The 51,658-nt window shown below is 55.3% G+C and carries 57 protein-coding genes and 2 tRNA genes (1 of these 59 cut by a window edge); 35 read left to right on the top strand and 24 right to left on the bottom strand.

Annotation, left to right across the window (positions count from 1 at the left end; genetic code table 11):
* Both CPA57_RS08015 and CPA57_RS08020 read left to right on the top strand, forming a co-directional pair.
* Positions 1-626, top strand: the 3' portion of a protein-coding gene (locus tag CPA57_RS08015; protein ID WP_182082272.1) for a CorA family divalent cation transporter. Its footprint begins 388 nt before the window's first position; 626 of the gene's 1,014 nt are visible here — the last part of the coding sequence; the start codon falls outside the window, past its left edge; it ends in the stop codon at positions 624-626.
* Between the two features lie 320 nt (positions 627-946).
* On the top strand, positions 947-2,386 hold the full coding sequence (locus CPA57_RS08020) for a catalase (RefSeq protein ID WP_182082273.1): 1,440 nt from the start codon (positions 947-949) through the stop codon (positions 2,384-2,386).
* Between the two features lie 103 nt (positions 2,387-2,489).
* Here CPA57_RS08020 and CPA57_RS08025 read toward each other — a convergent pair whose 3' ends face one another.
* Both CPA57_RS08025 and CPA57_RS08030 read right to left on the bottom strand, forming a co-directional pair.
* A complete protein-coding gene (locus tag CPA57_RS08025; RefSeq protein ID WP_182082274.1) occupies positions 2,490-3,140 on the bottom strand; it encodes a hypothetical protein in 651 nt (216 codons plus the stop codon).
* A 100-nt stretch (positions 3,141-3,240) separates the two neighbouring features.
* Positions 3,241-3,942: a pirin family protein gene (locus CPA57_RS08030; RefSeq protein WP_182082275.1), complete on the bottom strand. Its 702-nt coding sequence runs from the start codon at positions 3,940-3,942 to the stop codon at positions 3,241-3,243.
* 158 nt (positions 3,943-4,100) lie between these two features.
* Here CPA57_RS08030 and CPA57_RS08035 point away from each other — a divergent pair, with 158 nt between their 5' ends.
* Both CPA57_RS08035 and wrbA read left to right on the top strand, forming a co-directional pair.
* The gene (locus CPA57_RS08035; protein WP_182082276.1) at positions 4,101-5,018 is read left to right on the top strand and encodes a LysR family transcriptional regulator; all 918 of its coding nucleotides are present in this window, start codon (positions 4,101-4,103) and stop codon (positions 5,016-5,018) included.
* A 152-nt stretch (positions 5,019-5,170) separates the two neighbouring features.
* Positions 5,171-5,767, top strand: coding sequence for an NAD(P)H:quinone oxidoreductase (gene wrbA / locus CPA57_RS08040; protein WP_077396872.1), 597 nt, complete (start codon positions 5,171-5,173; stop codon positions 5,765-5,767).
* 91 nt (positions 5,768-5,858) lie between these two features.
* On the opposite strand, the gene mutY is transcribed toward wrbA, so the two are convergent.
* Entirely contained in the window at positions 5,859-6,944 is a 1,086-nt protein-coding gene (mutY, locus tag CPA57_RS09010) for an A/G-specific adenine glycosylase (RefSeq protein ID WP_182082277.1), read from the bottom strand.
* A 117-nt stretch (positions 6,945-7,061) separates the two neighbouring features.
* Here mutY and CPA57_RS08050 point away from each other — a divergent pair, with 117 nt between their 5' ends.
* Positions 7,062-7,616: a DUF721 domain-containing protein gene (locus CPA57_RS08050; protein ID WP_182082278.1), complete on the top strand. Its 555-nt coding sequence runs from the start codon at positions 7,062-7,064 to the stop codon at positions 7,614-7,616.
* Between the two features lie 67 nt (positions 7,617-7,683).
* Here CPA57_RS08050 and serB read toward each other — a convergent pair whose 3' ends face one another.
* A complete protein-coding gene (gene serB / locus CPA57_RS08055) occupies positions 7,684-8,577 on the bottom strand; it encodes a phosphoserine phosphatase SerB (RefSeq protein ID WP_077396878.1) in 894 nt (297 codons plus the stop codon).
* A gap of 44 nt (positions 8,578-8,621) precedes the next feature.
* Between serB and miaA the strand changes: the two genes are divergently transcribed.
* From miaA to CPA57_RS08100, 9 genes are all read left to right on the top strand, one after another.
* Positions 8,622-9,605, top strand: coding sequence for a tRNA (adenosine(37)-N6)-dimethylallyltransferase MiaA (miaA, locus tag CPA57_RS08060; protein WP_182082279.1), 984 nt, complete (start codon positions 8,622-8,624; stop codon positions 9,603-9,605).
* Positions 9,606-9,644: 39 nt separating this feature from the next.
* Positions 9,645-11,423, top strand: a complete 1,779-nt coding sequence (ilvB, locus tag CPA57_RS08065) for a biosynthetic-type acetolactate synthase large subunit (RefSeq protein ID WP_182082280.1) — start codon at positions 9,645-9,647, stop codon at positions 11,421-11,423.
* Between the two features lie 138 nt (positions 11,424-11,561).
* Positions 11,562-12,581, top strand: coding sequence for a ketol-acid reductoisomerase (gene ilvC, locus CPA57_RS08070; RefSeq protein ID WP_077396884.1), 1,020 nt, complete (start codon positions 11,562-11,564; stop codon positions 12,579-12,581).
* Positions 12,582-12,769: 188 nt separating this feature from the next.
* Complete coding sequence (speD, locus tag CPA57_RS08075) at positions 12,770-13,252, top strand: adenosylmethionine decarboxylase (protein WP_077396886.1); 483 nt, start codon at positions 12,770-12,772, stop codon at positions 13,250-13,252.
* Positions 13,253-13,437: 185 nt separating this feature from the next.
* Positions 13,438-14,313: a polyamine aminopropyltransferase gene (gene speE / locus CPA57_RS08080; protein WP_182082281.1), complete on the top strand. Its 876-nt coding sequence runs from the start codon at positions 13,438-13,440 to the stop codon at positions 14,311-14,313.
* 24 nt (positions 14,314-14,337) lie between these two features.
* Entirely contained in the window at positions 14,338-15,171 is an 834-nt protein-coding gene (panB, locus tag CPA57_RS08085; RefSeq protein WP_182082282.1) for a 3-methyl-2-oxobutanoate hydroxymethyltransferase, read from the top strand.
* Positions 15,172-15,280: 109 nt separating this feature from the next.
* Positions 15,281-16,423 (top strand): glycine cleavage system aminomethyltransferase GcvT, encoded by a 1,143-nt coding sequence (gene gcvT, locus CPA57_RS08090; protein WP_182082283.1) that lies wholly within the window; start codon positions 15,281-15,283, stop codon positions 16,421-16,423.
* A 217-nt stretch (positions 16,424-16,640) separates the two neighbouring features.
* Complete coding sequence (locus CPA57_RS08095) at positions 16,641-16,943, top strand: putative quinol monooxygenase (protein ID WP_077396895.1); 303 nt, start codon at positions 16,641-16,643, stop codon at positions 16,941-16,943.
* Positions 16,944-16,967: 24 nt separating this feature from the next.
* Entirely contained in the window at positions 16,968-17,921 is a 954-nt protein-coding gene (locus CPA57_RS08100; protein ID WP_182082284.1) for an ROK family protein, read from the top strand.
* Positions 17,922-18,140: 219 nt separating this feature from the next.
* On the opposite strand, the gene glnA is transcribed toward CPA57_RS08100, so the two are convergent.
* On the bottom strand, positions 18,141-19,601 hold the full coding sequence (glnA, locus tag CPA57_RS08105) for a type I glutamate--ammonia ligase (RefSeq protein ID WP_077396899.1): 1,461 nt from the start codon (positions 19,599-19,601) through the stop codon (positions 18,141-18,143).
* Positions 19,602-19,762: 161 nt separating this feature from the next.
* Between glnA and tldD the strand changes: the two genes are divergently transcribed.
* Together tldD and CPA57_RS08115 are read left to right on the top strand one after the other, a co-directional pair.
* The gene (tldD, locus tag CPA57_RS08110; RefSeq protein WP_182082285.1) at positions 19,763-21,247 is read left to right on the top strand and encodes a metalloprotease TldD; all 1,485 of its coding nucleotides are present in this window, start codon (positions 19,763-19,765) and stop codon (positions 21,245-21,247) included.
* A gap of 171 nt (positions 21,248-21,418) precedes the next feature.
* Entirely contained in the window at positions 21,419-22,555 is a 1,137-nt protein-coding gene (locus tag CPA57_RS08115; protein ID WP_407647575.1) for a hypothetical protein, read from the top strand.
* 62 nt (positions 22,556-22,617) lie between these two features.
* Here the strand turns inward: CPA57_RS08115 and CPA57_RS08120 are convergent, their stop codons facing one another.
* The gene (locus CPA57_RS08120; RefSeq protein WP_326831386.1) at positions 22,618-22,941 is read right to left on the bottom strand and encodes a YggT family protein; all 324 of its coding nucleotides are present in this window, start codon (positions 22,939-22,941) and stop codon (positions 22,618-22,620) included.
* Between the two features lie 141 nt (positions 22,942-23,082).
* On the opposite strand from CPA57_RS08120, the gene CPA57_RS08125 reads away from it, so the two are divergent.
* Positions 23,083-23,158: transfer RNA gene (locus CPA57_RS08125), tRNA-Ala, on the top strand.
* Positions 23,159-23,260: 102 nt separating this feature from the next.
* Here the strand turns inward: CPA57_RS08125 and CPA57_RS08130 are convergent.
* The 12 genes from CPA57_RS08130 to CPA57_RS08185 form a co-directional block, all read right to left on the bottom strand.
* A complete protein-coding gene (locus CPA57_RS08130) occupies positions 23,261-23,851 on the bottom strand; it encodes a PqiC family protein (protein ID WP_229709347.1) in 591 nt (196 codons plus the stop codon).
* Entirely contained in the window at positions 23,848-24,804 is a 957-nt protein-coding gene (locus CPA57_RS08135) for an MlaD family protein (protein WP_182082287.1), read from the bottom strand. Before CPA57_RS08135 ends, CPA57_RS08130 begins: the two co-directional genes overlap by 4 nt.
* 1 nt (position 24,805) lies before the next feature.
* The gene (locus CPA57_RS08140; protein WP_182082348.1) at positions 24,806-25,594 is read right to left on the bottom strand and encodes an ABC transporter ATP-binding protein; all 789 of its coding nucleotides are present in this window, start codon (positions 25,592-25,594) and stop codon (positions 24,806-24,808) included.
* Complete coding sequence (locus CPA57_RS08145) at positions 25,594-26,784, bottom strand: MlaE family ABC transporter permease (protein WP_407647571.1); 1,191 nt, start codon at positions 26,782-26,784, stop codon at positions 25,594-25,596. Before CPA57_RS08145 ends, CPA57_RS08140 begins: the two co-directional genes overlap by 1 nt.
* A gap of 141 nt (positions 26,785-26,925) precedes the next feature.
* Positions 26,926-28,599 (bottom strand): ArnT family glycosyltransferase, encoded by a 1,674-nt coding sequence (locus CPA57_RS08150; protein ID WP_182082288.1) that lies wholly within the window; start codon positions 28,597-28,599, stop codon positions 26,926-26,928.
* A gap of 91 nt (positions 28,600-28,690) precedes the next feature.
* Complete coding sequence (locus CPA57_RS08155) at positions 28,691-29,425, bottom strand: glycosyltransferase family 2 protein (protein WP_407647572.1); 735 nt, start codon at positions 29,423-29,425, stop codon at positions 28,691-28,693.
* Positions 29,426-29,446: 21 nt separating this feature from the next.
* Positions 29,447-29,947 carry a F0F1 ATP synthase subunit B family protein gene (locus CPA57_RS08160; RefSeq protein ID WP_182082290.1) on the bottom strand — a complete coding sequence of 167 codons (501 nt, stop codon included), beginning with the start codon at positions 29,945-29,947 and terminating at the stop codon, positions 29,447-29,449.
* Between the two features lie 2 nt (positions 29,948-29,949).
* Entirely contained in the window at positions 29,950-30,522 is a 573-nt protein-coding gene (locus CPA57_RS08165; protein WP_077396918.1) for a F0F1 ATP synthase subunit B family protein, read from the bottom strand.
* Between the two features lie 11 nt (positions 30,523-30,533).
* Positions 30,534-30,761: an ATP synthase subunit C family protein gene (locus CPA57_RS08170; RefSeq protein WP_018979931.1), complete on the bottom strand. Its 228-nt coding sequence runs from the start codon at positions 30,759-30,761 to the stop codon at positions 30,534-30,536.
* A gap of 56 nt (positions 30,762-30,817) precedes the next feature.
* Positions 30,818-31,567: a F0F1 ATP synthase subunit A gene (locus tag CPA57_RS08175; protein ID WP_077396920.1), complete on the bottom strand. Its 750-nt coding sequence runs from the start codon at positions 31,565-31,567 to the stop codon at positions 30,818-30,820.
* Entirely contained in the window at positions 31,545-31,904 is a 360-nt protein-coding gene (locus CPA57_RS08180) for an AtpZ/AtpI family protein (RefSeq protein WP_182082291.1), read from the bottom strand. The genes CPA57_RS08175 and CPA57_RS08180 overlap by 23 nt, the downstream gene beginning before the upstream one ends.
* Positions 31,905-32,068: 164 nt before the next feature.
* Positions 32,069-33,568 carry a TSCPD domain-containing protein gene (locus CPA57_RS08185; RefSeq protein ID WP_229709348.1) on the bottom strand — a complete coding sequence of 500 codons (1,500 nt, stop codon included), beginning with the start codon at positions 33,566-33,568 and terminating at the stop codon, positions 32,069-32,071.
* Between the two features lie 259 nt (positions 33,569-33,827).
* On the opposite strand from CPA57_RS08185, the gene mlaD reads away from it, so the two are divergent.
* The 6 genes from mlaD (at position 33,828) to CPA57_RS08215 (ending at position 39,213) form a co-directional block, all read left to right on the top strand.
* Positions 33,828-34,415 (top strand): outer membrane lipid asymmetry maintenance protein MlaD, encoded by a 588-nt coding sequence (gene mlaD / locus CPA57_RS08190; protein WP_229709349.1) that lies wholly within the window; start codon positions 33,828-33,830, stop codon positions 34,413-34,415.
* The gene (locus CPA57_RS08195; RefSeq protein WP_182082293.1) at positions 34,412-34,660 is read left to right on the top strand and encodes a hypothetical protein; all 249 of its coding nucleotides are present in this window, start codon (positions 34,412-34,414) and stop codon (positions 34,658-34,660) included. Before mlaD ends, CPA57_RS08195 begins: the two co-directional genes overlap by 4 nt.
* The gene (locus CPA57_RS08200; protein WP_182082294.1) at positions 34,657-35,310 is read left to right on the top strand and encodes a DUF2155 domain-containing protein; all 654 of its coding nucleotides are present in this window, start codon (positions 34,657-34,659) and stop codon (positions 35,308-35,310) included. The genes CPA57_RS08195 and CPA57_RS08200 overlap by 4 nt, the downstream gene beginning before the upstream one ends.
* 33 nt (positions 35,311-35,343) lie before the next feature.
* Positions 35,344-35,877 carry a disulfide bond formation protein B gene (locus CPA57_RS08205; protein WP_182082295.1) on the top strand — a complete coding sequence of 178 codons (534 nt, stop codon included), beginning with the start codon at positions 35,344-35,346 and terminating at the stop codon, positions 35,875-35,877.
* A 43-nt stretch (positions 35,878-35,920) separates the two neighbouring features.
* Positions 35,921-37,957, top strand: coding sequence for an NAD(+) synthase (locus tag CPA57_RS08210; RefSeq protein ID WP_182082296.1), 2,037 nt, complete (start codon positions 35,921-35,923; stop codon positions 37,955-37,957).
* 539 nt (positions 37,958-38,496) lie between these two features.
* Positions 38,497-39,213 (top strand): hypothetical protein, encoded by a 717-nt coding sequence (locus CPA57_RS08215; protein WP_182082297.1) that lies wholly within the window; start codon positions 38,497-38,499, stop codon positions 39,211-39,213.
* Positions 39,214-39,337: 124 nt separating this feature from the next.
* Here the strand turns inward: CPA57_RS08215 and CPA57_RS08220 are convergent.
* From CPA57_RS08220 to CPA57_RS08235, 4 genes are all read right to left on the bottom strand, one after another.
* Positions 39,338-39,412: transfer RNA gene (locus tag CPA57_RS08220), tRNA-Gln, on the bottom strand.
* A gap of 71 nt (positions 39,413-39,483) precedes the next feature.
* Entirely contained in the window at positions 39,484-40,158 is a 675-nt protein-coding gene (locus tag CPA57_RS08225) for a TetR family transcriptional regulator (protein WP_182082298.1), read from the bottom strand.
* A gap of 81 nt (positions 40,159-40,239) precedes the next feature.
* The gene (gene proC / locus CPA57_RS08230; protein WP_182082299.1) at positions 40,240-41,052 is read right to left on the bottom strand and encodes a pyrroline-5-carboxylate reductase; all 813 of its coding nucleotides are present in this window, start codon (positions 41,050-41,052) and stop codon (positions 40,240-40,242) included.
* Between the two features lie 37 nt (positions 41,053-41,089).
* Complete coding sequence (locus CPA57_RS08235; RefSeq protein ID WP_077396940.1) at positions 41,090-41,374, bottom strand: accessory factor UbiK family protein; 285 nt, start codon at positions 41,372-41,374, stop codon at positions 41,090-41,092.
* A gap of 149 nt (positions 41,375-41,523) precedes the next feature.
* Between CPA57_RS08235 and rfaD the strand changes: the two genes are divergently transcribed.
* The 9 genes from rfaD to CPA57_RS08280 all read left to right on the top strand — a co-directional run bounded on the left by rfaD (position 41,524) and on the right by CPA57_RS08280 (position 48,159).
* Positions 41,524-42,504, top strand: a complete 981-nt coding sequence (rfaD, locus tag CPA57_RS08240) for an ADP-glyceromanno-heptose 6-epimerase (RefSeq protein WP_182082300.1) — start codon at positions 41,524-41,526, stop codon at positions 42,502-42,504.
* Positions 42,501-43,328 carry a prolipoprotein diacylglyceryl transferase gene (gene lgt, locus CPA57_RS08245; protein WP_182082301.1) on the top strand — a complete coding sequence of 276 codons (828 nt, stop codon included), beginning with the start codon at positions 42,501-42,503 and terminating at the stop codon, positions 43,326-43,328. The genes rfaD and lgt overlap by 4 nt, the downstream gene beginning before the upstream one ends.
* Positions 43,325-44,110: a peptidoglycan editing factor PgeF gene (gene pgeF, locus CPA57_RS08250; protein ID WP_182082302.1), complete on the top strand. Its 786-nt coding sequence runs from the start codon at positions 43,325-43,327 to the stop codon at positions 44,108-44,110. The genes lgt and pgeF overlap by 4 nt, the downstream gene beginning before the upstream one ends.
* A gap of 109 nt (positions 44,111-44,219) precedes the next feature.
* Complete coding sequence (locus tag CPA57_RS08255) at positions 44,220-44,834, top strand: 50S ribosomal protein L25/general stress protein Ctc (RefSeq protein ID WP_182082303.1); 615 nt, start codon at positions 44,220-44,222, stop codon at positions 44,832-44,834.
* Between the two features lie 14 nt (positions 44,835-44,848).
* Entirely contained in the window at positions 44,849-45,418 is a 570-nt protein-coding gene (gene pth, locus CPA57_RS08260; RefSeq protein ID WP_182082304.1) for an aminoacyl-tRNA hydrolase, read from the top strand.
* A 75-nt stretch (positions 45,419-45,493) separates the two neighbouring features.
* The gene (gene ychF, locus CPA57_RS08265; protein WP_182082305.1) at positions 45,494-46,588 is read left to right on the top strand and encodes a redox-regulated ATPase YchF; all 1,095 of its coding nucleotides are present in this window, start codon (positions 45,494-45,496) and stop codon (positions 46,586-46,588) included.
* 9 nt (positions 46,589-46,597) lie between these two features.
* Complete coding sequence (locus tag CPA57_RS08270) at positions 46,598-47,269, top strand: nicotinate-nucleotide adenylyltransferase (RefSeq protein WP_182082306.1); 672 nt, start codon at positions 46,598-46,600, stop codon at positions 47,267-47,269.
* Positions 47,266-47,676 (top strand): ribosome silencing factor, encoded by a 411-nt coding sequence (gene rsfS, locus CPA57_RS08275; protein ID WP_182082307.1) that lies wholly within the window; start codon positions 47,266-47,268, stop codon positions 47,674-47,676. The genes CPA57_RS08270 and rsfS overlap by 4 nt, the downstream gene beginning before the upstream one ends.
* A 27-nt stretch (positions 47,677-47,703) precedes the next feature.
* Positions 47,704-48,159, top strand: coding sequence for a 23S rRNA (pseudouridine(1915)-N(3))-methyltransferase RlmH (locus CPA57_RS08280; protein WP_182082308.1), 456 nt, complete (start codon positions 47,704-47,706; stop codon positions 48,157-48,159).
* 50 nt (positions 48,160-48,209) lie between these two features.
* Here CPA57_RS08280 and CPA57_RS08285 read toward each other — a convergent pair whose 3' ends face one another.
* A complete protein-coding gene (locus tag CPA57_RS08285) occupies positions 48,210-48,839 on the bottom strand; it encodes a CHAP domain-containing protein (protein ID WP_229709350.1) in 630 nt (209 codons plus the stop codon).
* A gap of 453 nt (positions 48,840-49,292) precedes the next feature.
* Between CPA57_RS08285 and CPA57_RS08290 the strand changes: the two genes are divergently transcribed.
* From CPA57_RS08290 to CPA57_RS08300, 3 genes are read left to right on the top strand one after another with little or no spacing between them, the layout of a single operon-like run.
* Positions 49,293-49,940, top strand: coding sequence for an MBL fold metallo-hydrolase (locus CPA57_RS08290; protein WP_182082310.1), 648 nt, complete (start codon positions 49,293-49,295; stop codon positions 49,938-49,940).
* Positions 49,941-49,980: 40 nt separating this feature from the next.
* The gene (locus CPA57_RS08295; protein ID WP_326831383.1) at positions 49,981-50,487 is read left to right on the top strand and encodes a DUF192 domain-containing protein; all 507 of its coding nucleotides are present in this window, start codon (positions 49,981-49,983) and stop codon (positions 50,485-50,487) included.
* 1 nt (position 50,488) lies between these two features.
* On the top strand, positions 50,489-51,451 hold the full coding sequence (locus tag CPA57_RS08300) for an NAD-dependent epimerase/dehydratase family protein (RefSeq protein WP_326831384.1): 963 nt from the start codon (positions 50,489-50,491) through the stop codon (positions 51,449-51,451).
* On the opposite strand, the gene CPA57_RS08990 is transcribed toward CPA57_RS08300, so the two are convergent.
* On the bottom strand, positions 51,414-51,658 hold a 245-nt coding region (locus CPA57_RS08990), incomplete at its 5' end, for a hypothetical protein (protein ID WP_229709351.1). The two genes, CPA57_RS08300 and CPA57_RS08990, sit on opposite strands and share 38 nt — an antisense overlap.

Genomic DNA, 51,658 nt, shown 5'->3' on the forward strand with positions numbered 1-51,658 from the left:
CCCCCATCCCTGTATTAGGATCGGCCTACCGTTCTCTCCAGACACAGGGCGTGCCACGCAATCCGGCTGGGGTAATCGACCGTGTTTTGCGGGATTTTACTGGCACGGTGCGGCGGCAGCTAGCGCAGCTTGATGATGAGTTAGACCGAGCAGAAGATGTGCTGTTGGCCATTGTCCACGGCTCAGACCTCGGTCATTTGGGTGGTATTGTTGGTAAGGTTCGGCGTCGTTCAACTGAATTGCGGCGCGTGGTCATGCCGATTGACCGTGTTCTGCGAGATGAAGACCTGGAACTGCCAGAATGGGCCGAAGATGACCTACGGGACCGTGCTGAACGGCAAATACATGCTGCGCTGGATGATTTGATCGCTCTTCAGGACCGGGCACGGTCCTTGCAGGATGAGCTAGCCTCCAGTCAGGCAGAAGAAACCAACCGCCGGCTCTGCATCGTGTCGATCGTGACGACCCTTATGCTTCCGGCCACTCTGGTTACAGGGTTCTTCGGCATGAATACGGGAGGCATGTTTCTGGCATCTGGCGGGTTGGGAACCATCTTTGCCGGTGGCCTGTGTATCGCCGCCATGGCCGTGACATTCATTTTTATGAAGATGGCCCGCCTGTTCTAACAGAATGAGCCATAATAGCCGGAATGAAGATAGGACATGACCGGTCTTGATAATAACTGAAATAAACGCAGATGCTTTATTGCGTCTCATTCTCATCAATTAAGCTGATGTCTCTGTTCAATGACATTAATCAAATAAAATATCATTTTTTTAAAAGTGAAGGGGATGGACACTGTCTGAAAAGCTGCTTACCCTCCCGAAGTGAAGGTTAATATCGGACTGGATTAGGACTGTTTATTAGAGAAACAGGATCAATCATTTTCCCTTTTCGTTTGGTATTACCTAACGTCCATAGTCAGATTAAAGGTAGGAGTCCTTACATGTCTGATAAGAACATCATCCGCACGACCGCAGGTGCGCCGTGGGTCAGCAACCAGGACAGCAAGTCTGCCGGTCCTCGTGGTCCGCTGCTGCTGGAAAACTATCAGCTGATTGAGAAGCTCGCTCATCAGAATCGTGAGCGTATTCCGGAACGTACCGTGCACGCCAAGGGCGTTGGTGCTCACGGAACGCTGACCATCACCAAGGACATCACGAAGTACAGCTGTGCATCTATCTTCTCCAAGGTTGGCAAGAAGACGGACATGTTTCTGCGTGCTTCTACCGTGGCTGGTGAGCGTGGCGCTGCCGATGCCGAGCGTGACGTACGCGGTTGGGCACTGAAGTTCTACACCGAGGACGGTAACTGGGACCTGGTGGGTAACAATACCCCGGTCTTCTTCGTCCGTGATCCTATCAAGTTCCCGGACTTCATCCACACGCAGAAGCGTCATCCCCGCACGAACCTGCGTTCTGCAACGGCCATGTGGGATTTTTGGTCCCTCAGCCCGGAGAGCCTGCATCAGGTGACCATCCTGATGTCTGACCGTGGTATCCCCAAGGGTATCCGCAACATGAACGGGTATGGCAGCCATACCTATTCCCTGTGGAATGCCAAGGGTGAACGCTTCTGGGTGAAGTTCCACTTCAAGACCCAGCAGGGCCATGAGTTCTATACGACCGAGGAAGCTGCTGAGGTCGTGGCCAAGACCCGTGAATCCACTCAGGAAGACCTGTACGAGAACATCGAGAAGGGGAACTTCCCCAAATGGACGTTCTGCATTCAGGTGATGGATGAGGAAGAGGCCGAGCGCGTCAACTTCAACCCGTTTGATGTGACCAAGGTTTGGTCTCACAAGGACTATCCGCTGATCGAAGTTGGTGAGCTGGAACTGAACCGGAACCCGGATGATTATTTCTCCGAGGTTGAGCAGGCTTCCTTCTCTCCTTCCAATATCGTGCCGGGTATTGGTTTCTCACCGGATAAGATGCTTCAGGGTCGTATCTTCGCCTATGCGGATGCTCACCGCTATCGTGTCGGTACGCATTATGAATCCCTGCCGATCAACCGCCCGAAGATCGCCGTGAAGAACTATCACCTTGATGGTGCCATGCGCTTTGATGCGCCGAAGCGTGGTGATGGTGATTATTATGAGCCGAACTCCTTCGGTGGCCCGGTGGAAGACAAGGCTGCGATGGAACCGCCGCTGCGTGTAAGCGGGGACGCCACATATTACGATCACCGTAGCGATGGCGATGATTTTGCACAGCCTCGTGCTCTGTTCCATCTGTTCGATGATGCGCAGAAGCAGCGTCTGTTCAACAACATTGCCGGTGCTATGGCCGGTGTGCCGCAGAACATCATCGACCGTCAGCTGGGTCTCTTCGAGAAGATCGACCCTGCCTATGCTGAAGGTGTCCGCAAGGCACTGAAGGGCTGATAGGCTTTTTGATCCACCTTCTGGCTCTTCCGGAAGAGGGATTAAAAAAGGTCCTCTGGGTAACCATTCCCGGAGGACCTTTTTTTTATGGGTTATGCTCGGATCAGCCTATCCGGCGAGCCGTGAAATCGTGCATTTGACCAAAAGAGAGGGAGAGTTCCTGCCCTGGTAAAAGTTGGCCAAGCTGGGTGAGTGTATCCAGATGCTCAGCCAGATGGAACGTAACATCCCCTAATGTCAGCTGGTGGGGTCTATTGGGCAGGAAAAAGGCTGGGCCAATGGCGGTTCCGTCATGAGTTTGAATAGTGGCTAGTTCCCGATCAAACATCATGGCTAGCCCGAACAGAGCTTCGGCTGTTAGGGGTAGGAAAACATCATTTTCTGTTATGAGAGAGGCATCGAAATGGACTTCATGCATTTCCGGCCCGATGCCAACCCAGTGCTGCATAGCTTCCGAACAGCGTAAGGCAATGATGTTCGGCATGATGGGAACGACATCCACGTCCGGCAGGGGAAAGGGGAGAGAAACCTGTTTCCGGAAATGCGCCCTAACGGAAGGATTGTCCTGATTCTTCTGCGGTAGGGGGGCTTCGAGATGGAGGCTCAACCCCGGCATTATTCTGGTGTCGAATAGTTGACGGATAACCCTGTCATTAAGGGTATCATGACCCAGCATCTGCCCCGTTGTATCCAATAGCCATAGGGGAGGGGGAGGAGATGCAGGCGGTTCGTGATCAGTCTGATGGATGTTCATGAAAAAGGCAGCTCCCTGACAAGATCGCCTACAGGCTTATATGTTCCACGGGAAACATTCCAGAGGTCTGGCCGTTTTTTCAAGCAGGGAGCTTGCTTGATCAGGGAGCTGTATCAACTAGAACAATTTCTGTGTCGTCCAATGCCTCAAGCGTGATGGTTTCTTCCTCGCTGATGGCAACACCGCTGCGTGTGGTAACGTGCTGTCCGTTTAACAGCAGATTGCCGGATGCGAGAACGAGATACAGCATTCGACCTTTGGCAGGTGTGTAGTGGGATCGCTGCCCTTTTTGGAGAGTCAGTCCCAGAACACGGGCTTCGGTATGGATGGGCAATGCCCCTTCATCATCCGCATAGCCGGAGGCTAAAATAGTGAATTGGCCTGTTGTCTCCTGTTTTGGGAAACGTCTTGTCGCCCATGAAGGTTCATGACCTTTTTCTGTCGGAGTGATCCATATCTGAAATATCTGCGTGGGGATGGGCTCCAGGTTGTATTCACTGTGGAAGATACCTGTCCCTGCGGACATGACTTGTACATCCCCGGCTTCAGTCCGGCCTGTATTGCCGAGGCTGTCTCTGTGCGTAATGGCCCCACGGCGAACATAGGTGATGATCTCCATATCCTTGTGGGGGTGAGTGTCAAACCCTGTGTTAGGGGCGATGGTGTCATCATTCCAGACACGCAAACGGCCCCAGCCCATACGGTTTGGGTCAAAATAATGAGCAAAAGAGAAATGATGACGTGCATCCAGCCAACCATGATCAGCATGACCGAGTTGGGCGAAAGGGCGGATATCAATCATGGTATGAAACCTGCTGTTGTTGAAGATGGCCAAGCATGTAGGAATGGCCCTACTATTTCATAGGGAAATGAAAGAAAGGCACTGTTGCCAGATTTTATAGTATGATGAGGGGCTGGGTTATCTCAGCCCGCCTCAAGCACATGCGAAGGAATTAGAGAATGAAGCTGCCGGATTTCGAGGCTTGGGCAATTTTTGCCAAGGTGGCAGAGCGTGGCTCTTTTTCTCAGGCTGCTAAAGAGCTTCAACTCTCACCACCGACTGTTTCCAAAGCGGTGAGTCGTCTGGAGGAATCCCTCGGCGTTGCGCTGTTCAGCCGTAATTCTCGGCATATGTCCATTACGCAGGTAGGTCAGCGTGCGCTAGAGCGGGCTAATCGCATGTTTCTGGAAGCAGAACTGGCCGAAAATGAGGTCAGGGGTGGGGGCATCCAGCCTTCCGGACTTATCCGCATGACTGTGCCTACTACCTTTGGTCTGAGGTATGTAGCGGCTGTTCTGCCCTCTTTTCTGGAAGCTTACCCGGAGATTGATGTGTTCGTCAGTTTTACGGACACGCTGGCCGACCTTGTGTTGGAGGGGTACGACGTGGCGATACGGATCGCCACGCTTTCTGACTCGGCCCTTAAGGCGCGCAGAATATGTACAGTACGGCGTATTCTTGTGGCCTCGCCAGAGTATCTGAATCGTCTGGGCCGTCCGTCCCACCCTCAGGAATTGGAAGGCAGGAAAAGCTTTGTCTATGTCAACGGGGACACGTGCGGGGTCATCAGGCTGACCGAACGACAGACAGGGGAAAGTTATACGCTCTCTCAGTCGGCACGGTTTCAGTCTGATAATGGCGAGGGTTTTCTTCCCGCACTGGAGGCCGGTTTGGGCTTTGGGTTGCTGCCGGATTTCATGGTGAGTGATGCCATCAAGGAGGGGCGGCTGGAAGAAATGATGCCAGCATGGGGGGCAGAGGATATTGGGCTCTATCTTGTCACCACAGGTAATAAACTGCGCCCCCAAAGGGTAAGCCTGTTGATGGATTATCTTGTCAGACAATTCGAAACGCCGTCATGGCGGTTACCCGTTTAAGGGTTAAAATCAGAAGGGTGCCGGTATAGTTCCTTCAAAAACCGAAAGGCTTTCTTTCCTATTCTGGCATATTCAAACCCCAGAGGGCACGATATCCCTAGAGTCAGTTAATGCCCCTGCTCAGAGGGGGCTGACCGGAAGGGACGACTATTATGTCTAAGATTCTCGTGCTTTATTATTCGTCTTATGGCCATGTAGAGACCATGGCTCGTAGCGTTGCTGAAGGTGTACGTGCTGCGGGCGTGGAAGCCGTTGTAAAACGTGTGCCGGAGCTGGTTCCAGAAGAGGCCGCCAAGGCAAATCATTTCAAACTGGAGCAGGAAGCCCCGATCGCCACCCCGGCTGAACTTGCCGAGTATGATGGCATTATTGTAGGCGCCCCAACCCGCTTTGGGCGTCTACCGGCACAGATGGCCAATTTCTGGGATCAGACCGGTGGTCTTTGGGCCAATGGCAAGCTGATCGGCAAGGTCGGTGCGGTGTTTACCTCCTCGGCTACCCAGCATGGCGGTCAGGAAACAACGCTTTACTCTCTGATGTCTAACCTGCTGCACCACGGTATGGTCATTAGCGGTCTGCCCTACAGCTTCCAGGGACAGATGCGGAATGATGAGATTGTCGGCGGTGCACCGTATGGTGCTACGACCATTGCTAATGGCGATGGCTCCCGCCAGCCAAGCGAGACAGAACGGGCAGGCGCACATTTCCTTGGGGAACATGTGGCTGGTCTGGTTAAAAAGCTAGCCTGATTTCTCAGTTACCTTTGTTCACGCATAAGACCTTGATGGGGGCCGGTTTCCGGCCTCCATTTTTTTGTGGTCACTGTTTCATGTGAAACAATCAGCCCGTTACGGGTTTATGGTGCTGCCCGACCAGCAGGCATTTTTTCATCACGCTGGAGAGAATGGCCTTTTTAAGTGGACGAAACCGGCCATGTGCCGGATCAATCGGGTAGTTGCTCCTCTCAGGGAGTGTGCAGCCATAGACACGGACTAACAACGTAAAATGGCTGAAGATGTGTTTGACCTCTCCGCAATCCTCCCATTGTGCCTGTATGGGCGCGCACTGGGTAAAGGCCGTTTCTGCTAGTTGAGCCGGAGATGGTGTAGAGCGTTCTTCAGACCACGGCGTGCCGGGGAGTTCATCCGTTCCCCCCAGTAACCCCTCTGGCGGACGTGAGTGGAGCAGGACGTTTCCTTCTGAATCAACGATACGGAAGAGAATGGCGTACCGTATAGGGCGGGGCTTTTTCTTCTGTCGTGCAGGCAGGGCCTCAGCCATGTTGCGGGCCTTGGCAAGGCAGCACTCTCGCCATGGGCAGGTCAGGCAGGAAGGAGACCGGGGCGAGCAGAGGCTCGCTCCGAGGTCGAACAGAGCCTGCGCAAAATCAGAGGGGCGGGCTTGCGCTGCCGGGTCATCATTCAGATGGCTAGCTAGTCGGGCCAGCAGAGGGCGGGATGTAGGTAGAGGGTCTTCCACGGCATTAAGCCGTGCTGTGATGCGCTCTACATTACCATCGACCGGGACGGTGGGACTATTGAAGGCAATGGCTGCAATAGCTCGGGAGGTATAGGCCCCGATGCCGGGGAGTTTCTGTAGGTCTTCAACTGTACGAGGAAAGGCTCCCAACCGATGGACAGCCTGGGCACAGGCATGGAGGTTCCGTGCGCGGGCATAATAACCTAGGCCGGCCCAAAGCTGGAGAACCTCATCCTGCGGGGCTTCTGCCAGAGCATCGACTGTCGGGAAGCGATTTAGAAAACGCTCGTAATAAGGAATGACCGTCTGCACGACAGTCTGCTGAAGCATGATCTCACTGAGCCATACATGATATGGATCAGCCTGCTGGCCGGGTGCTGCACGCCAAGGTAGGGTGCGGCGATGGCGGTCATACCAGTGGAGAAGAAGGGAAGCGTCAGGTGTCACGCCGGTGTCTATGACGAAGAAAAGAGGTCAGGGCAAGGGGAAGGTGCTGAACTGTTTCCGTCCATCCCGGGGATGATGGTATGAAGGCTGTATATGCAGCATGATGGAATGGGACCTATGGCAGACGAGACTAGCAGAAAAAGCCCCGCCCGTTCATCGGCTTCCGGGCAAGGGTGGAAAACGGACGACAAGGGGTGGACTGAACGACGCCGGGGCACAGCCCGTATGATCGGGGCATTTCTACCCTCGCTGACAAAACCCATTTTTCGGAAAAAATCGCCGCTTTATGTCCGGTTGCTTATGGAGTGGGATACGCTGGTTGGCCCTACGCTAGCGGAAGTGAGTGAGCCATGCCGCCTAAGGCCGGGTGTATTGACCATACGCTGTTGCGGCCCGGCGGCGGTGGAAATGCAATATGCAGCTCCCCGAATTTTAGCCAATATTAATACGGCCTACGGCCTCTATGGGGATGAAGCCTTGCATTATATAAAGCTGGTGCAGGATCGGCCCGTCCAACGTAAGCCGTCTCGGCCTCCTCAGAAAAAATGGAAGAATGCTCCCCCAGTTCCCGTAAGCGGCATTGAGGATGACGAGCTGAAAGAAACGCTGGAGCGTCTGGGCGGCCATATTCGTGCGAAAAAGCAGGGGACAAAAAAAGCCCGCCACTTTTAAGAGTGGCAGGCTGGAGGCCCGTGTCCCTCGGCCCAAGGCGGAAGACACGGTAAAATGGGACGGTCTATCAGTCGCTTACGATGTCGGAAGCCTTATAGCCTTGTGCGAAGAGGTGTGTCCGCATCCCGGTAAAGTTGACCTGTTGCTCAATCACCTGCCGCACATTCGGCTTGGCATGGTAAGCAATACCAAGGCCAGCCGCCTTGAGCATGGGGATGTCGTTTGCACCATCACCCGTTGTCAGGCTGGCAGAGAGCTTGACGCCTCGCTCGGCACAGATGGTTTCCAGATGTTCTTTCTTGGCATCCGGGCCGAGAATGTCACCAATCAGCTGACCGGTGATGATGCCATCCTTGATCTCAAGCTGATTGCCGTAGTGCTCATCAAAGCCGAGTGTCTTGGCGGCCCGTTCGGTGAACCAGTCAAACCCACCAGAGATGAGGGCCGTGCGAGCACCATTAGCCTTCATGGTATGCACTAGTTCCTTGATGCCGTCTGTGAAGGGGAGGTGCGCAAGAACGTCCTTCAGCAGGGATTCAGGGTGGCCCTTCAGCCCGATGGTGCGCTTGCGGAGGGATTCATCAAATTCCATCTCGCCATTCATGGCACGTTTGGTGATTTCGGCTACATAGTCACCCGTGCCCGTTGCCTTGGCCAGATCGTCCAGTGTTTCACCATCAAAGATGGTGCTATCCATGTCGGACACAAGCACGGCTTTGCGGCGGCCACGGGTCTTGGTGAGAATGGCATCAACTTTGTAAGGAGCCAGGGCAGCACGGATTGTTGCAGGCGTGGCATCACCGGGGCCGGGAGGCGGGCAGAAAATGTCAACGGCCTCACCTTCGGACAGAACGACCGGCGGTTCACCTTTGACAAGAGTGCGGGCAATGTCGATCGCCTCTTTGGGAAGAGTCCCATGGCGGCGATTGGCAACAAGAGTCAGAACACAGGGAAGGGACATGACATCTCTCGCTAAAAGATCAGAAGATATGGCAGAATAAGTGTATGAACTCTTCTGAAAACGCCCTCATTGTGGCGGGGCCGACCTGTTCGGGCAAGTCGGCTTTGGCCTTTCATTTGGCAGACCTGTATTGTGGTACGGTCATTAATGCGGATTCCATGCAGGTTTATAGGGAGCTGCGCATCCTCACAGCCCGCCCTAGTGAGGAAGAGGAAGCAGCTATTCCTCATCGTCTGTATGGCGTTTTACCCGCCGCTACGCCTGGTAGCGTAGCGTGGTGGCGGGAGCAGGTTTTGGCAGAAATGGCCGCTTGTCGTAAGGCTGGGCGGCTGCCGATCCTCTGCGGGGGGACAGGCATGTACCTTCGGGCATTGACAGATGGCCTTGTGGAAGTGCCCGACCCCGGAGAGGAGGCCCGACAACAGGCCCGCACTTTGCTGGAAGAGATAGGCCCAGAGGCCCTACACGAAAAGTTGATGAAGGCAGACCCGCAGACAGCGTCTCAGCTTCATAAGCAGGATTCCCAGAGAATAAGTCGTGCGTGGGAGGTTTTCGTAGGGACAGGCCGGGGGTTGGCCTCGTGGCGGGAAGATAACACCTTGCCAGCTGCACCGTACCGTTTCATTTCGCTTCAGCTGGACCCTCCCCGGGATGAATTGCGGGCTGCCATTACGCAGCGTTTTGACGCTATGGTGGATGCAGGAGCGTTAGACGAAGTAGCGGCTTTGCGTGAGCAGAATTTGTCGCCCAGTCTTCCGGCTATGCGGGCCCATGGCGTGCCGGAATTGGGGCAAGTACTGGCAGGGCAAAGTAGCATGGAAGAAGCCAGACTGGCCGCAACCCGTGCTATTGGCCGTTATACCCGCCGGCAGGCTACATGGTTTCGCCACCATAGGTTGAGTCGGGAAGGTGATGGCGAAATAATATTTCAAAGAACCAGCATAAAAGAGTTCTTTTTGGGTAAAAAAATGCAGGAAATTGAATATTTCATATCATCGAGAATTGACGGACCCGTTTCAGAGCGATAGAGCAGAAGCGTTGCGTTAATCGGCAAAAGGACAGATGCCATGCCTGCCAGCGAGACAGCCCCCATGATGGCAACAGGTGCCGAGGTTATTCTGCGCGTTCTCGAGGAAGAAGGTGTGGATGTCATTTTTGGCTATCCGGGTGGGGCCGTCATTCCTATCTATGACGAACTCTTCAAGCAGAAGAATATCCGTCATATTCTGGTGCGGCACGAGCAGGCGGCAACTCATGCAGCTGAGGCCTATGCCCGTTCCACCGGTAAGGTTGGCGTGGTGCTGGTGACCTCTGGCCCCGGTGCAACCAATGCCGTGACGGGCCTGATGGATGCGAAGATGGATTCCATCCCGCTGGTCTGTCTGGCCGGGCAGGTCCCCGTGTCGGTGATCGGTACAGATGCTTTCCAGGAAGCAGACATGGTGAACATTACCAAGCCTGCTACTAAGGCCAGTGTTCAGGTGCGTGAGGCGGCGGCTTTAGCCCCGACCCTGCGGGATGCCTTCGCTCTGGCCCGGTCTGGTCGTCCCGGTCCGGTTTTTGTGGATCTTCCAAAGAACATTACAGCGTCTAAAGCACCTTTGCCTTCCCGCTCTGTAACGGTGAAGGAAGAGACGGCCGCAGTGACGCCAGATGCACAGTCCATCAGCTGTGCTGTTGAGGCTATGAAGAAGGCGCGCAAGCCTCTGCTCTATGTAGGTGGTGGTGTTGTTAATTCAGGGCCGGAAGCAGCAAAGCTGCTGCGTCAGCTGGCAGAGAAGACGGGTTTCCCCGTGACATCTACCTTGATGGGGCTAGGTGCTTATCCATCTTCCAGCGATCATTTTCTGGGTATGCTGGGAATGCACGGCTCTGTGGAAGCCAATATGGCCGCCCATGACTGTGATGTGTTGATCGCTCTGGGTGCCCGGTTCGATGACCGGGTGACAGGCCGTGTTGATGGCTTCTCACCTCATTCTTTCAAGATCCAGGCAGATATTGACCCGCGCGAGTTCGGTAAGATCGTGAAGGTCGATGCCATGTTGCAGGGGGATCTGAAAGACACGCTGAAAGCCTTGTTGGCAGGCTGGGGGGATGCCGCAGCACCGGATCTGTCTGGCTGGTGGAAGGAAATCGACCAGTGGCGGGCGGTTAATGGCTTTGGGTTCGAGCAGGATGAGGCCGCTACGGCTAGCATCAAGCCGCAATATGCTATTCGCCGCTTGTATGAGAAAGTCAGAGCTGGTGGGCGGGACTGTTTTGTCTCTACCGAAGTTGGCCAGCATCAGATGTGGGCTGCCCAGCATTTTGGTTTTGATGAACCCAATCACTGGCTGACGTCAGGCGGGCTGGGAACTATGGGATATGGGTTGCCGGCTGCTGTGGGTGCACAGATTGCCCATCCTGATGCATTGGTGATTGATATTGCCGGTGAAGCTTCTACCTTGATGAATATTCAGGAGTTGGGGACGATTGCCCAGTATCGCCTCCCGGTGAAGATTTTCATCTTGAACAACCAGTATATGGGCATGGTGCGGCAGTGGCAGGAGCTGGTTTATGAGTCCCGCTACTCCCATTCCTACAGCGCAGCCTTACCGGATTTCGTGAAATTGGCGGAATCGTTTGGCATCCGTGGCCTGCGGGTCGATGCGAAAGGTGGGCTGGATGAGGCGATTGATACTATGCTGAATCATGAAGGGCCGGTCCTGCTGGATGTGCATGTGGAGCAGGAGGAAGGATGCTTCCCGATGATCCCATCCGGTTCCTCTCATGATCAGATGCTTCTTGGGCCGGGGCGTGTTTTCGGTGGGGCTCGGTTGACAGAAGAAGGTAGACATCTCGTCTAAACTGAGAGTTTTTCCGGCTCCTCGGTGCCCTTATGGGTGTGAGGAGTGGGGTTGAGTGTTTTGTGTTGGGGAGTGATCTCCCGTCGGTGCAGGGCAATTTAAGGGTCTGTGCCTGTTGAGTGAGGAAGAGTAAGAGCCATGCGTGTTTATTATGATCGTGATGCAGACATTAATCTGATCTGTGAGAAGAAGGTTGCCATCATTGGTTACGGCAGTCAGGGTCATGCCCACGCCAATAACCTGCGCGACAGTGGTGTGAAGGATATCGTTGTTGCTCTGCGTCCGGAGTCCAAAGCTAAGGCCAAGGCAGAGGCTGCTGGTTTCCGTGTTGTGACGCCTGCTGAAGCAGCCGCTTGGGCCGATGTTGTGATGATCCTGACACCGGATGAAGGTCAGGCCGCTCTGTATAAGGAACAGCTGGCCCCGAACCTGAAGCCCGGTACGGCTCTGGTGTTCGCTCATGGTCTGGCCATTCATTTCCGTCTGATCGAGCCGACTGCAGATATGGATGTGTTCCTGATCGCTCCGAAGGGCCCAGGTCATACGGTGCGTTCTGAGTACCAGCGTGGTGGCGGTGTGCCCTGCCTGGTGGCTGTGCATCAGGATGCTTCCGGCCATGCTAAGGATGTGGCTCTGGCCTATGCCTCCGCTGTTGGCGGTGGGCGTGCTGGCGTGATTGAGACGAGCTTCCGTGAGGAAGTGGAAACCGATCTGTTCGGTGAGCAGGCTGTTCTGTGCGGTGGTACGATCGAGCTGATCAAGGCTGGTTTCGAGACGCTGGTAGAAGCAGGCTATGCACCGGAAATGGCCTACTTTGAGTGTCTGCATGAGATGAAGCTGATCGTGGACCTGCTGTATGAAGGCGGCATCTCCAACGTCAACTACTCCATCTCCAACACGGCCGAGTATGGCGAGTATGTCAGCGGCCCGCGCGTTGTGACCCCGGCTGCCAAGGATGCCATGCGTGAGGTGCTGAAGGATATTCAGAACGGCACTTTCGTGCGTAACTTCATTCTGGAGAACCAGTCTGGCAATGTTGGCTTCAAGGCCTCCCGTGCCCGTGATGAACAGCACCAGATTGAAAAAGTTGGTGCTAAGCTGCGTGAGATGATGCCGTGGATTGCTAAGAATAAGCTGGTTGATAAGACCCGCAACTAAGGTCTTTATTTACAGCCAGTTGCGAATGGGGAGGAGTTTCCTCCCCATTTTTATTATGGCGACATTTGGGCATTTACTGTCGAAAGGTACAGAATAGAGTTGCGTTAAACGTTATATTCCCTTAGAGGTCACGCTTCCGCTCCTTCATTGGGAAAGGCTGCGGCAATCTGCTGGTTCAGGAGTACGTTATGGACGCACTTGCTCGACTGGGGATGGAATCGGACCTTCCGAGAGATATCCAGAACACTGAGGCAATCGATACGGTCTTTGAGGACTGTAAGGACTTTTTCATTAAGCGTGATGGTATTACCTACGCAGGGAACCATCTTCTCATCGATTTCTGGAACGCTAGAAATCTTGATGACCCCGATCAGATCGACGCTACTTTAAGGCGTGCTGCCGAGGCAGCCGGGGCGACCATTCTTCATGGTCATTTCCATCATTTCACACCTAATGGCGGTGTGTCTGGTGTGCTAGTGCTGGCCGAGAGCCATATTTCCATCCATACATGGCCTGAACGTCATTTCGCTGCTGTTGATATCTTCATGTGCGGTGTGTGCGATCCCAACATGTCCATTCCTGTTATGCAGGAGCTGTTTCAGGCAGGACGTGTGGAGATTGACGCTTTCAGACGTGGGCGTGTCAGCGAGACACGGCATACAGGGCGGTAAGCTGGATTAGGAAAGACCGGGTTTTTCCCCTGTTTTCCCATAGATTATAGTATTGTTCCCGTTCGCTGGTCGGGTCTTTTGGGCTGGGCGTAAAGAACGGGACCGGGGGCTGTGTGCTTTGCTGCCTGTCTCGTAAGGGGAACAGGCGGTGAGGCGTAGCCCTGTAATGAAGAAAGGATGCCGCCATGACATCTGGCACATCTTCTGGAACCTGGTTCAACGAGGCACTTTACCCCGATTGGGGCCAGCGTTTCAAAGTGGTGAAAGAGCTGGTTCATAAAAAATCGCCATTTCAGGATATCCGCATTTTCGAAAGCAGTAGCCACGGCCGTGTGCTGGTACTGGATGGCATCGTGCAGATCACCGAACGGGATGAGTTTATCTATCAGGAGATGCTGGCCCATGTGCCGCTCTTTATGCATCCCAACCCTAGGCGTGTTCTCATCATTGGGGCCGGTGATGGCGGTGTGCTGCGCCGTGTCCTCCAGCATGAAACGGTCGAGAAAGCCGTTATGGTGGAGATTGATGGTGATGTGATCGAACTTTCCAAACAGCATCTGCCGATGTTCGGTCAGGATGCGTGGAAAGACCCACGGGCTGAGGTCATCGTTGGGGATGGTATTGATTACGTCAAGAAAGCTGGTGATGCTTCCTTTGATGTCATCATCGTGGATAGTACAGACCCGATCGGTGTGGGGGATGTGCTGTTTACGGATGATTTCTACAAGAACTGCGCTCGCATCCTTTCGGATGAAGGGATCATCGTCAATCAGTGTGGTGTCCCCTTCCAGCAGGCTGATGAGCTGCGGGAGACAACGGCTCGCCGTGCGAAATTCTTCCCCCATGTTACGGCTTATCTTGCGGCTGTGCCGACTTATGTCGGTGGGTTTATGACGCTGGGTATGGCCAAGAAGGGCACACCGCCCCATAAGCTGGATGTGGCCGAGTTGGCCCGTCGTGCGAAGGGCATCGAGGCAAGCTGTCAGTACTGGACACCAGATGTGCATGTTGCCTCTTTCAGCCTGCCTCCTTATATCGCCCAGAACCTCCCCCGCCCGTAAGGGCCATAGAGAAGGAACCCCACCATGCGCCGGACAACAATCGCAGACTTCCAGAAAATGAAGGATGAGGGTCGGCGGATCGCCATGCTCACAGCCTATGATTATGCCTCGGCCCTTATTGCCGAGCAGGCGGGCGTGCCGGTCATTCTGGTGGGGGATTCTCTTGGAATGGTCATGCAGGGGCAGGACACGACCCTGCCTGTGTGTGTGGATGATATGATCTACCACGCCCGCATGGTTATGCGGGGTAGCCATAAAGCTCTTGTCGTGGTGGACCTGCCCTTTTTGTCTTACGCAACGGAACAGGATGCGGTGGATGCCGCCCGGCGTGTAATGCAGGAAGGTGGCGGGCAGGCCCTGAAGCTGGAAGGCGGGCGGGAGATTGCCCCGATTGTTCGCCGGCTGACGGAAATGGGGGTGCCTGTTATGGGGCATCTGGGGCTGACACCACAGGCCCAGCATCAGATCGGCTTGCGGGCGCAGGCTAAACAGGTAGAGGCAGCCCGCAAGCTGTTGGATGATGCCCGTGCTTTGGAAGAAGCTGGAGCCTTTGGCATCGTGCTGGAAGTCATCCCGGCTGAACTGGGCGAGCTGGTGTCTCGGTTACTGACCATTCCAACCATTGGGATCGGCGCTGGAGCAGGCTGTGACGGACAGGTGCAGGTCTGGCATGATGTACTAGGTCTTTTTGAGGGGAAATCACCCCGTCATGCTCATCGTTTTGCCGAAGTCGGTGAGCAGATGGTGGGGGCACTGTCCCATTATGTCCGACAGGTTGAGGAAGGGTCTTTCCCGACACAGGCACAGAGCATCAGCATGAAGCCAGATGTTCTGGAAGCTTTGAAGATGAAGGGTTGATTTCTTCGCTCATGCAGTATGGCGGAGGGTGCGCTCACCCGGATTGTCAGACGGGGATGAAGCTGGCAGAGTGGTTCACTTCCCCCTGTATTTACAGGACGAAAACAGAATGACGGATGAAACATTGAAGCCCAGCCCCCTTCACGCCCTGCATGAAGAGCTGAATGCCACGATGGGAAGCTATGCAGGCTATGCCCTGCCGGAGCATTACCCTTCCGGCATGGAAGTGGAGCATCTCCATACCCGTAAACAGGCGGGGCTGTTTGACATTTCCTTTCTGGGGCAGGTCCGTGTCCGTGCCAAAGAGGATAATGCCGCCATTGCGGCTGAGGCTCTCGAAGCCTTGATGCCGCTGAATATCAAGAGCCTTGAGAAGAACCGGGTCTGTTACGGCCTGTTGACGACCGACCAGGGGGGCATCCGGGATGATCTGGCCATTTCTCGGCAGGAAAATGATTTCCTGCTGATGCTGAACGGCCCGAACCGGGAAGATAATGCCGACTATCTCGAAAATGCCATAGGCGATGATTGCAAACTGATCCGGGAGTTCGACCGGGCTATGTTGTCATTACAGGGGCCGCAGTCGGCGGAAGTTCTTTCCCGTGTTTTGGGGCAGCAGGTCATTGCGGGTATGCGGTATCGAGATAGTGCCGAAGTGCCGTGGGAAGGGGGCAGCATCATTGTAGCCCGCTTCGGTTATACGGGGATGGAAGGGTTTGATATCTCCATAGCGGCAGAGCAGGCGGAAGCTTTTGCCCGCCGCTTATTGGCAGACCCGGATGTAGCACCAGCTGGGTTGGCCACTCGCAATAGCCTGCGTATGGAGGCAGGGTTGTGCCTGTATGGGGCTGACATCGACAAAACCACATCCCCCGTGGAGGCCGCTTTGGTCGGCAGCATTGCTGCTTGCCGCCGGGCCGGTGGTGAGCGGGCTGGTGGTTATCCCGGTGCCCAGACGATCGAGGGGCAGATGGAGCATGGTATCTATCGCCAGCGTGTCGGCCTGCGGCCGCAGGAGGAGGTTCTGTTAGGGGGTGGTGTAGAGCTGTTCTCTGATGAGGAAAGAACCGACCGTGTCGGGCGTGTTACTTCCGGTTGTTTCAGCCCGACTCTGCGGGCCATGATTGCCATGGGGTATGTCACCCCCGCCCATGCGGCAGAAGGGACAACGTTGTACGCTACGGATGCGGAAGGGCAGCCTCATAAAGTCGTTGTAACGGTTCTGCCTTTCATCCCGCAGACAGGACATTGAACACCAGCAGAAAACAGATGGTGAAGTTTATGAACAGGGCTTTACATGGCCCTGTTTTTTGTTGAGGCTCACTTCATGCAGGGCCCAAGGTATGGCACGGTTCGCAGCTCCTTATTGATGAGGGAGCGGCTGACGGGAATGTGTTTTGCCAGTGGCTGCTTTTGTGCTCAGTGTAATGTTATCAACAGCTGGGCATGGCAACTCAAGGAGAGTCGAGATGAGTGAGACCATCCATATTCTGGCGCTTATTTCCATTTCGGAAGATAAAGCTGCTCAGCTGGAGAAGGCCGTGCAGGTCTGTGCTGGCCATTCGTTGAAGGAAAAGGCCTGTCAGCGTTACGAAATTTCCCGTGACGCTGAGAAAAAGGGCCGCTTCACGGTCTGTGAGATCTGGGCCAGTAAGGAAGGGTTTGAAGCCCATCTTGCTAGTGAGCATTTTGGCCATCTTGCCGGTTTTGCCAAAGAACATGGTGCCGAGCTGGAGGTCATCCGTCAGCAGCCGCTGCATCCCGCATCGTAAGCTGGATTTAGGGAGAATCACCACATGGCTGATTATCGTCTTGGAATTGATTTTGGCGGCACGAAGATCGAAATTCTTGCGCTGGACCGTGGCGGCAAAGAGGTGCTGCGTGAGCGCATCCCCAACCCCGGGGTCTATGACAAGGCCATTCAGGCTATCCGGGACCTCGTGCTAAAGGCGGAGGAACAGGTCGGCTGCGTTCCAGCTCATCGCATCACGGGGACACAGCTTACGTCCACGCTGGGCATTGGCATTCCCGGGTCTCTGTCCCCGGAGACAGGCCTCGTCCGTAACTCCAACGCAACATGGTTGAACAATAATGCGTTCAAGCGTGATGTGGAGGAAATCCTCAACCGCCCTGTGCGGGTGGAGAATGATGCCAACTGCTTTGCCCTGTCCGAGGCTGCTGATGGAGCTGGGGAAGGCTATTCAACCGTTCTGGGTGTGATTATCGGGACAGGTATGGGTAGTGGCATTGTGGCGAATGCCCGTATTCTGTCCGGTCATCATCACATTGCTGGTGAGTGGGGGCATATTCCTCTGCCGTGGGTTAAGCCGGAAGATATGCCCATGCGGAAGTGTTTCTGTGGTAACGAGGGGTGTCAGGAGCGTTATCTCTGTGGCCCGGCTCTTGCTGCAGAGTGGAAGGGCGAAGGGAACCGCTCTCCTAATGGGATTGAGGAAGCCGCTCGGAATGGGGATGAGGCTGCCATTCGTGCGCTGGACCTCTACATGGACCGTTTCGCCCGCGCTTGTGCACAGGCTGTCAATTTCCTTGATCCTGATGTGATCGTGCTTGGCGGTGGCGTGTCCAACCTCTCCAGCATTTATGAGCGTGTGCCCAAACTGCTGCCTCGCCATGTGATTACGTCCCCCTGCACAACGCCGATCGTGCAGAACCGTCATGGTGATAGTTCTGGTGTGCGTGGTGCTGCATGGCTGTGGGATGTGACAGAAAGCGGCCTGCCACGTAATTAAATCTAGCAGAATGCCTTACCCTCTTTATGGGGGTGAAGAGCTAGGGGATCGGGGCCTTTCCTGTAATAGGAGAGGCCCCGATTTTATGTGGGCTATCTTAATCTGGCAGAAAGTCCAGACATGAAAAAACCGCCTACCTTTTTAGGCAAGGTAGGCGGCTTCCATAGGGTCTAAACCCCGCTTCCCACTCCCAGAGGAGCAGGAAGGCAGAAAGAAGGATTAGACGGAGTAATACATTTCGAACTCGACCGGGTGCGGTGTATGTTCGAAGCGGTACACTTCCTGCATCTTGAGAGTAATGTAGCTTTCGATCTGATCCTTCGTGAAGACATCCCCTTCCAGCAGGAAGGCGTGGTCGGTCTTCAGGGCTTCCAGAGCTTCACGCAGGGAGCCGCAGACGGTCGGGATCATGTTCAGCTCTTCCGGTGGCAGCTCGTACAGGTCCTTGTCCATGGCTTCGCCCGGATGGATCTTATTGCGGATACCGTCCAGACCAGCCATCAGCATAGCACTGAAGGCAAGGTAAGGGTTAGCTGTCGGGTCGGGGAAGCGGACCTCGACACGCTTTGCTTTCGGGCTGGTAGCATACGGAATACGACAGGAAGCGGAGCGGTTGGCGGAAGAGTAAGCCAGCAGCACCGGTGCTTCAAAGCCCGGGATCAGACGCTTGTAGGAGTTGGTGGAAGGGTTGGTGAAGGCGTTCAGAGCCTTGGCGTGTTTGATGATACCGCCAATGTAGTACAGGGCTTCATCAGAGAGGTCAGCGTAACGCTTGCCAGCAAAGAGCGGCTTGCCGTCTTTCCAGACAGACTGATGCACATGCATGCCTGTGCCGTTATCGCCATAGATCGGCTTGGGCATGAAGGTGGCCGTCTTGCCGTAGGAATGGGCGACGTTATGCACGCAGTATTTATAGATCTGCATGAAGTCAGCAGACTTCACCAATGTGGCGAATGCCGTGCCTAGCTCGTGCTGGCTGCGGGCCACTTCATGGTGATGCTTTTCGATTGGCAGGCCCATCTCGCCCATGGTGGCAAGCATTTCGGCACGCAGGTCGTTTTCGCTATCCACCGGCGGCACCGGGAAGTAACCACCCTTGCGGGCCGGACGATGGCCCATGTTGCCTTCCGGATATTCCTTCATGGAAGCATCCGGCCCTTCAATGCTGTCGAGGTGGTAGGTGCCGTAATTTTCACCTGTGCCAAAGCGGACGCTGTCGAAGATGAAGAATTCAGCTTCCGGGCCGAAGAAGGCCGTGTCACCCAGACCGCTCTTTTTCAGATAGGCTTCAGCCTGTTTGGCGGTTGCACGGGGGTCGCGGTTGTAATAGCCGCCTGTTTTGGGGTCGATGATGTCGCAGATCAGGATGAGCTGCGGGCGTGCAGCGAAGGGGTCGACAACAGCTGTTTCCGGGTCCGGCAGGAGGACCATGTCGGACTCATTGATGGCCTTCCAACCCTGAATGGAAGACCCGTCAAACATGAAGCCTTCTGTGAAGGTATCTTCCTCAATGGTACGAACAGTTTGTGTCGTGTGCTGCCATTTACCTTTTGTATCGGTGAAGCGGAGGTCAACAAACTCGATACCATGCTCTTCGATCAGCTCAAAAACGCGTTGTACGGCGGCTTTCTGAGGGGAAGGGCGTTGGGCGGAAGAAGAGGAAACTGCTTTTTTTGCCATGGCTGCATGCCTCGCATTTTTTGAACTGATACCAAAACGATTAAGGGACAATTGTTCTTCTGTCGAGGGCTTGCTCGTAAACTTCATTTTATGAGACAGGATATTCTTAGTTTTTTATACTTCCCGGCTCCCGAGCTGATTGGAAAAACCATCTGGTGGTCATGTCTGAGCCTTCCCTGACAACACTCTCTGATTCCTTGTTTTTTCACGATGCCCTGCCGTGGACACCTGATGATGTAAATCGTCAGCTTTCCCGCAGCCTCTCCGGCATGGATGATGGGGAACTGTTTCTGGAATATCGGGAAGAGGAAACGCTGGGGCTAGAAAACGGCTTGCTGCGGAATGTGGGTTTCAACCGGTCTTCCGGTTTTGGCCTGCGGGGTGTGACGGGTAGTCAGACCATCTTTGCTTATTCCGACCTGCTGGGCATGGAGGCCCTTCAAAGGGCCGCTGAAGGGTTGGGAACTGTGGATCGCACAGCCCTTCGTTTGGGCCAGCAGGCCCCTGCCAGTCCGATGAGTGGTGAGGCGGTGAGCCGTTCTGCTCTTTATGGGGAGACCCACCCGTTAGAGGGGGGAGAGTTCTCGCAGCGTGCGGCTCTGCTGGGTGAGATTGATGCTTATGGCCGTGGGCTGGACCGCCGTGTCGTGCAGGTCAATGCTACGCTGAACACGCAGTGGCAGGTTGTGCGGATCATGCGCCCTGCTTGCCTTCAGAGAGAGCAGGCCAGCCCGCTGGTGGATGTCCGCCCCTTGGTCCGGCTCGATATTTCCATTGTGGTAGAGCAGGACGGGCGGCGGGAGAGTGGCCGGTCTGGGCAGGGGGGGCGCTATGCTCTGTCCCGTTTGATGGCCCCTGCATGCTGGCAGGCTATGGCGCAGGAGGCTCTGCGTCAGGCTCTGGTGAATCTGGAGGCTGTAGCCGCACCGGCAGGTGAAATGCCCGTTGTGTTAGGTGCTGGATGGCCGGGGATTCTGCTACATGAGGCAGTGGGGCACGGTCTGGAAGGTGACTTTAACCGGAAGGGCACATCTGTTTTTTCTGGGTGTGTGGGTCAGCGTATTGCTGCCCCGGGCGTGACGGTTTTGGATGATGGAACCCTGCCGGAGCGGCGTGGTTCCTTGAATATGGATGACGAGGGAACACCGACCAGCCGGACGGTGCTGATTGAGGACGGCATCCTGCAGGGGTATATGCAGGATAGGCTAAATGCCCGTCTGACAGGCGTTGCCCCTACGGGGAATGGTCGCCGTCAGTCATATGCTCATGCACCAATGCCCCGCATGACTAACACCATCATGGCGGGAGGCAATGCTTCGGAAGAGGAAATGATCCGTTCCACCAAGAAAGGGATTTATGCCCGTAACTTTGGTGGGGGGCAGGTTGATATTACATCCGGTAAGTTCGTGTTTGCTGCCTCGGAGGCCTATCTGATCGAGGATGGCAAGATCACATCGCCTGTGCGTGGGGCTACGCTCATTGGTAGTGGGGCGGAGGTGATGGAGCAGATCAGCATGATCGGCCCTTCTATGGAATTGGACCCCGGCATAGGAACATGTGGCAAGGCCGGGCAGGGTGTTCCTGTTGGTGTAGGGCAGCCGATGCTGAAAGTCAGTGGACTGACGGTTGGGGGGACAGCCTCATAAAAACATTCAGGAAAAACAGAATGTTATATTGTTTTTCCTGAATATGTCTCAGACAGATAAAACAAGTTGAATATGTTTCAGATATAAATAAATTTTCATTTCTCTATTGCAAAATATCTTTTTGCTGTCGTAATATTTTTTCATCGCAGCAATGAAAGATGGTTCACCGTGATGAAGAAGTCCGTGCGTTACGCAGCCCTTCTGTCCAGTCTCTTTGCAGGTACTTATAGTGTCTCTGCGAACCTGTATGCCGCGGATGCCACCACTGTTGCTGCCAACGCCGGCTCCCAGACGGACGATAAATCTGCCAAAAAAGCAGGTAAGACAGCGCAGCCTGTCAAAGTCTCTGCAACGGGCGGGACGGCATCTCAAGGTGCAGTAACCCAGCAGCCGGTTGTCTCCATTGCAGAAAAACCAGGCCCGAAACCATTGCCAGAACAGTGGTATACAGGGTCTCTTTATTCGCCATCACCTGCGCTGCCTGTGCCGGGCATGATTGCTGTGGAGCCTTATGTGGCTGCTGGTTTGCCAGCTGGAGCGTTTGATTCCAACGGGCATCTCAATACGAGAAAAGGGGCAGGTGGACAGCATTCTATCACTCAGTTCTCCTTGGCAAAGTACGGTATTACGAAGAACCTTTCCATCTATCTGCTGCCAACATACAGCTATAGCTGGGGGAACCATAGCAAACCTTCTGGTTTGAAGTTCAATGACTTGCCGGTGGAGTTCCAGTACCGGTTGACGCCGCATTATACGCCATCCATCACGCTGTATTTTGGTGTGAACACACCAACCGGTGACTATAAAAATCTTGCCAATGCTTCAGAAGGCGTTGGTCAGGGTGTTTGGGCACTTCGGTATGGTGTCCATAGTCAGTTTGCTTTGCCGTTCTTTAAGCATGCCATGCGTGTGCGTCTCTGGGCGCAGGTCCGTCACCCGGTGGCGAGTACGAAGCTGCACAATATTACCAGCTACGGAACAGAGAAGGGTTTCACCGGGCGTGGCCATGCTGGCCCTTATGGGAATGAAGGGGGCTCGGTCGAGCTGGGTATTACCAAGAAATGGGTTTTTGCGCTGGATCTGTACCACACATGGGCTACCTCCAGCTCGGTTAATGGATATAACGTTTATTCCAAGAAATATATCAATTCGCGGACGGGTTGGTCTGGTGCCTTCAATGTTGGTCCCGGTATTGAATATAACTGGACATCAAGTATTGGCGGAATTGTCGGCGTGATTCTGCCGGTGGCTGGGCATAATACATCTCGTTCCATCTCCCCGCAGGCCGCCGTGTTCGCTGTGTTCTGATTCGCCCTGTTTAGAGTATAAAGAAAAACCCCCGTCTGTTTTCAGGCGGGGGTTTTTTCGTATCAGCCCTGAGGTAGGAAAAAGGCCCTGAAAATACTCTTTAGGATGAAGGGAATACCGTACTGAATGGTCAGCAGCAGGATGAGGGGGGAGAAATCCATCATGCCTGTTGGTGGTAGGATATTGCGGATAGGCTGGAGGACAGGTTCCACAAGCTTGGCCAGAATCTCAACAACGCTCATCATGAAGCGGTTGGAATGGGGGTTTATGATGCCAAAGCTGATGGCCATGGTAGCGAGACAGTAGGCAAGGATGATCCATGTATAGACATCCAGTACCACCATGAGCAGGTTGATGATCTGGAGATAGATGATGGCAGCATGCACAGGCAAGAACCCCTCTCGGCGGCGTGAGATGAATGCGGATTATTACATGTAACAGTCTTCTTCCCGGCTGGCGAGATCAGGTGCTGTTTGCTTACATCTTGACAGTTCCAGCCGTGCATGATGTCCTAGATCGTACATCGTGGGGCTATAGCTCAGTTGGGAGAGCGCCTCGTTCGCAATGAGGAGGCCAGGGGTTCGACTCCCCTTAGCTCCACCATGATTTCCTAATATATGATGCCCGTTTGAGCGTCCCCATTGGTGGGGAGTACCCTGCATGTGTTCCATAAAGGGAAAGAACATGCAGGATGATACTGAAGACTTACGGCGTTGGTGTCGGGATGGATTGGGAAATATGCTCTGCTAGCTGTACGACAAGTTTGCGCATGAGAGCAGCCGTATCAGCGTCTGTTCCGACAGGGCCAGAGGCAGAAAGATGGGCAATATTGCGGATGAGTGGTTTGTGGCGGTCACGCGGGACGATGGCCCAGTGTGCATTCAGGATAGCTTGCCCGCTGACATCCACATCAAACTCCGAAATGGCAATCATAATCTGCATGTCGGCAGCCTGCGCGAGGGGCTGGTCCGTCACCAGAATATTATGTTGTATTGCAGCCACCTCGTTCGTGATCAGGTCCGTGACACTGAGAGAGAGACGTGATGCCCAACGGGAGTTGGGGCTGCGGTGGATCTCCTCACCCTGCCGTGTGATGATGTCCTGGCAGTCCAGATAGTCTGGCATAACAACCCTGCTTAGCTGCACGACTGTTGTCTGCGGGGCAACCCTTAGGGATTTGTCGGAGTGGACAGGGATACCGAGCGTGTAGATATGCAGCTGCGGAGAGGTACAGCCTGCAAGCAGGCTGCAGCTTCCCAGAAGGGCAAGGGCGGTACGGCGGAAAGGAAACATCATGGGCGGCGTCCCATAAGCAGGAGTTGCGGGTTGCGTTCCACATCGCTGGCGAAACCACGGAGAGAGGAGGCTGTTGCGGCAATATCCCGTAATGCAGCATCCAGATTGGCCCGGTCCACAGAGCGGGCTGAAAGAATGTCCTGAAGTGCCTCCAGCGTGGCCGTGGCAGAGGCAAGCGTCTTGTGGATATCCTTACCGCGCATCTCCAGCTGGGAGTTGCCTGTATCAAGCAGCTTGTTCATTTTTTCCAAAGTCACATCCAGATGGGTCCGCAGGTCTCTGATGGTCTCTGTGGCAGTCTGTATGGTTTCTTGCGACTGGTCAGAGGTCTTTTTCATGCTGGCAATGAGGCTGGGTAGGTCCTGATGGAGGTTGTCACTCAGTGCCGTGATGGAAAGCAGAGCAGTATCAGCGTGCTGGCTGATATCTTTGATGGGAATCTGCTCCAGCGTGTTTTTCAGCTTTTCCATGGCGGAAAGCCGGACGGGGATTTCCGGTAGGGAGGTGATGCGGGGGTGCAGCGTGGCCGGGACGGATTTGTCAAAATCTAGCTCGATATTCGACTGGCCCGTCACAAGGCTTTGGAGGTTCAGCCCGGCCCGTAGGCCGTCATCAACCATGCCCTGAAGATTGATCTGCTTCCCCTTGTCGTGGTCCTCGACAACATGCACCTGCTCAGTTTCCAGAGTGATGATAACGGGGATGTAGGCTTTACGGTCTTGCGGGTCGACATGCAGGGTAATGCTCTTGACCGACCCTACCTTCACGCCACGGAAGTTGACCGGGGCACCGACAGAGAGGCCAGAAATGGAGTTCTGAAACACCAAGGCCACGTCCCGTGTCTTGGAGAAGAGACGAAGGTGACCAAAAGCCATAATGATGAACAGTAGCAGTACGCCCCCAAGGACAACAAAGAGGCCGATCTGGGTTTTCCTGTTGGTGTTTTCAGACATGCTATTCGGCTTTCTGTTCTGTCTGGGAGGGGATGGAAGCAGAGCGGTGCATGAAGGCTGTTACCTCCGGTAGGGTGCAGCTGTCATGCAATGCACGGGGAGAGCCATGAGCAATAGGCTTATGCGTGATAGCATCTAGAAAGATGCCATCATCAGCAATGGTGAAGAGACTGGGTAGCTCGTGGCTGACGATGACAATTGTGGCGCCTAGCCCATCACGAAGGGTGAGGATCAGATCATCCAGTCGAGCGGAGGTGATCGGGTCCAACCCGGCGGAAGGTTCGTCAAAAAAGAGAATGTCGGGCTCTAGCGCAATAGCCCGTGCGAGGCCGGCACGCTTGCGCATTCCTCCGGAAATCTCGAAAGGGAAAAGGTCGATGGCATGTTCCATCCCAACAAGCCCGAGCTTGAGGCGGACCATATCTTCAATGACATCGGGCTTGAGGTCCGTGAACATTTCCAGGGGCAGGGCGACATTTTCCCCGACTGTCATGGAGCTCCACAACGCACCACTTTGGAAGAGAATGCCGTAGCGGCGGTTAATGGCCGCACGGTGAGCGTCATCTTGCTCCCAGTAATCTTTGCCATCGACCATGATATGCCCTGCCGTAGGGCGAAGGAGGCCGATCATGCTCCTCAGCAGGGTGCTTTTACCGCAGCCCGATCCGCCCATTACGGCGAAAATAGAGCCTTTCTTCAGGTCGAAGGAAACATTCTGCTGGATGATCTTGGGACCAAAAGAAAGCTGAAGATCACGGACGGAAATGAGCGTTTCTTTATCAGGCATCATCATATCCCGACTGCGTTGGCGAGAACGGCAAAGATAGCGTCCAGAGCGATCACCCCGACAATGCCGATCACGACAGCCCGTGTCGCAGCAATACCGACATCAGCAGCACTTCGGCCCGCTTTCAGGCCGATCCGACAGGCAGCCAGAGCGATGAACCCGGCAAAGAAGAGTGCCTTAATGAAGCCGAACGCAAACTGACTGAGCTCCACACCATTGAAAGTGGATAACCAATAGCCGGTGGGCGAAAGGTCCATCATGGTCATGGAGACGACGAAACCGCCAAAAATGGCGACTAGCGTGCCATAGAGATACAGCAGCGGCATCATAAGGATGAGCGACAGGATGGAGGGTAGCAGGATATAGCCTGCTACGGAGATTCCCGTTACCTGAAGGGCGTCAATCTCCTCATTCCCCTGCATGGTGGAGATGCGAGCAGCATAGGCACCACCCGTTCGCCCTGCCATGATAATGGCCGTCATGATGGCGGAAATCTCGCGTGCGGAAGCAATGCCCACCAAATTGGTCACATAGATCTGGGCTGCAAATTTACGCAATTCTAGCAGCCCGACAAAAGCCAGAATGGCCCCGATCAGAAAATTGACAATGCTGACAATAAGCAGGGCAGAGGGGCCAGCGTTCCAAACATCCACGAGCAGATCTTTAAGGCGCATGGAACTCTTGCCCCGCAGGGCTCTGAAGGCACCTCGCAGTACATCCAGCAAAAGGGAGCTGGATGTGCTTATTTCTTGGAGGATGTCCAGTGTCGTTCCGCCAATGCGGGCTAAAATTCCTTCTCGGGCGTCTTGATGGGGCGAGGGGTGACCCGCTTTGCCCGGTAGAAGAGCTAGAAGCCGTTGTGCTGAAGATGGGAGGGAGCGATCGTCAAACACTAGGGAGGCCTGAAAGGCCGCTTGTTTAACGTTCCACAGGAACATGATGAAACCGGAATCCCACCCCTTCAGACCGGTAGGATCAATCAATAAGCTCTGTCCCGCTTTGGGGGAGGCAGCAGTGAGTGCGGCTTCCGGAAATTGCATTAACTCATCAGACAGGGCTTTCCATTCCCCGTTGAGCGTCAGCGAAAGGCCGGTGCTCGTATTATCGACAGACCAAGAGGGGGAGGATGCCGCTTGCGCAGGGGAGGAGGAAGACGCCTGCTGGGTCATGGGGACAGAGGGACGGTGCACCATGCCATCGGCACGGAGGGGGTGGAGATTTGTAGCATGGTTTTGCTCACAAAATGTCTTGTCCGATTATTCTATGTCAGTTTTTTAATGAAAGCGAGAGCTTCCATTCAGAACTGTTATCGGCCCGTGGAATGAATTTTTCCGCTAGGGGGCAGCTTGTCCGTGACTAGCATAGAGGCGCAGATGCAGTGTGTGCCCGTTGGAATAATTCAGCCCTTCGAACTGGTCATACAGAATACTCTCTGCCCCGAGTCGTCTAAGCTCTTGTTGAAAAGCTGGTTCATCTTTTTGGTCTACAAGGGCCAGAGTGCAGCGGGCATGGTCATGAAGTGTGTCTGCCGCTTGTAGAGGGGACAGCAAGCGCACTCTTCCCCCCGTGAGGAAGACAAGGCTTGGCTCCCTATATGAAGGGGAAAGCAGGATGCTTTCAGGGCAAGGGCGTAGCTCTCTGAAACTTTCTGCAATGCGAGGGGAAAGCTGGATGCTGGTCAGATGGGGCACGACGCAAAGGAAAATACCGACCTCGGTAAGCAGGGCAGTTCCTATGGAACAGATGGCCCCACCCCGCCAGTCCTGCTTCCAGAAAAGTCGGATGCCTGCCAGAAGAAGCGGCAGACTGCCGATGGCAGGGATAAGTGCAGCTGCAACGAGATGCCCTTCCATCTTGTAGAGGAGAAAAGGCCCGGCAGCGCAAAAGAGACACCCCGCCACTCCCCAAAGCAGGGCATAGAGAGTAACGCCCAGTTTCGCCCAGAAAGACCGTAATGGGCTAAGAGGCCACGCTATGAGGCTAGCGGCGGTCAGAATGGCAAGGGCTGGATAGGTTGGCAGGACATAATGAGGAAGCTTAGTGGCAAGACATTCAAAGATGAACCAGTGCGGGATGATCCAGCAGAGAAGGAATAGAACTTCAGGTTTGGTATGCCGCTGCCAGAGAGCAGGAAGAGCACGAACAGTAGCCAGAGCTCCCGGCCAGAAGGCCAATAGGAATAAGATGAGATAATAGCCAGGTGGGAAACCGTGCGTCTCCTGCGGGTGTGCAATCTTACCAAGCAGATTATGACCCACGGCACGACGGAAGAACTCACCATGACTGACGACGGCAATGCCGATACACCAAGGTAGGGTGATAAGCAGGCTGATCACCCAGCCCCACCCCGCCCGTAATTGCCGCATGAGTGCCATACTACGCAGGCAGATGGAGAGTGAGAACAGGGTACCGAGTGCAGGAATAAGGACGATCGGGCCTTTCAGCATTAGGCCGATCCCGAGAGCGCACCAGTAGAGCAGGCTGAACCGGTATGGTGTTGAGCGCTCCGCTTGCATATCGTCAAAATGGCGGAGTAGCAGTGCCTGAAGGCAGAGGATGTCGAGGAGAAGGACGCTGTCGATAGTCGCCATTCGACTTTCTGCAGCGAAGAGAGGGGCGACCAGCAGAAGGGCCGCCGCAAACAGTCCAGTAATTCCGCCGAATAGGCGGGAGCCGATCCATGCTGTCAGGAGGATACTGAAGAGGGATGCTAGCAGGCTTGGGATGCGGTATGGCCAGCTTTCATGACGCAGGTTGCTGTTTTGTGTGATGGTTTCGGTGGCTTTTACTGCTCCTGCTTCGAGCCAATAAATACCTGCAGGTTGAAGATACCGGGGCTGATCTTGAAAGCGTATGTCCAGAAAATTGCCTGAAGACAGCATCTGGGCTGTAGCCTGCATGTAGCGGGGTTCGTCCCGGTCCAGCGGTGGGAGGCTGAGGCGCCCCGGCAGAGCGACCAGAAAGGCCACAACAGCAAGCAGGGCATAATGGCGGAAGGATAGGGTCATGAATACTCCGCTGCACACCGGATGAGCCGAGATGATATCTGGCTCTTAAGGGAAATATCAGCCCGCTGGGCTGGTTGCGGTTGTTCCAGCTTTATCGTTCGGCCAGCGGTGGCGGGCGGCGGGTCCGGTTCTGGAGCCAGAGCACACCCAGCATATCCCGCACACCAACGAGAGCCCGATGCAGATTCGTATATTTGGAGTGCCCATGCAACCGAGGCCTGTGCTGTGTCTCAATACAGATGAGCGGGGCACCGTAGCTTTTCATCAGGGCGGGGATGAAGCGGTGTAGCCCTTCAAATTGCGGGAGGGAGAGAAACAACTCACGCCGGAACAGCTTAAGTGGTCCGCCCGTATCGGGGCAGTCATCTTTTAGCAGGCGTTGGCGAAGCCCATTGGCAAAACGGGTTGCTAACCTGCGGGAAAGCCTGTCCTGCCGTTTGCGGCGGATGCCGACCACAAGAGGGCTGACAGGTTCTTCATCATGAGCCAATGCAGCTTTAAGCATTGTCTGAATAAAAGTGGGATCATCCTGCCCGTCGCCGTCCATTGTGGCTATCCACGGGGCATGAGCAGCCCGAATGGCTGTACGCAGGGCTGTTGATTTACCCAGGCATGAGGGGTGAACAAGAATACGCAGCCCAGGGAGTATGGTGCTGCGGGCTTCCTGTAGTTTTTGGAGGGTGTCGTCCGTGCTGCCATCATCTACGAAGATGACTTCCGTCGGCGGAAGGGCTTCAAGGGCTGTATGGATTTCCCGACAGACGGGAAGAATATTCTCGCCCTCATTTAGGACGGTAACCACGACAGCCAGTAAGGGACTGGTCATCTCACTGGCTGTCATGATGTTTTACGCAGCTTTGTCACCAAAGGCATGCGGCAGTGCCTCTAGCCCATTATTGATGAGCTTGTTAGCAAGGTCGGGGTCTTCTGCCAGCTTTTTGCTGAGAACATCCTTCGCAGCGGCCAGAGCCAGAGCGGCAGCCTCACGACGGATATCACGCAGGGCCATTTTTTCAGCCGCTTCGATGCGCTCACGAGCCATCTTCTCGTGGCGAGCAACGAGCTCTGCTGCATCACTCTCGGCCTGAGCACGGAGCTTCTCCGCCTCTTCGTTGGACTTAGCGATCAGTGCCTGCGCCTCTTCCTGTGCCAAGCTATGGTCACGGCGGGAGTCTTCAAGCATCTGTTCAGCTTCACGGCGGAGACGTGTGGCTTCGTCCAGATTTTTACGGACTTCATCAGCACGGCCATCAAGCTTGGATGCGATAACACCCCAGATCTTACGGCCAAAGATGACGAAGAAAAGGACAAAGGCAAGCGCTGTCCAGAAACGGGGTTCATGAAACATGCTTAGCTCCTCGTGGCGTGGGCGTGTTCAACAGCAGCGGCAATAGCCTGCTGGTCAGCTGTGCCAATGAGGCGCTCGGTGAGAGCCACGGCAGTGCTGGAGGCGATCTCATTGATCTGGGCCAGCGCATTGTTGCGGGAGAGGGCAATCTGCGCTTCGGCTTTTTTGATCTCAGCTTCCAGACGGGCTGCTGTCCCTTCTGTCTGAGACCGGATGTTCTCTCTGGCAGCATCACGGATACTCTGGATGGTGGCGGCTGCCTCCTCAGCGGCTTTTTCGCGCGCTTCGCAGAGTTCTTTCTGTGCCTGATCAGCATCTTTTCGGGCACGGCGGGCTAAGTCCAGATCATTCCGGACACGAACCTCACGTGCCTTGATGACGTCCGCCACCTTGGGGAGGGCGGAGCGGCTCAGAAGCAGGTAGAAGACAATGAAAATAAGGGCACCCCAGACCACCTGCCCTTGTAGCAAGGGGTCTTTAAAGTGGAGCTGGGGCATGCCTTCCGCCACGGCCCGGCCCGGTAAGGCCGCAAGGGGGGCGGCGGCAGACAGGAGGAAACGAGGCGTAAGGCGCATGGGTCCTGCCCTCAGACGAAGAGAATAAGGAAGGCGATCAGCAGGGCGAAGAGGGCGATGGCCTCTGTCAGGGCGAAGCCGAGCATGCCCAGACCGAACACATGCGGGCGGGAAGCCGGGTTACGGGCAATGGAGTTCACCAGAGCAGCAAAGATGTTACCGATACCAGCACCGACACCGGCGAGAGCAATCACGGCAAGACCAGCACCAATCTCACGGGCGGGATGAAGAAGATCCATGGTTCAGGTTTCCTTTAAGACAGGGCGAAGGGAGACACGTGGAGGTGGTCAGTCACTTAGTGAGCGACAGCCTCACGCAGGTAAATGCAGGTAAGGATGGCAAAGACATAAGCCTGTAACAGCCCTACCAGCAGCTCAAGTGCCGTCAGTGCGATATTCAGCACAAGCGGAGCAACAGCCAGCGCATCGCCGACAACTCCAAGACCGGCAAGCATGATCGTGAAACTTGCAAAAACCTCCAGCAGCACATGCCCGGCCACCATATTGGCGAAAAGACGGATGGACAGGCTGATGGGGCGGGAGATGTAGGAAAGAATCTCGATAGGAACCAGAATGGGGGACAGAGCGATTGGTGCCCCCTCCGGCATAAAATGCTTCAGAAAGGCCACGCCCTGAAAGCGCAGGGACGTCAGGATACAAAGGATGAACACCGTTATCGCCAGAGCGAACGTTACGGCGATGTGGCTAGTGAATGTGTAGGAGAATGGCAGCAGGCCGATATAGTTACCAGCCAGGATAAAGAAGAACAGAGCAAAGATGAACGGGAAGAAGGCTGTACCTTTCTCACCGATGGTATCAACGGCAAGCCCATGTACAAATTCGTAGCTGACTTCCGCCGCAGCCTGCAGGCGGCCGGGTACAACGGCCTTTGGCTTCATACCGACATAAAGGAATGCCAGCACAACAGCCACGCTGATGACCATGTAGAGTGGGGCCTGAGAGAAACACAGGGCCTCACCAAAAGAACCAAAAATCGGATGCAGCTCAAACTGTCCGAGCGCGTCAATCGTCGATCCGCTGGCCACGCTGGCTTCTCCCGTCTTTCTGTGTCCCGTTATCGGGGACATCCATCACATTCACAACACGCCAGACATTCCGCAGGCCGGCTGCCATACCAAGCATGGCGAACACAATTATAAACACAGGCCTGTATCCTGTCCATCGGTCAAGCTCATAGCCAATGCCTAAGCCTACGGCAATACCGGCGATCATGTCGCTGGCGATACGGAAGGCCATACCAAGAGAGGACTGCTCAGAAAGGGTGGATGATTTTGCCTTCCTTGCACGAGGGGCAACCTTTTGCTCCAGCTGGGCAAGCCGGTCGTCAAACTGGTCGCGTTTCATTGCCTCGTGATCGGTCATCCGCGATCTCCCCTGTGCCCCCGCCGGGTGGCGGTGCAACGCTCTATCCCCGTTACGCCCGTAGTAGTGTAGCGGGGAGGACATCCGTACAGGACAGGAACTAGCTAGACAGGCCACTTAGGGCCTGTCAATGTTTTCCCGTTCTGCACTCACGGTATGATGCCTCAACCAACGAGGCGGAGTTTACGGTTTTTAGGCCGTGAAGACGGGCCGTCTTGCTCCGGCCCGAAAGGCAGCATGGGGGCTTCCTGCTGTTTTTCGCCGCTTTCTGTGGGGGCATCGGGCATACGCTGGCCTAGATAGGCTTCCGAGAGGGCCCGAAAGGCGTAGTCCAGCATGGAGGTCGCATAGCTGGCCATGTCATCACCTTCCACCGTGCCGCAGGCACCAAAGCGGGAGTAGGCGAACTGTTCGACAAACACATCCAGCGGTACGCCGAACTGGAGGCCGATGCTGACAGCCTGACTGAAACATTCCATCAGCCCACGCGCCATAGGGCTCTCACGGGGCGGGGTGAGAGTAAGAGAGGCAAGGGTGCCATCCTCAAATTCACCCGTCCGCATGAAGAGGCGATGGCCGCCGATGGAAGTGCGCTGACTAAAGCCACCTTGCCGCATGGGTAGGGGACGACGGACGCCACGCCCCAGCTTTTCCTTGAGGTCATCCATTTCTGGCTCTGGCAGTGCCGGGAGATGGTCGCAGAAAGGCTGGATAGCATCATACATCAAGGCATGGGCTTGGGCTCCAGCGGGTTGGAGAGGGGGCTGACCATCTAAGGCAAGGGCCAGAGCAGCTTCTGGTGAGAGGCCCTTATGGGCCAGACGGTTGAGTGTGGAGGGGCGCAACCCTCCCTGATTGGTGACCAGAGAGAAAATCGGGCCCGGCCCGCAGGCTTCTACATCTAACAGCGCATCGACAGGCCCCGGAGAGGAAAAGCCAGTCTCAATAAGGGCAAGCCCGGTCACAGAGTGCATGGTGGAGCTGATGGCAATGCTGGCCTGTTCGATGTCCGGGGCTTGCGGGCAGGTAAAGGCACTGTCCGGTGTTGCTGTGCCCGAGCGAGCAACTAGCCGTGTAAAGCGGGCTATGGCTGAGGCTATGGCTCGCCCTTCGTTGCTGTCATAATCCAGCCCAAGGGCAGCCAGGCAGGCATCAAGGTCCGTTAGCAGGATGAGGCCGGCGGGGCCGTTACTGTCATCATGAGGTGCTGGATCATCAAAAAGAGGTAGATCGCCGCTGCGATAAGGGCGGCGGGCAGCTTCCAGCCTGCGCAGGCCATCGCATGCCAGCTTTAGGCAGGCTGCAAAATGTTCCGTAGCAAATATGCCATCTTGCACGAAGCCGGAAAGCCGGATGATGAAGCCGGGTTGTCCATCCGGCTCGTTGCGCCAGATGGCGGCGTTGGGAGCCATTTGCTGCATCAGCAGCAGGCAGGATAGGCTACGCCCGATAGGTGGAGCATCCTGCGGGCTATGAGGCAGCGGGGGGGTGGAATCAATCATCTCCACCCAGCGGGCGGCTTCACTGGCAAGACGGACCGGCCCACCTTCCGCAGTGGTTAGCTGGATGAGTGCCTGAGCGGCATCGTCACTCCAGACAGAAGGGAGGGTTACCGATCGCAGAACTGCGCTGTCGGGGTCTGTGTTCGTCTGAAGCGTTCTCATGTGAACGCCACTCCAGTGAAGATGCGCTTTCATAATTAGTGAGTCTAGTACTGAAGGAAGAATGAGGGAACCGTAATCCAAGGGGGATAGCGGGCATAAGCAGGCGAAAAAGTGGGGATATGGGGGATAACTATCCCTTGTAAGGGGGAGAAGAAAAAATGGCGTCCATCATGCAGGGTGTTGGACGTGAGGGGCGGAGTCCGCTAGAGCGGTATGCGTGACTGCATGGTGGGTCAACAATACTAGGTGAGGATGCTTCATGGCTTCGGATAATGCCGGGTATATCGCAGCAAGACGGGCCGGCCGGGACCGGATGGAACTGCTGGTTGGGCTGGTGACGGCAGTCGTGCTGGCAGTGTTGATCGTGTTAGCCCTTGTTGGGCGGCAGCATCCGCAGGATAGCGGCTATCCTCTTCATGCGTCATTCAGTCATATCGATGGGTTGAGTGTAGGGTCGGATGTCCGGCTGGCTGGTGTTACGGTTGGTCATGTGCGCAGCATGCAGGTGGACCCCCATACATTTCAGGCCAATATTGTTTTTTCTGTTTCACCGAGCATTCAACTTCCTGTGGATAGCGGGGCCATCATCACATCGGATTCCCTATTGGGTGGGAAATATGTGGCCCTCACTCCCGGCGGTGATACAAATATGTTGAAGCCTAACGGGACGATCAGCGAGACGCAGGGGGCTATCAGCCTTGAGCAGTTGCTGAGTAAGTTCATCTTTTCGGTTACGGACTCCCTTCAGAAAAAGGCAGCACCGGCTGGGCAGCCGGGTGAAGCTCTTCCTTCTGCGCCGCCTGCAGGTGTTGGGGCGGAGCCGGGTGTGGGGCAGTCAGCACAGTGAAGCACCACCCCGATGAACCGGTCTGGCTGGACCGGGATGGTCAGCCCATAAGCTGCACGGGTAAGCTGCGTGTCCTGCGGGAGAATGAAGAGGAATTGCGGCAAGTGCTGCGTGATGCTTGTGCAGATGCCCTGCTTATGGAGGTAGGGCCTGTATTTCTGCGGCATCACATGGAGCAGATTTTGGCAGATGTGATGGCCGAAAGTGGGGTCGGAGAGGCAGCAGGAAAGGAAGGTGCGGAGTGAGGATCAGAAAGAGTGTTCTAGCCCTGCCCTGTCTGGCGGGTTTGCTGGCTGTAGTACCGGGTGCCCTTCATGCGGAAGGTGCCAGAGGTGTGGCGGCTCCGGCTGTCTATCCGGCCACGACATGGCAGGGGCGTAGTGGGGCGGTGCTGCGGATCATGCGGCGTCTAGATTCTCATGTGGAGCTGGTACCACTGCGTGTGGGGGCGGATACCACTTATGGGCCTCTGTCGCTCCGGTTGGAGCGTTGCGTGCAGAAGCCGGATGGTCTCCCAGCGCAGACGGCTGTTTTGCTGAAGATTGAAGAGAGTCAGGACTCCGGTAGCTCTCCTTTTGAAGGGTGGATGTTCACGGATGACCCCGCTCTGAGAGCCTATGCTGGGGCTTTGTATGATGTGCAGGTCGTGTCCTGTGATGGCGATAAGGTAGAGCCGATGGTTGGCCCTCTGCCAGAACCTGTACCGCCGCAACTTCCTATGGCTATGGCACCGCATGTCGAAGCGGATGAAGGGCAAGGGCCGACAGTGCTAGCTCCTCCTTCCGGCGGGAGTGGCGGGCAAGGGGGTGGGTCTTCTGGCCCGACCTCCTTACTGCCGCCAGCCACATCATTGCCAGCGCCGCAGCCGGCACCGGGTACGGTTACTCAGCCCTGAAATCTGAACGGGATACAATAGAAGGAGAGGGGAATGCTGTTTACCGACAAGCGGCAGATAAGGGCCGTCTGGCGAATTGGTGGGCTGTATATTCTGGCCGCTCTACTTGTTTTCCTGATCGTTTTTGTAGCTGAGACGTTCCTGCATATGGTGCCTTGTGAGCTGTGCTTGTGGGAGCGTGGGCCGTGGCGGGTGCTGTTGGGGATTGGTGTGCTGGCTTTGGTGTTGTCTCCACGCTATGCCCGCTGGGCGGCTGTGGCTGGGCTTGTCTGCTTGCTGGTCAGTGTTGGGCTTGGGGTTCTTCATGTTGGGGTAGAACAGGGGTGGTGGCCGAGTCCTGCTGCGGAGTGCCACGTTGCCCTCGTGGAAGGTCACAATTTTTCGGACTGGATGGCCCATCTCCCTGCACGGCCTACTAAGCCCTGTGATCTGCCAGATTATCCCTTCGGTTTGCCTGTCTCAATGACAACGCTTTCGGCTCTTTATGCTGTGCTGGTTTTCTGTTTGGCAGTTTGGGAGACGCTGCGTCTGTTTCGTTTTGTGCGGAATAATCGGTTGGGTGTGTAAGTCGGATTTGCTGTAAGGATGTGTCCAACGGAAGGAAGCTGCCATGTCTCTGGCTGATTTTCTGTGTCTGTACCGGCAGGGCTTTGCCCGTGTGGCAGCTTGTACCACGCCCATCACATTGGGTGAGCCTCTCCATAATGCGATGGTCGTGCGGGAATGGCTGGAGCGTTGCCATAGCCAGGGTGTTGCTGTTGCCGTTTTCCCGGAGCTGGGGCTAACGGGTTATACGTTGGAGGACATCTTCTTCCAGCAAGTCGTGTTGGAGGGGGCGCAGCAAGCCCTGCTGACGCTGGTCGAAGCAACGGCTGACTTCATGACTGTTGGCATTGTCGGCCTTCCCCTGCGGTGGGGGGATGCCCTGTATAATTGTGCAGCGGTTTTCCACCGGGGGCGGATTCTGGGTATTGTTCCCAAGACGATGCTGCCCCGGTATCGGGAATTCTATGAACCCCGGCATTTCACCAGCGGGCAAGGTTGTTCGGGTACCATCATGCTGGGTGGACAGGCTGTACCGTTCGGGACGGATATCCTGTTTAAGGCAGAGGATATTCCGGGCCTGACGCTGGGTGTGGAAATCTGTGAAGATCTTTGGGTGCCCCAGCCGCCTAGTGGAGCGTTGGCACTCGCTGGGGCTACGGTTCTGGCCAATCTTTCAGCATCCCCCGTGACAGTCGGGCGGGCGGAGCAGCGTGCTTTGCTTTGTAAGGCGCAGTCCATGAGGACAGCCAGCGCCTATCTTTATGCGGCTGCTAGTGAAGGCGAATCCACGACTGATCTGGCCTGGGATGGTCAGCTCCTGATTCATGAAGCGGGGGATTGCCTTGCCTCTTCGGAGCGTTTTGTCCGGCAGGGGGAGATGGTCGTAGCGGATATCGACCTCGACCGACTGAGGCAGGAGCGGCTCCAGAATGGCTATTTCGGCCTTGCTGGTGACGGTGGTTTTCGTCACGTTGCTTTTGCTTTGGCTCCGGAGGTGAAAGATTGGGGGCTGCGGCGTGATGTTCCTCGGTTCCCCTTTGTTCCAGCCCGTCCAGAACTCTGCGAGCAGGATTGCCGAGAGGCGTGGGGTATTCAGGTCCAGGCCCTGTGCCAGAGGTTGAGGGCAGCTCATGCTAGCACCATGGTTATTGGCGTGTCGGGAGGGCTGGATAGTGCCCTTGCGCTTCTGGTTGCGGTGAAGGCAGCGGACTGCCTGGGGTGGGAGCGGAGCCGTGTTCTGGCCAGAACGATGCCGGGTTTTGCGACAGGTAGTGAGTCCCTCGCTATGGCGCATGGCTTGATGGCAAGCCTTGGTGTTAGTGCTGGGGAGTTGGATATCCGCCCCACGGCGTTGGCTATGTTGAAGGCTATTGACCATCCATATGGGCGTGGTGAGCCAGCCCATGATGTGACGTTTGAGAATGTGCAGGCTGGATTACGGACGGACTTTCTTTTCCGGCTGGCCAACCACCATCAGGGGCTGGTGATTGGCACGGGGGATATGTCCGAGTTGGCCTTGGGCTGGTGTACCTATGGCGTTGGGGACCAGATGGCCCATTACAATGTGAATGCGGGCCTGCCTAAGACGCTTATTCAGCACGTCATCCGCTGGGCTGTAGGGCATGATGATAGTTTCTCTGTTACTGCCCGTACGATTCTGGAGAAAATTGTATCAGCGGAGATTTCACCTGAGTTGGTACCAGACCAAGGGCAGGGGGTGCAGAGTACTCAACAGGTAATCGGTCCTTATCCACTGCAAGACTTCACTCTTTACTATGTGCTGCGGCATGGATTCGCACCTGAGAAGATTGCTTTTCTTCAGTTCCATGCGTGGCGGGATGCTGAAAAGGGCAGTTGGCCGCTCAATTATCCGGAGCGGGATCGGATCGGGTATGATTTGCCGACTATCATCCATTGGATGCACCTGTTCATGAAGCGGTTTTTTGCGACTAGTCAGTTCAAACGTTCGGCCATGCCTAATGGGCCGAAGGTCGTGGCGGGGGGGAGTTTGTCCCCCCGTGGGGACTGGCGGGCACCGTCCGATGGTACGGCGAATCTTTGGATTGCGGCGTTGGAGCGTCTGGCATCCCGCATACAGTAATGAGCTGAGTCTAATCGATCTAATTTCATTTTATGTAGTTTTATCAACGCCTTGCATGCAGTGGTGTATGCGAGGCGTTGTGCATTTTTCTATTTAGAATCGTGATTTTTAACTAAACAGCTACGAATGGGTTGTCGTTGCGCAATGCAAGGGTTACTATTAGGAAATTAATAAGGAAGGGTTTTGTAATCCTTGTACGGTCCCGCCCGGAAAGGTGGGGTTCTAAATAGGCTGTCACACATATTCCTCAATTTGGACCAGAAGAGGCCATGAAAAATGGCGATTTCTACAGCCAAGAGGGGAAGTGGAATGGTCTATGGCCCCGGTCGAGGAGACTGGCCTTCCTGTTGGCCCTGTTGAGTGTGATCAACGCTGCATTGAGGTGAATTTTCTTGGCTATCGTAACCGTTCCCGGAGGGCAGCAGCATCAGTTCCCCGTAAACGTTCCCATTAGAATGGCGGATCTGGATAAGCTGTTTTCAACCTCCTTCGCATCTCTGGTGTCTGCCTCGGGGTCTGGGGATGGCACTGGTACTCAATTGTCTCCTTCCGAAGTTGTGGAGGGTGGCCCGCTTACATCTCTTGATACAGATTTCCTCCGTATGGGGGATGATACGGAGAGTCAGGCAGCTACCGTGCTGGGAGGCCAGGACACTGTCTCCGCCGCTGGGGATGGGACGCAGCTTTCTCTCGGCGGTACGCTGAGCTTCCTTGGTGGTGTAGGGTCTGGCACACGTTCTGTCGGCGATAACGCAACCATCTTCGGGACAGCCAATAGCGTCTATCATTACGCACGTCAGGGTAGTGCTGGGCAAAGCGTCTTTGAGACGGATCATCAGAGCAATGCTCTGAACCCGGACAATATCCTGTTTGATGCATCAGCATCTCATCAGTCTCTGCAGGCTTTTGCTGGGATTGGGGATACAATCAACGGTGGTACAGCGTCCGATACAATCACCGTTAACAACACGGTGACTGGCGGTGTTGATGCCGGTGCGACACTGAGCGGCGGCAGTGGGTCTGCCAACCTGTTCCAGTTCCTTAACAACAAGGGCGGCCATTACACGATCTCCGACTTCGGTAAGGCTGCGGGGAATAAGGTTGGTCTTAAAGCAACTGACGAGCAAATCGGCCAGATGCTTGAGAATCAGACCGTCAAGGGTGGGAATACCACCATCGACCTGCCGAATGATCAGGGGCAGATCACCTTCCTTGATCAGGGTCAGCTCCAGCCGAAAGACTTCCAGAAGTTCTGATCTCTTCTGCTCCGGCCCCGTAAAGGGGTCGGAGTTTTTTTATGCAGCAGACATGGCAAGAACGCCGTTTCCACAATGGAGGCGGCGTTTTTTTATGCTTCAATTTTGGGAGGGGGGATATTTTTGGCTGGGGCGGGAGGATTCGAACCTCCGCATGGCGGAATCAAAATCCGCTGCCTTACCGCTTGGCTACGCCCCAACGCTGCGCCCTTAATATCGTGAACCTTAAAGGGGGTAAAGAGAGATGGAGTATTTTTTGTTGATGTGTGGTCAGGTTGGCTCCTCATGGGCCGTATGATTCACGACAGTTTGCTCATCAGGTGCAATATGGTCGGGTAGTCCACCCTCTGGTGTGGCTGAGAGACTGGAAGTCGTGGCTTCCTTCAGTAGTCCCATCCGTTCGGCACGGGCTAGGGCACCATCCAGTGTCTGCATCGTTGTGGCGAGGTCTGGCGAGTCGTCTTTTTCCCAGCTGATGAGTGCTCTGGACCACAGGGCTAACAGGGCATTCAGGCGAACCATGCCGGTGAGGCCTTGCCGATTTAGCATAGCGGCATCGGCAATCCAGCGTAGGCTCTCCATAGTCGTACCTGCGAGAAAAGCTGCCAGTGCAGGGTCACGGGGGAGGGTCCGCATAATGGCACAGATGCCAGAGCGGTAATCCTGCATGGCATCAAAGCGTCGCATGAGGAGGTCAAATAGCCGCTCACGAACAGTCGTGCCGTAACTTTCCCCGCAAAGGGCCGCATCATCAATTTGCTGGTTTAGCCGCAGCAGAATCATGGCTTTGAACGGAAAACGCTGCCGGACCCGTTGGAGGGGTAGTTCTGCTTCACGTGAAGCATCAACAAGGGAGACACGCTGCCAGCCTACGTCCTGGGCAAGTTGGAGCGTAGTCTCAATCATGGTCCTATCAAAGAGCGGGTCGTGATGGTCAGCGTTCATGATGGTTTTCCCTGTCCGTGCGGCAGCGGTGATGGGGCAGATAGGGATGCCCTTGTGAAGGCTCCCTACCTGCGGCCGGTTTTAGTCATCAAGCTCGCGGGAGCGTTTGATGGCGGCCTCAGCGGCCAATGGGACTAGGCGGGGCCAGTTCTCTTCAGCCATAAAGACATTCAGCGCAGCGGCGGTCGTGCCATTGGGGCTGGTGACGTTCTTTCGCAGGGTTTCGGCTTCATCCGGCAGCTCATGCAGCATTTTGCCAACGCCATAGATCATGCTGCGGACCAACGTGCATGCGGCCTTTTTCTCCAGCCCCAGTTCCTGGCCTGTTTTCTCCAGCAGTTCAGCCAGAAGAAACACATAGGCCGGGGCAGAGCCTGCAATGGCGATGACGGAGCGCAGGTCTTCTTCATGCGGGACTGGGACAACAGCCCCCACCTGTTCCATCAGGCGGATGGCCAACTCTTTTTGTGCCTTGCTGACATGTGGGGAGGCATAAAGCCCCGTACTGCCAGCACCCACGCTGGAGGGCGTGTTGGGCATGGTGCGGATGATGGGCATATCAGCTCGACCACACCATTCAGCCAGTTTTTCACAGCTTTTGCCTGCCATGACGGAGAGTAGAGCGGCTTTATCCATCCGTGAACCCAGCACGTTGCGGAGGGCCTTCAGCATAGGCTCTGCGCCAGCGGGTTTGACAGCCAGCACGATGATATCCGGCTGGACATCATCTGTGATCTCTTCAGGCGTGCGGAAGACAGTGCTGCCAGCAGGAGCATCCTGAATCTTCCGGTCCAGGATGAAGAGGCGTGGCGGGTTCGGGCTGCTGACCCAACCCCGCATAAGGGCACCGCCCATTTTGCCGCAGCCGACTAGAAGGAGGGTAGGTGTTGTCATGGAGGATCTCCGTATCTGTGTGGGGATGAATAGAGGGTCAGCGTTGCGAGGATGGGGCTGTCAGGGCCTGTTCCAGTTCGTCCAGTCGGGCTTCCAGAGCCTGAAGGCGCTGTGTGGTCTGCTCCTGCTCGGCCCGGGCCCGGGCTGCCATTTCCTGCACGGCATCAAATTCATCCCGGCGTACGAGATTAAGAGAGAACAGGATCTCGTTGATCTGGCTACGGATGAGCGTATGGACCTCCTCCCGCAGGCCAGATGCGGCAGAGAATGCCGTTCCGGCAAGGCCGGTCAGGTCATCAAGGAAACGGGGGCGAGAGACCATAATGTGTACTCCTGGACATTCAGCATTGAAAACGGACCTGTCTTTCCGTCATGACTCTTTCAGAACCGGATACTGGTCTGTCAACCAGTCATCCCTGTTTCTGCGTTCTCCCTGTTGGAAGCCGCTTTCTGCCAGACTATACAGGAAGAATGATTATCGTCACCGGCGGAGCCGGATTTATTGGGTCATGCGTACAGAATGCCCTGTTCCAGCGTGGGCAGCGGACTGTCGTTGTGGATTATCTGCACGATCAGGGAAAGTGGCGTAATCTTGCCAGCCATCCGCCCCATCTTCTGGTCTCTCCTAGTGAGCTGACAGCCTTTCTGGCAGAGGCGAATGGGGTGGAGGCTGTCATCCATATGGGGGCCATCAGCGAGACGACTGCTCGCGATGGCGATTTGGTATGGCAGAGCAATGTCACTCTGTCTCAGCAGCTTTGGCGGTGGTGTGCGGAGCAAAAGGTTCCGTTCCTCTATGCCTCTTCTGCGGCCACCTATGGGGCAGCGGACAGGCCGGACCTGTTTGTTGATGGGTTGAGACGTGTTGAAGGGCTACAGCCGCTCAATCTTTATGGATGGTCCAAACAAGCATTCGACCTCTGGGTAAAGCGGACAGTGGAAGCCGGAGAGCCAACCCCGCCGCAATGGGCCGGTCTGAAGTTCTTCAATGTCTATGGCCCTAATGAATATCACAAAGGGCGGATGATCTCGGTCATCAAGGTGAAATATGATGAGTTGATGGCTGGTGGCCCCGTGCGCTTGTTCCAGTCAGACCGGCCCGATATCGTTGATGGGCAGCAGAAGCGTGATTTCATCTGGGTTGGTGATGTGGTGAATGTTCTGCTCTGGCTACTGGAGCACCCTTCTGTCAGTGGGCTGTTCAATTGTGGAACAGGACAGGCACGGACCTATGAAGCTCTGGCACGGGCTGTCTGCGCTGCGGCGGGTCGGCCAGCAGAGATTGATTATGTCCCAATGCCAGAGAGCTTAAAGGGGCAGTATCAGTCCTTCACACAGGCGGATATGAGTGCCCTGTATGAGGCAGGCTATACGGCGTCCTTTACCTCTCTGGAGGAAGGGATTAGCCGCTACATTGGCGAGTATCTGGCTTCAGGAAGGTCCTATCTGTGACATATCCGCTTGTTTTCCCGGGGTTGGACCCGGTCGCTTTCCAGGTCGGGCCGGTGGTGGTGCGCTGGTATGCTCTTGCCTATATTCTGGCTTTCATCATTGCGCTGCCCCTAGCTCGTAGGCTGGTTCAGCTTGGCCCGAAGGTGGCCTCAAAACTGGCTGTGGATGATTTCCTCGCCTATGCGGTGCTGGGTGTACTGCTGGGGGGGCGGCTGGGTTATGTCCTGTTTTACCGGCCTCTTTTCTTTCTTTCCCATCCTTTGGAAATTTTCGCTACCTGGAAGGGGGGTATGTCCTTTCATGGTGGAGCGGCAGGCGTCATTATTGCATTGGCCCTGTTTACGTGGCGGCGGAAACTGAATTTCTTGGCCTTTTCGGATCGGATCGTGGTTGTGGTGCCGATCGGGCTGGCCTTAGGGCGGTGTGCCAATTTCATTAATGGGGAACTCTGGGGGCGGCCTGTGGCGAGTGCCGTGCCGTGGGCTATGATCTTCCCAGCTGTAGGGCCGGAACCCCGGCACCCTTCCGAACTTTACGAAGCTCTGACAGAAGGCGTCCTGCTTCTGATTGTGATGTTTCTGGCCGTGAGCCGCCGCCCCTTGCGGGCACGGGCTGGGTTTCTCTCCGGTCTGTTCCTGTTTGGTTATGCCTGTGCCCGGGCTTTTTGTGAGCTATTCCGTCAGCCGGATGATAATATCGGCTTTCTGGCAGGGGGTATCACAATGGGGCAGATTCTATGCCTGCCTATGGCATTGGCCGGGATTGGTCTCATGGTCTATGCCTTCCGTCACCCAGCACGGGAAACAGACTGGATAACAGAATGACGTGTCCTCCGTTGATACAAGCCTCTCTATTGCCGGTTCAGCATGGATTCTTTACCCGGCAAGGCGGGGTATCGGCAGCTCCTTACGAGACACTCAATGGTGGGCTAGGGACGCAGGATCGGCTGGAAGACGTGCAGGAAAATAGGCGGCGGATGGCTGCTGCTATGGGGGTAGAGCTGGAGCAGCTGGTGGCACTCCGGCAGGTTCACGGGGCGGATGTGCATGTGTTGCGGCGGGCAGAAGATGTCTGGTCGCACATGAAGGGCCATGAGGCCCTCCCAGCAGGGGATGCGCTAGTGACGGATAGTCCGGATATCGCATTGGGTGTGGCAACGGCGGATTGTGCCCCTGTGCTTTTGGCTTCAGAGGATGGCCGGATTGTCGGTGCGGCCCATGCGGGTTGGCGTGGTGCCGTAGGGGGTGTGCTGGAGCAGACCGTGGAACAGATGCGCTTGTTGGGGGCGAGGGGGCTCCGTGCTGTGGTTGGTCCTTGTATCGGTCCAGCCTCTTATGAGGTGGGCGAGGATATGCGTCGGGCTGTTTTGGAGCAGCACCCGGAAGGGGGGCGTTTCTTTGCTCTAGCGGTACGGGATGGTCACTATCAGTTTGATCTACCTGCTTTCTGTCTCTCTCTTCTGGAAAAGCAGGGCGTACGAAGCGAATGGACAGGCCATGATACGTTGGCAGATGGGCAGTTCTTTAGCCATCGCCGGGCAACCCTGAAAGGGGATGCAAGAACAGGGCGTCAGGTCTCTGTCATTCGTGCGGGACGGGTAGGCTGACGGATAAAAAAATTGTCTTTTTCGCTTTTTTCCGCTAGGGCGGGGCAACCATCCGGCACCCCTGGAGGCCGGTTGGGTGTGATAATTCAAGAACGCAGGAGCGTATAACGTGGCGAAAGTAACGACACTGGAGATCTCCCAGCGCGCCAAAGCAGGTAAGGGGGCAGCGCGCGCAACACGTCGTGAGGGCATGGTCCCGGGCGTGGTTTATGGTGGTAAAAAGGAGCCGACTCTGGTCTCCATCGACCCCCGCATCATCATGAAGGAGCTGCACCGTGGTGCTTGGCAGTCTCGCCTGTACCAGTTCAGCATTGGTGGTGAGCAGGTCCATGCCCTGATCCGTGACATCCAGTTCCATCCGGTGTCCGATGCGCCGATCCACATTGACTTCCTGCGTCTGGTCCCTGGCCAGAGCGTGCATGTTCAGGTTGGCATCACCTTTACGGGTGAAGATGAGGCTCCTGGCATCAAGCGTGGTGGTGTGTTGAACATTGCTCGTCACTCCGTTGACGTTGCAGTGCCGGTCGAGAACATCCCTGAGCATTTCACGGTTGATCTCAGCAAGCTGGACATCAACGACAACGTGCGCTGGGACGACCTTCAGGGTACGGAACATTCCACACCGACTCTGCATATCCCCAACTTCGTGATCGCCTCCATCGCACCGCCGACGGTCGATGAAGAGACAGAAGAGGCTTCTGAGGAAGCTGCTGAAGCCAAGTAAGGGGTATTACGGTTGTGAAGCTCTGGGTCGGACTCGGTAATCCGGGCACATCAATGAGTCGCAACCGGCATAATATCGGCTTCATGGCAGTCGATGCGATTGCCTCGCGCCACGGGTTTAGCCCGTGGCGCAAGCGTTTCCGTGGGGAAACGGCAGAAGGGATGGTCGGGCGGCAGAAAGTGATTCTGCTTAAGCCGCTGACCTACATGAATCTGTCTGGTGACAGCGTGCAGCAGGCAGCACATTTCTACAAAATCCCACAAGATGAGATTACCGTCTTTCATGATGAGCTGGATCTGGCTTTCGGGAAGATGAGGGTCAAGCGGGGTGGTGGAGCCGCCGGGCACAACGGCCTGCGCTCTATGGACAAAGCCCTTCCCGGCCCTGATTATTGGCGTGTCCGTCTGGGTATTGGCCATCCGGGTAGCCGTGAGAAAGTGCATGGCCATGTGCTGGGGGATTTCTCCAGTACGGAACGGCCAGAGCTAGAGCTATGGCTAGACGATATGGCGGATGCTACGCCACTTTTGGCGCAGGGTGAGCATGAGGCCTTCATGACGAAGACAGCTCTGCGGCGGAACTGAACATAGAGAATCTAACAGGCCTGCGGCTGCACGAGATGAGACAGACCGACAAGGCATAAAAAGGGGAGAGAGCGAATGGGGTTCAATTGCGGGATCGTCGGCCTCCCCAATGTCGGCAAATCCACCCTCTTCAATGCGTTGACGCAGACAGCTTCGGCTCAGTCTGCCAATTATCCGTTCTGCACTATCGAGCCGAACACCGGGCGGGTGGCTGTGCCAGATGAGCGGCTGGAGGTTCTGGCCAAAGCGGGTAATTCCCAGCGCATTGTGCCGACGAGCCTTGAGTTCGTGGATATTGCTGGGCTGGTGCGTGGTGCCTCTAAGGGGGAAGGGCTGGGTAACCAGTTCCTCGCTAATATCCGTGAGGTGGATGCCATCATCCATGTTCTGCGTTGCTTTGATGATGACGATATTACCCATGTTGAAGGTGGTGTGGACCCCGTGCGGGATGCAGACATCATCGAAACGGAACTGATGCTCGCCGATCTGGACAGTCTGGAACGCCGCAAGGTTGGGCTGGAAAAGCGTGCCCGTGGTAATGACCGTGAGGCTAAGGAGCAGCTGGAGCTTATGGAGCCGCTTCTGGCCGCTCTGCGTGAGGGTAAACCAGCTCGTACGGCTGTTCCGGAGGGGAAGGAAGCCGAAGCAGCCCGCCTCCAGCTGATGACGACAAAGCCTGTTCTATACGTCTGCAATGTTGAAGAGGCTTCGGCCTCAACGGGCAATGTGTACTCCGAGCAGGTTCGCAAGCGGGCCGAAGCAGAAGGGGCCGGGGCGGTCATTGTGTCTGCAGCTATTGAGGCAGAGGTCAGCCAGCTTGAGGCCGAAGAGCGGGCCGAGTTTCTGGATGGTCTCGGCCTGAAGGATAGTGGGTTGGACCGTGTGATTGCTGCTGGTTATCGCCTGCTGGGTCTTCAAACCTATTTTACAGTTGGCCCGAAGGAAACCCGCGCCTGGACAATCACGGCGGGTACGAAAGCACCTCAGGCTGCCGCTGTTATTCATAATGACTTCGAGCGTGGCTTCATTGCGTGCGAAACCATCGCATATGATGATTATGTGGCCTACAAGGGTGAGGCTGGCGCTCGTGAAGCAGGCAAACTGCGTGTCGAGGGTAAGAATTATGTCGTGCAGGATGGCGATGTCCTGTTGTTCCGCTTCAACGTGTAATTCTTGCCCATGAAGGGACATTCTTCCCTTCGTAAGCCCTCGGCGACTCCGCTGGGGGCTGCGGCCTCTCGCTTTGGAGATGGCCGCCGGATGCGCATTGGCCTGCTGGGTGGTTCGTTCAATCCGGCGCATGAGGGCCATATACAGCTTGCCCGCAAAGCATTGGCGCGCTTGAAGCTGGATCAAGTTTGGTTGATGGTCTCACCGGGGAATCCGCTCAAAGCTCGTAAAGGCATGGCTCCTTTTTCCCAGCGGTTGGAAACGGCGCAAGCGTTGGCGGATGGGCGGCGCATCATCGCTATGGATATAGAGCAGAAGTTAGGGCAGCGTTATACAGTCAGAACTGTGGCGATGCTCCAGCAGCGTTTCCCTCACTGTCGTTTCATCTGGCTTATGGGGGCGGATGGGTTGGCTCAGTTTTCCCGTTGGCGGTCATGGCGGCGGTTAGCGCAGCTGGTGCCGATTGCTGTTTTGCCCCGGCCGGGAAGTATCATACCGGCCCTTAGGGGGCGGGCCAGCTCTGTGCTGCGGCGGCATCGTCATGATGGAAGGTCAGCGTCTCTTCTGCTAGAGAAAAGAAGTGGGCCGGGATGGACGTTCCTTTCTGCGCCTCAGAATGACATATCGTCGACTGTTTTGCGTCAAAAAGGGCTGTTTCGCCCGTCTGTCGATCAGGAGTGAGTATCATCATCAACGAGACCGAAACCCCCGCTTCCGCCCCTCTCTCTGAGGAAGGGCTGGCCCGTCTTCTGTCCGTCATCACAGAAAGTCTGGATGAGGATAAGGCTGAGAATATTGTTGTACTGGACCTGACAGGCCGTGCTGGTTTCGCCGAGCGCATGGTTATTGCCTCTGGTCTTTCCGAGCGTCAGATTTCCGCTATGGCCCAGCATCTTGAGCGTCGCCTGAAGGAAGAAAATCTGGCCCGCCCGCAGATCGAAGGCGACCAGGGAAGTGACTGGGTCCTGATGGATGCTGGTGATGTGGTTGTCCATCTCTTCATGCCGGAAAGCCGTGAGCTTTATGCGCTTGAACGTATGTGGGGTGGTGATTTCGAGGCTGCTGCGGAAGAAATCACTGTTGAGTAAGATGATGTACGGCGCAAGTGTGCTCTGATGAAGCTCATTGCCGTAGGGAAGCTAAAAGCGGGACCAGAACGGGAGCTACTGGACCGCTATTGCTCCCGGTTACGCCCGAAACTGGAAATCGTAGAAGTGGCTCAGGGTCGTGGTGCCCCGGCCGAGTTGAAACGGCGGGAAGCTGACGCCCTTCTGGCAGCCTGCCCTGATAATGCGTTTCTTGTTGCGATGGATGAGGGCGGTAAGCTCGTAGATAGTCGGGCTTTTTCATCCCAGTTGCAGGGGTGGCAGGAGAGTGGTCGCCCTGTCTGTTTCATGATTGGTGGCGCAGAAGGATTTGATGCCGCCATTATTCAGCGGGCTGATGCTGTGTTTTCACTTGGCAAGCTGACATGGCCTCATATGTTGGTCCGGGTCATGCTGGCGGAGCAGCTCTTCCGGGCACAGGCTATTCAGATGGGCCACCCATATCATAAAGCCGGACGCCCATAAAAAACGGGCAGCCCGGCTTTGGTAAAACTCAAATTATGTTCCCGCCCCTGTTACTGGAGGGAGCGGCTCGGTGCTTCATCCCCGAAGAAGTTGGTATCAGCCGGAACGGACGCTGTTTCCATATCGCTGGCTCTCCCTCTAGCGAGGACATTGCGATAGCGAGGAGAATCCGGCGCAGAGCCATCGGGGCGGTTATAGATGAAGCCATGTGTCGGGTAGATGCTGCCCAGGCGACCGCTATTGCCGGCTAGAGCCACACGGACAGCCGTCCAGTCATTTTCAGGGGAAACATCCACTACTTTGATGTTGTGGCTGATGCCATTAGATGCCCAGTGAGCCTGATCAATCAGGATGGTCCGGCTATCGACCTGCTCCCGGACAACGGCAACATGCCCAAGCGGCATACGGCGTGTGGGGCGGAAGCTCAGCACAGCGCCTGATTCGGGCTGCTGGCCACGGGCATAAAGACCCTCGGCATTACGCCACCAATCCCGTGCATTACCACGGATATGGAAATCTGTACTCTGATGCACATAGGCCACACACTGGATGACATGAGCGTGGCCGTAATGACGATAATGTTTGTGAAGGAAATGACCGCTTCTGACCATACGGCTAGAATGGCGGACGTGATGCCTCGCTTCGGCCTTGGGAGCGCAGAATGCTGCCGCAGAAAACATCAGACATGATAGAAATAACCGTTTTCCGGCACGGCGCATGGTACTTCTTCCCGTTCTGTTTGACCGAATGGACCTCACTCTTTCAATAGTCCCGAGAAACTATCAGAAGGCTGGTATGAGTGACAAGACAAATATTGACCTTAAAGAGCTATAGGGACCTGAATAAGATTTAATATTAGGAAATATATATCAATCATAAATATCTTTCATGGCGATTATACTCACTTGGCAAGGCGAAGCACCTGCCAGGAGGGGCGGCTTGATAAGGAAAAAAGAAAGAGGCTATTAAATCTGTATTCATGTAGAAGAAATATTTCTGTTTATTTTGCTATTCTTTTTTCTATATTTTCCATTTTGGCGGGGCAGATGTGGTGGAAGACCGGTTTCTTGTCGGGTGGGTTATGAAGTTGTAAGTCATTTCTTGATCGATGCCGTCGAAAGTGGAAGCCCACCATGAAATTAACCTTGCGAAAAGTGACTGTGACACCGATTCGACAGAATTGTACGATTCTGTCTGATGAATTAGGGCGGGCTATTATTGTCGATCCTGGGGGAGAAAGTGCACGCCTCGCCCAAGAGGTGGAAGGGCTGCATGTCGAGGCTATTTTGCTGACACATGGCCATCTTGATCATGCTGGGGGTGCGGCAGACCTCAAGGCGTTGCTGACAGCACGGCAGGGTCGTGAAGTGCCCGTTATTGGGCCGTTACGGGAGGATCTGTTTCTGCTGGAAAGGATCGAGCAGCAGGCAGCGGCCTTCGGGCTGAATGGGATGAAAAGCGTCACCCCGGATCGTTTTTCCAAGGATGGGGACGTGTTGTCCTTTCTAGGGCACGAGATTGAGGTGGCGCATGTCCCAGGGCATACGCCCGGCCATGTTGTGTTTATCTTGCGGCAGGCGGGAGTAGTGATTACGGGGGATACGCTGTTTCGTGGCACGGTAGGGCGGACAGACTTTCCATATGGCAATGAGCGGCAACTCTTGGAAAGAATCCGTAGTAAGTTATTCACCCTCCCCGATGATATGATCGTACTGCCGGGACATGGCCTACCGACCACGATTGGGGAAGAACGACAGAATAATCCAGCATTCCAGCATTAAGTGTCCGTTCCGTGGCGGGGCAGGGAAGGAGAGGAAAGAGATGAGAGGATTTTATCGGTGGAGTCTTCTGGTGGGAGGGCTCTTTCTAGCGAGTACAACAGCCATTATGGGTATCGCTCGTGCAGAAGAGACGATTACGGAAGCTCAGCCGCCTCTGCCTGAAGTTGCTTTGACTATTACGGATCAAGCGGGGCGAGGTCATGATTTCAAAGTGGAAGTAGCCAGCACACCGCATCAGCAGGAGGTTGGTGAGATGTTCCGGAAGCAGATACTGCCGGACCATGGCATGTTGTTTGTCTGGCCGACACCGCAAAGCTCCGCCATGTGGATGCGCAATACATTCGTTTCGTTGGATATGGTCTTTATTGATGACCAGAACCGCATCCACGCCATTGAGGAACATACTACGCCTTTGAGTGAAGGAATCATCAGTAGTCATGGTCCTGTCCGGGCTGTGCTGGAGCTGCCAGCAGGAACGGCGGAAAAGCTAGGGTTGCTCGTTGGCGACCGGGTTGCGTCCGAGGCTTTGGCTGGCGGGGTGCACTGATGTGTCCCGCACGGTTTTTATAACGGGCGTTGCGGGGTTCATTGGGTCTCATATGGCCCGGGCCCTTCTGGCACAGGGGTGGACGGTTGTAGGGATCGACAATGAGCAGTCCACGCCGGAGATGGTGCCCCTCCGTCTTGCTTCACTCTGTGGGCTGCTCAGATTTCATTATACGAGGGCTAATCTGTGTAATCGGGACGTGCTGGCCGATCTGTTTGCTGCTCATCCTGATATTGATGTTGTTCTACATCTCGCTGCCCGGGCTGGGGTGCGGCAGTCCCGCCTTAATCCTTATGCTTATATAGAAGATAATATTAAGGGGCAGGTTAGTCTCTTGGAGGCCTGCCGATCCTTACCGCAGCTGCGGCATATTCTTTATGCGTCTTCATCGGCTGTTTATGGGCCATCTGCCACACTGCCCTTTTCGGAGGAGGCGGTGATCGGTGCGCAGGCTTCTTTTTATGCGACAACAAAAAGGATGAATGAACTCACGGCGCAGACCTATAGTCATCTTTATGGGTTTGCGCAGACAGGGATGCGCTTTTTTACCGTGTACGGTCCAGAGGGCCGCCCGGATATGGCCTGTTATGGTTTCGCTAAGGCGATCCATGATGGAACCCCCCTTACACTTTGGGACGCTGAGGGGCTGGCAAGAGACTTCACCTATATTGATGATGTTGTGGCGGCAATTTTACACCTGATGGAGACCCCGCCAGCGGTGGGGGAAAGTCGTCTCTTCAACATAGGTTATGGTGAGCCCCGCTCAGTGGGTGATTTAATCCGCTGCCTAGAAACAGTGCTGAAGAAGAAGGCCATTGTTCAAAAAGCACCCAAGCCTGCTGAGGACATGTTGAGGACGTGGGCAGACACAACAGCCTTGAAGAAAACGATTCCATGGGCACCACAGATTCCTTTGGAGGAAGGGATCAGGCGGTTTGGTCAGTGGTTTTCTGCGACTTTTTAGGTTTTTTTAACGTTTTTTGAAGTTTTTTTGATTTTTCTTCTTTTTTGGGGTTGTGCGGGTAGGGGGTTCTGCGTATAAGCCCATTCACCGGCGGCGCTGGAGCGGAAGTTTCGGGGCTGACGGGGTGGTCATTGAAAAGAGAATATGGGTTATAAAGTAAAGACTGGAAGGGATATGTTGGCGGCGTTTTCGTTAGCGAAGGCTGAT

This window comes from Bombella favorum (assembly GCF_014048475.1).
Taxonomy (GTDB): domain Bacteria; phylum Pseudomonadota; class Alphaproteobacteria; order Acetobacterales; family Acetobacteraceae; genus Bombella; species Bombella favorum.

Bases quoted from the DNA above. Each gene is read 5' to 3' on its own strand.
- CPA57_RS08140 (WP_182082348.1), bottom strand. From the start codon at position 25,594: ATGATGCCTGATAAAGAAACGCTCATTTCCGTCCGTGATCTTCAGCTT.
- CPA57_RS08235 (WP_077396940.1), bottom strand. From the start codon at position 41,374: ATGGTCTCTCGCCCCCGTTTCCTTGATGACCTGACCGGCCTTGCCGGA.
- gcvT (WP_182082283.1), top strand. From the start codon at position 15,281: ATGACGGATGAAACATTGAAGCCCAGCCCCCTTCACGCCCTGCATGAA.
- CPA57_RS08280 (WP_182082308.1), top strand. From the start codon at position 47,704: ATGAAGCTCATTGCCGTAGGGAAGCTAAAAGCGGGACCAGAACGGGAG.
- serB (WP_077396878.1), bottom strand. From the start codon at position 8,577: ATGTCCCTTCCCTGTGTTCTGACTCTTGTTGCCAATCGCCGCCATGGG.
- speE (WP_182082281.1), top strand. From the start codon at position 13,438: ATGACATCTGGCACATCTTCTGGAACCTGGTTCAACGAGGCACTTTAC.
- CPA57_RS08180 (WP_182082291.1), bottom strand. From the start codon at position 31,904: ATGACCGATCACGAGGCAATGAAACGCGACCAGTTTGACGACCGGCTT.
- CPA57_RS08050 (WP_182082278.1), top strand. From the start codon at position 7,062: ATGGCAGACGAGACTAGCAGAAAAAGCCCCGCCCGTTCATCGGCTTCC.
- CPA57_RS08020 (WP_182082273.1), top strand. From the start codon at position 947: ATGTCTGATAAGAACATCATCCGCACGACCGCAGGTGCGCCGTGGGTC.
- CPA57_RS08035 (WP_182082276.1), top strand. From the start codon at position 4,101: ATGAAGCTGCCGGATTTCGAGGCTTGGGCAATTTTTGCCAAGGTGGCA.
- CPA57_RS08025 (WP_182082274.1), bottom strand. From the start codon at position 3,140: ATGAACATCCATCAGACTGATCACGAACCGCCTGCATCTCCTCCCCCT.
- CPA57_RS08295 (WP_326831383.1), top strand. From the start codon at position 49,981: ATGAGAGGATTTTATCGGTGGAGTCTTCTGGTGGGAGGGCTCTTTCTA.
- CPA57_RS08155 (WP_407647572.1), bottom strand. From the start codon at position 29,425: ATGACCAGTCCCTTACTGGCTGTCGTGGTTACCGTCCTAAATGAGGGC.
- CPA57_RS08100 (WP_182082284.1), top strand. From the start codon at position 16,968: ATGGCTGATTATCGTCTTGGAATTGATTTTGGCGGCACGAAGATCGAA.
- CPA57_RS08145 (WP_407647571.1), bottom strand. From the start codon at position 26,784: ATGGTGCACCGTCCCTCTGTCCCCATGACCCAGCAGGCGTCTTCCTCC.
- CPA57_RS08270 (WP_182082306.1), top strand. From the start codon at position 46,598: ATGAAGGGACATTCTTCCCTTCGTAAGCCCTCGGCGACTCCGCTGGGG.
- pgeF (WP_182082302.1), top strand. From the start codon at position 43,325: ATGACGTGTCCTCCGTTGATACAAGCCTCTCTATTGCCGGTTCAGCAT.
- CPA57_RS08205 (WP_182082295.1), top strand. From the start codon at position 35,344: ATGCTGTTTACCGACAAGCGGCAGATAAGGGCCGTCTGGCGAATTGGT.
- CPA57_RS08165 (WP_077396918.1), bottom strand. From the start codon at position 30,522: ATGCGCCTTACGCCTCGTTTCCTCCTGTCTGCCGCCGCCCCCCTTGCG.
- ychF (WP_182082305.1), top strand. From the start codon at position 45,494: ATGGGGTTCAATTGCGGGATCGTCGGCCTCCCCAATGTCGGCAAATCC.
- CPA57_RS08290 (WP_182082310.1), top strand. From the start codon at position 49,293: ATGAAATTAACCTTGCGAAAAGTGACTGTGACACCGATTCGACAGAAT.
- ilvB (WP_182082280.1), top strand. From the start codon at position 9,645: ATGCCTGCCAGCGAGACAGCCCCCATGATGGCAACAGGTGCCGAGGTT.
- miaA (WP_182082279.1), top strand. From the start codon at position 8,622: ATGAACTCTTCTGAAAACGCCCTCATTGTGGCGGGGCCGACCTGTTCG.
- proC (WP_182082299.1), bottom strand. From the start codon at position 41,052: ATGACAACACCTACCCTCCTTCTAGTCGGCTGCGGCAAAATGGGCGGT.
- CPA57_RS08285 (WP_229709350.1), bottom strand. From the start codon at position 48,839: ATGTTTTCTGCGGCAGCATTCTGCGCTCCCAAGGCCGAAGCGAGGCAT.
- ilvC (WP_077396884.1), top strand. From the start codon at position 11,562: ATGCGTGTTTATTATGATCGTGATGCAGACATTAATCTGATCTGTGAG.
- CPA57_RS08225 (WP_182082298.1), bottom strand. From the start codon at position 40,158: ATGAACGCTGACCATCACGACCCGCTCTTTGATAGGACCATGATTGAG.
- rfaD (WP_182082300.1), top strand. From the start codon at position 41,524: ATGATTATCGTCACCGGCGGAGCCGGATTTATTGGGTCATGCGTACAG.
- speD (WP_077396886.1), top strand. From the start codon at position 12,770: ATGGACGCACTTGCTCGACTGGGGATGGAATCGGACCTTCCGAGAGAT.
- mlaD (WP_229709349.1), top strand. From the start codon at position 33,828: ATGGCTTCGGATAATGCCGGGTATATCGCAGCAAGACGGGCCGGCCGG.
- panB (WP_182082282.1), top strand. From the start codon at position 14,338: ATGCGCCGGACAACAATCGCAGACTTCCAGAAAATGAAGGATGAGGGT.
- CPA57_RS08130 (WP_229709347.1), bottom strand. From the start codon at position 23,851: ATGATGTTTCCTTTCCGCCGTACCGCCCTTGCCCTTCTGGGAAGCTGC.
- CPA57_RS08160 (WP_182082290.1), bottom strand. From the start codon at position 29,947: ATGTTTCATGAACCCCGTTTCTGGACAGCGCTTGCCTTTGTCCTTTTC.
- tldD (WP_182082285.1), top strand. From the start codon at position 19,763: ATGTCTGAGCCTTCCCTGACAACACTCTCTGATTCCTTGTTTTTTCAC.
- CPA57_RS08185 (WP_229709348.1), bottom strand. From the start codon at position 33,568: ATGAGAACGCTTCAGACGAACACAGACCCCGACAGCGCAGTTCTGCGA.
- CPA57_RS08210 (WP_182082296.1), top strand. From the start codon at position 35,921: ATGTCTCTGGCTGATTTTCTGTGTCTGTACCGGCAGGGCTTTGCCCGT.
- glnA (WP_077396899.1), bottom strand. From the start codon at position 19,601: ATGGCAAAAAAAGCAGTTTCCTCTTCTTCCGCCCAACGCCCTTCCCCT.
- CPA57_RS08115 (WP_407647575.1), top strand. From the start codon at position 21,419: ATGAAGAAGTCCGTGCGTTACGCAGCCCTTCTGTCCAGTCTCTTTGCA.
- CPA57_RS08095 (WP_077396895.1), top strand. From the start codon at position 16,641: ATGAGTGAGACCATCCATATTCTGGCGCTTATTTCCATTTCGGAAGAT.
- CPA57_RS08170 (WP_018979931.1), bottom strand. From the start codon at position 30,761: ATGGATCTTCTTCATCCCGCCCGTGAGATTGGTGCTGGTCTTGCCGTG.
- CPA57_RS08135 (WP_182082287.1), bottom strand. From the start codon at position 24,804: ATGTCTGAAAACACCAACAGGAAAACCCAGATCGGCCTCTTTGTTGTC.
- CPA57_RS08150 (WP_182082288.1), bottom strand. From the start codon at position 28,599: ATGACCCTATCCTTCCGCCATTATGCCCTGCTTGCTGTTGTGGCCTTT.
- CPA57_RS08030 (WP_182082275.1), bottom strand. From the start codon at position 3,942: ATGATTGATATCCGCCCTTTCGCCCAACTCGGTCATGCTGATCATGGT.
- wrbA (WP_077396872.1), top strand. From the start codon at position 5,171: ATGTCTAAGATTCTCGTGCTTTATTATTCGTCTTATGGCCATGTAGAG.